The sequence below is a fragment of the Paenibacillus sp. FSL R10-2748 genome (genome assembly GCF_038005565.1).
In the GTDB taxonomy this organism is placed as follows: Bacteria; Bacillota; Bacilli; order Paenibacillales; family Paenibacillaceae; genus Paenibacillus; species Paenibacillus polymyxa_B.
This window is the reverse complement of record NZ_JBBOTK010000013.1, coordinates 1-57,671: the sequence shown is the minus strand read 5'-3', so window position 1 is coordinate 57,671 and position 57,671 is coordinate 1. Positions and strand designations below refer to the sequence as shown.

Genomic DNA, 57,671 nt, shown 5'->3' with positions numbered 1-57,671 from the left:
CTACAGTCATGTTCGGCTCTGCTAAAACGTATGAGATTGCTACAGGAGTAGCTAGTGCCGCCAAAGGAGGCGATTTTTTCTCAGGAGACAGCTACAGCATGATGGAGCTAGGGAACGGGACTTTTGCAGTCTCTTTAAGCGATGGTATGGGGAACGGAGAGCGCGCGCAGCAAGAGAGCAGTGCAGCACTTAACATTTTGGAGGAATTACTGCAGTCGGGTATGGACGAAAAATTGGCGATCAAGTCGGTTAACTCTGTCCTGATGCTGCGATCACCTGAGGAAATGTATGCTACGGTCGATATGGCGCTGATTGATCAGTACACGGCCCAGACAACCTTTATGAAGATTGGGTCTACGCCGAGTTTTATTAAAAGAGGGGAGGAGGTCATTCCCGTATCTGCCAGCAACTTGCCGATTGGCATTATACAGGATATTGAAATTGATCTGGTATCACTGCAGCTCCAGCCGGGTGATATTCTCATTATGATTACAGACGGTATATACGACTCACCGGGTTATGCGGTTAATAAGGAAATATGGATGAAACGCATGATTCAGGAAATTGAAAGCGAAGATCCACAGCAGTTGGCCGACTGCTTACTAGAAAGGGTTATTCGATACCAACAAAATCAAATCTATGATGATATGACAGTAGTCGTTAGTAAAATAGATCACTTCCGCCCAGAATGGGCAACTCTCCATGTACCTGGCATGAGGTGGTTGGAACGTCCACGGACGGTGAGCTAATCCGACATTGCCCGGGAAATTCCTTATTCGTTTTTAAAAATCCGCATCCTTCGTTTGAATCGTTCCGGATTAGGCAAAGATAGAATCTATCGGGATAGATTAAGAGGAAGCGGAGGTCAAAAAACAATGAAGCAAATTTTGATCATTACAGACGGATGCTCAAATGTAGGTGTTAGTCCAGTCATGGCGGCTGCCCAAGCTTTACGAGAAGGTATTACAGTGAACGTCGCCGGAGTCATAGATTATGGAACTATTGGCGAGCTTGGCAGCGCGGAGATTCAAGAAATTGCTAAAGCAGGGGGAGGGTTTAGCCAGATCGTAGGGACGAAGCAGTTGGCGCAGACCATGCAGATGATGACGCGCAAAACGGTGGTTCAAACCATTCAGCAGGCGGTTAATAGAGAGTTAACGCACATTCTGGGTGAGGGTGGCGCTAAACATATTGGTGAACTTCCTCCGGCCAAACGGGCCCAGGTGGTTGAGGTGATGGATGAGCTGACAGAAACAAGCACCCTGGAGATTGCTTTGCTCATTGATGCAAGTGCGAGCATGAAGCCCAAGCTGCCTGCTGTAGAGGACAGCATTCGCGATTTGCTGCTCAGTTTACAGTCCAGAAGCGGACACAGCCGTATATCTGTATTTCATTTTCCGGGCGGAAAAATGGGAGAAGACGCAGTCATGGATATCGGTTGGACCTCTGAGCTTAACCAGATCAAATCGATATTTGGACGCTTGCGGATGAAAGGGGCAACACCGACAGGTCCTGCCATTTTACAAGTGATTGATTATTACCGATATGTTACACTAGGAGAACAGAAAGATCTGGAAGAATCCTATGGCAAAGGAGAAGGGATGCTCGGTGACTACGTCGTCTGATCCCGTTCTTGCACCCGGAACGGTCATCAAGGGCAAGTGGAAGCGGAGCAGCTATGTCATCCAGCGCTTGCTGGGCCGGGGAGCGAACGGAACTGTATATTTGGTAAAAGAAGCACAGGCCGATCGGCAATTTGCTCTGAAAATGGGGAAGAACACGCTTGATCTGCAATCAGAGATTAATGTGCTAACCACATTGCAGTCTCAGGGGACTCAGGCCGCCCTTCAGCGAAATGGAAATCCTTCCTTTTTGTTTGAGGTGGATGATGTAGTGTTACGCAGCGGAGAAATCCCCTTTTATGTTATGCGATATGTTAAGGGTGATCCGCTTCATCGTTTTGTGGCAGCCAAAGGGCCGGAATGGTATGGTGTGGCTGGAACCGGTATACTGAATCGTCTGGCGGATCTCCATCAGGCAGGATGGGTGTTTGGCGACCTGAAGCCGCAGAATATTTTGGTCAATGCCTATGGAGAGGCTGAATTAATTGACTACGGTGGGGTGTCTCTTGCTGGTCGGAGTGTTAAACAATTTACAGAATGGTATGACAGGGGATTCTGGAATGCTGGCAGCCGAAATGCCGATTCCCAGTATGACCTGTTTGCCTTCGCTCTTCTAACGATTCATATATTGGAGAGTGAATCGTTAAAGGCGGCTGCGAGCAGGCTGCCACAGTTGCGTAATACGGCAGAATTGACGGTCATCATTCGCCGCAGCCGTGTATTACGCCCCTATGCCGAATGGCTACTGGGTGCAGTGCGTGGAGAATATTCCGATACTCGTGCAGCGGCCCGATCTTGGTCACGTTTGGCTTCCGCACATGTCAGGCAATCGTCGGTCAAAAGAGGGAACCCACGCTGGCTGGGATATGCTTTCACGGTATCGCTTTTGCTGCTTGCCGGAGCGCTCTGGATTGCGTTAAGGTAGCAGCATGACTTACATAAGATAACAGATGATCATCATTTTTACGGTCGGGAGAAAAGAGGGTCGTGAATGGGAACAACAAAACCGACCGGTGTTGTACAGGAAGTGCTCGCCTTGGCGCGAGATCATTCACTGTGGAGCCCCGGAGACCGCATTGTGGTTGCTGTATCCGGTGGGCCGGATTCGGTGGCCCTTTTGCACATTTTACATGAAATATCCGTTATACATATGCCTTTACAACTCGTCTGCGCTCACGTTCATCATGGCTTCAGACCAGAGGAATCGGATGCGGAGGCTGAAGAGGTACGCAATATTGCCCGAAAGCTTGAACTTCCATTTGAAATGACTCGGGTGGATGTACCCGCTTATATGAAGGAGAGCGGGAAGGGACCACAGGAAGCAGCTCGCGAGCTGCGCTACAGCTTTTTACATGATATGGCTACAAAGTGGGAAGCACAGCATATTGCAATGGCCCACCACGGCGACGATCAAGCCGAAACGGTTCTCTTGCACTTGCTGCGTGGTAGCGGCCCAGCAGGTTTGGCGGGTATGCGTTTGGCGCGCAGGGAAAAAAATGTGCAACTCATTCGCCCGCTGCTACGTATGTACAAGGCTGACCTGATTGAGTTTTGTAACTTTTATGGTCTTTCCTATGTGATAGACAGCACTAATTTATCATCCAAATACCGTCGTAACGCCATTCGCATGGATGTGCTTCCTTTTTTGGGGCAATATAATGAGCGACTGACACCGTCCCTAAACCGGCTGGCCGAAACGATGGCTGACGAAAATGACTTTATGGAGGCATCCACACTGTCGGCATACGAGAAAATGGTGCGCTTGGATAATGGCAGGTACATGTTTCCCATCGCTTCATACCGTAAGCTATCCGTTGCTTTACAACGGAGGTTGATTAAACTAATATTAAATTATCTGCCTTCGGACAGTGAAAATTTTGATTTTCGTAAAATTGAGACCGTTCGACTAAGACTTCTCCAAGAGGCATCGTCTACATGGAGTTTGGATTTGGGAGGCGGTGCGGTTGGAGTCCGCGAATATGACCAGGCGGTTTTGTTTGACCGTACGCAAGTCGTTATGGGCGAATGGTGCTATGGACTAAGTGTATTGCCTATTTCCGGTGAGCTAGAGTTGCCTGAGGCAGGTGGTATACTTCGGTGGCGAAGGGCTTCCTATTCGGATGCGGACCATCCGGTGAATAAGGAGGAAGCGTGGTTCGACGCAGATCAATTGAGTCTGCCTTTGACTGTACGCTCGCGATTACCTGGAGATACCATGTATGTAATGGGATTAAACGGAAGAAAAAAGGTTAAAGATATTTTTATTGATGAAAAAATACCTCCTTCAATGCGTTCCGTTATTCCCATCGTCTGCGACCACTCTGGGGCTATTCTCTGGATTCCGGGCGTACGACGTTCTGTACATGCCGCGGTGCAAAAGCACACGTCTTCGGTTATATATATGTCATGGCAAAGACGAGAGAGTCCGGGGCACCGGTAATTGCGCAGGAACGGCTTTCATAGTATAAACTTAGGAGGTTTACACCGTTGCAGAATGATATTCAGGAAATATTGATCAGCGAAGAAGAAATTCAGAGTAAAATTAAGGAATTGGGTGCACAGCTCAGCGTAAAATATGAAGGGAAAAATCCATTGGTGATTTGCGTGCTGAAAGGTGCGTTTATCTTTATGGCTGATTTGGTTAAATCCATTACAGTGCCGTTGGAGCTTGATTTCATGGCTGTATCAAGTTATGGAGCATCCACAAAATCCTCAGGTATCATCAAAATCATTAAAGATTTGGACGCATCTGTGGAAGGACGCGACGTTCTGATTGTCGAAGATATTATCGACAGCGGCCTGACGCTGACGCATTTGATTGAATTGCTTAAAAACCGTAATGCCAATTCGGTATGTGTCGTAACCTTGTTCGACAAGCCTGCACGCCGGACAGTTAATCTTGAAGCAGATTATACTGGATTTACGCTTCCAGATGCGTTTGTTGTCGGCTACGGTCTGGACTATGCCGAGCACTACCGGAACCTCCCATACATAGGGATTTTAAAGCCGGAAATCTACACCAGCTAATCTCAGCCTCCAGTCCTAGGACTAAATAAGGCCCTTTGTTGAGAAGGACTTACAGGCTATGGTAAAATAACTTAAGTGTCTCGAGAGGAGGTAGGGGATGAATCGGTTCATCCGGAATTCTGGTTTTTATTTGATTCTTTTTTTAGTTGTGGTGGGTATCGTTCAGTTTGTTAGCAACAGTAACGAAGCCTCCGATCTCCCTAGATATGACCAATTACGGCAAGAGGTTAAAGCTAATAACATCTCTAAAGTAACGGTCCAATTTGACGGTTACGCCTATCTTGTAACCGGTGCATATAAGAAGCAGCCGGCTAATGCTAAATCGACCAATTTTTCCGTATATGTTCCACCAACGGATCAAGCACTAAGTGAACTGGTGAATGCCAGCGAAACGAACGGGTTTGAATACGTGCAGAAGAAAATGGAAGGCGAAAGCATTTGGCTGACGTTTTTGACTTCTATTATTCCTTTGGTGATCATGTTCCTGTTGTTCTTCTTCCTGTTTAATCAGGCACAGGGCGGTGGCGGCAAAGTTATGAACTTCGGCAAGAGCAAAGCCCGTCTGTATAACGAAGAGAAGAAGAAGGTTACGTTCGAGGACGTGGCAGGGGCTGACGAAGAGAAGCAGGAGCTTGTCGAAGTCGTAGAATTCTTGAAGGACCCACGCAAGTTTGCAGCTGTGGGCGCTCGTATTCCAAAAGGTGTTCTGTTAGTGGGCCCTCCAGGTACGGGTAAAACACTCTTGGCGAGAGCTGTTGCAGGCGAGGCCGGAGTACCGTTTTTCAGCATCTCGGGTTCTGATTTTGTAGAAATGTTTGTCGGGGTCGGTGCTTCCCGTGTTCGTGATTTGTTCGAGAACGCGAAGAAGAACGCACCTTGTATCATTTTCATTGATGAGATTGATGCCGTTGGACGTCAACGTGGCGCCGGATTGGGTGGCGGACATGATGAACGTGAGCAGACGCTCAACCAATTGCTCGTAGAGATGGATGGATTCGGCGCAAACGAAGGTATCATCATCGTAGCCGCTACAAACCGTCCGGATATTTTGGACCCGGCGTTGCTTCGTCCAGGACGTTTTGACCGTCAAATTACGGTTGACCGTCCAGATGTTAAAGGCCGTGAAGCAGTTTTGTATGTACATGCTCGCAACAAGCCATTAACGAAGGATGTTAAATTGGACGTAATTGCGAAACGTACAACAGGCTTTACAGGCGCTGATCTGGAAAATCTGTTGAACGAAGCTGCCTTGTTGGCGGCTCGTCGTAACCGCAGAGATATTTCGATGCGAGAAGTAGATGAAGCCATCGACCGTGTTATCGTAGGTACAGAAAAACGCAGCCGCGTAATCAGTGACCGCGAGAAACGAATTGTTGCTTATCATGAAGCAGGCCATACGATTATTGGTTTCTTCTTGGAAAATGCCGACATGGTTCACAAGGTAACGATTATTCCACGTGGACGTGCAGGCGGATATGTCATCATGCTTCCGAAGGAAGACCGCATGCTGACTACCAAGCAGGAATTGCTGGACAAAATCACTGGATTGTTGGGTGGACGCGTATCCGAGGAACTGTTCATTGGTGAGATCGGAACGGGAGCCTATAGCGACTTCCAGCAAGCGACAAGCATTGCACGCAGCATGATCGTAGAATATGGTATGAGTGAGAAGCTTGGTCCAATGCAGTTCGGTACTTCACAAGGCCAAGTATTCCTTGGACGCGATATCGGTCATGAGCAGAACTACAGTGATCAGATCGCTTATCAGATTGACCAGGAGATGAATCGCTTCATCACTGAATCTTATGAGCGTGCTAGAGAACTCCTGACCAAGTATTCCAAAGAGGTTCATTTGATTGCTCAAACCTTGCTGGTAGAAGAAACCTTGGAACTTGAACAAATCAAACGTTTGATTGAGACAGGTTCTTTGGATGGTGGCACGACTGAGGGAGAAGGAACACCGGAAAATGGTGAGCCTGTGATCGACAACATTGGAGACGTCCGTGTACGTATTCAAGGTAAGGATGACGAGCCTAAGAATACAACGGATCAACCGAATGATATCCCTAATCTGCAAAAGCCAGAGGATGATAACAATTCGGGCAACTCCGGTGGTACTCCACCGACAACAACCTAATCATCCGATGGATAGTTGAATAAGCGTATATGTAAGCTCCGGGGAACCAGGTATTATGGGTTTTCCGGAGCTTTTTAAATGGAAGATTATTGCTAACGTGATTTGACAGACACCGGAACGTTGTGTACATTTATTGTTAAATAAACGGCTGTCGTCTTCTTAGCTTATAAAAGCCAACAGCCGCTGCAATCGACTTTCTATCATTTTGAACATATACGTGAGCGCATACTGTAGAACCTATGGTGTGCGCTATTCTTCTGTGAAATCAGGTGAAGGCATGATTCCAAGGTATCTAGTTGATTTTGATGTAGCGGAATTGACCCGATTGGAGGCCGACGTGTTAATTATCGGCTCGGGCATTGCGGGCTTATATACGGCGATTAAGGCTGCGGAGAATCGGAAAGTGTTGCTGATTACCAAGAAGACTTTGATGGAAAGCAACACGCGTTATGCTCAAGGCGGCATCGCTGCTGTCACATCGGACGAGGATACACCAGCTTATCATATGGAAGATACCCTGATTGCTGGTGCAGGTCTGTGTGAATCTGAGGCGGTCAGTACGCTTGTCCATGAAGGTCCAGTTGGCATTCAGGAGTTAATACGTTTGGGAACGGCTTTTGATCGTGTGGATGGTGAACTAGCGTTGACACGGGAAGGAGCGCATAGTCATCGGCGTATTTTGCATGCAAATGGAGATGCTACGGGTTATGAAATTGTTCGTGCGTTGTCAAAGCAGGTTGCTGCCCATCCCGGTATCGAAGTGTGGGAAGTGTGCATGGTAATTGATCTGCTGACGGAGCATGGTGAGTGTATTGGGGCCCTCGTCCAAAAGCCAGGTGGGGAAAGGTCGTATATAACCGCTAATGCAACGATTTTGTGCTCAGGAGGTAGCGGGCAATTATACCGATATACGACCAATCCGGATATTGCAACCGGGGATGGTATCGCTATGGCATATCGTGCTGGGGCGATTGTACGGGATATGGAATTCATACAGTTTCATCCTACGGCGTTGTGCCATCCGGGCGCTCCAAGGTTTCTAATTTCCGAAGCCGTACGGGGAGAAGGAGCCGTGTTACGCAATATTCACGGAGAACGCTTTATGGACAAGTATGATTCCCGGCAGGAGCTTGCACCCAGAGACATCGTAGCTCGTGCTATCATTCATGAGATGGAACGCACCCAAGCTGCGTTTGTATACCTGGATATTACACACGAGCCGCCAGAGCGGGTGAAGCAACGTTTTCCAACAATTTATCGGACATGTCTGTCATTTGGTTTGGATATGACGACAGACTGGATCCCCATTGCGCCTGCTGCCCATTATATGATGGGTGGTGTCCAGACCAATTTACACGGGGAAAGCTCCATTGCGCGTTTGTTCGCCTGCGGGGAGACCTCTTCTACAGGAGTTCACGGAGCTAATCGTCTGGCGAGCAATTCGTTATCTGAAGCTATTGTATTTGCCAGCAGGATTATTGAGCGACTGCATTCATTGCCACCGCTGGTCGGCCATACATTGATATCTTATAGCGATAACCGTACAGAGTTCCCGGCTTCATCCGTCACGGAGCAGCGGCATAAGCTGCAAGAAGCAATGGTTCGTTATGCTGGAGTTCGTCGGCACGGCGAGGGGCTGCAAGCAGCATTAGACGAGCTGCAAGGGCAAATGCCTATTTTTGAGGCTGTGATCGCTAGCCAGGAAGAGATCGAATTTGCCAATTTGCTCACCTGTGCTTTATTAGTAACAGATGGTGCGCTGCTGCGTGAGGAGAGCCGGGGAGCGCATTATCGCGAGGATTTTCCTGAGACAGATGATAGCGTCTGGCGAAAGCATGTTCAGCAGAGACGTGAGCAAGGGATAACGGAGGAGTACGTTCATGACATCTAACAGCGAGCTTTATGGAGAGTTTAGTGGATATCAGGAAGAACTGACAGCACAAATTCGCAGCTGGCTGCGAGAAGATACGGGCTCTGGCGATGTGACCACGCGCTGGACGATTGAGCAGGGCCACCAATCCAAGGCTGTCATTCATGCCAAGGAGAGCGGCGTGGTTGCCGGTTTACCCGTGGCTGCCCTTGTATTTCAGGTAGTGGACCCTTCCTTGTCGTTCACTCCGCTGGTGACGGACGGACAGTGGATTGAAAAGGGAAGCGTTTTGGCGGAAGTGAATGGAAGTACTCATGCAATTCTGACCGGAGAACGACTGGCGTTAAATTTGCTCCAACGGATGTCTGGCATTGCCACGCGGACTCGGGCTTTTATAGATCAATTGCATGGTTTGTCCACTCGCTTGGTGGATACACGTAAAACAACACCGGGACATCGGTTGCTGGAGAAGTATGCTGTGCGTGTAGGCGGTGGCTCGAATCATCGCTTTGGCCTGTACGATGCTGTTATGATTAAGGATAATCATATTAAGGGTGCAGGTGGGATTGAACAGGCTGTAAGTCGAGCGCGCGCTAATATACCGCATACGATGACGATTGAAGTAGAGACGGAAAACATGAAACAAGTTCAGGAAGCCCTGGAAGCTGGGGCGGATATCATTATGCTGGATAACATGTCTGCCCCAGATATGAAGGAAGCCGTTCGGTTCATTCGGGAACGGGCACCACATGTCAAAACAGAAGCCTCGGGCAATGTATCGCTGGATACAGTGCGTGAGATGGCTGAGAGTGGCGTAGATGTGATCTCTGTAGGCAGGCTGACATACTCTTTTCATAACCTGGATATCAGCCTTGACCTTAACGCAAAGAAAGATAGGTGACACCCATTGATTCTTGTAGTGGATGTAGGTAATACCAATATTGTTCTGGGGATATACGAAGGGCGGGAGCTGTTACACCATTACCGGATCAGTACCTCCAGACAGGCAACCGCAGATGAATACGGCGTACTCATACATAATCTTTTTAGTATGGGTGGCGTATTAAAGGATGACATCCAGGGAGTTATTATTTCCTCTGTCGTTCCGCCGTTGGTCCGTGTATTAGAAGAAATGTGCGATAAATACATAGGCAAAACGCCGTTAATCGTCGGACCGGGAATCAAGACTGGTCTTAACCTGCGTTATGAGAATCCGCGTGAAGTAGGTGCGGATCGGATCGTGAACGCTGTTGCGGCTGTCGAACGGTTCGGCGGGCCGCTGGTTGTGGTGGATTTTGGGACAGCGACGACGTTTGATTGTATTGACGATAAGGGAAACTACTTGGGCGGTGTCATTGTGCCGGGTATCGGGATTTCGACGGAGGCATTGTATCAACGGGCTTCCAAGCTACCCCGCATCGAGTTGGAGAAACCCAAAAAGGTTATTGGTCGTAATACGGTTCATGCCATGCAAGCTGGGATTATCTTCGGTTATGCTGGGCAAGTGGATGGCATTGTGCGGCGCATTAAGGAAGAAATGCAGGCGGAGCCTACAGTTATTGCTACCGGAGGTCTTGCAGAGCTAATCGCATCAGAGGCGGAGAGCATTCAAAAAGTGTTGCCGATGTTGACGCTCGAAGGATTGCGCATCATTTACCAACGTAACGCCGAATAAAAAAGTGGGTATAAGCTGCCGCTGAGTCCAACCGAATGATTTTATCGGTTTGGATTAGCGGCGTTTTTCGTCTATACTGAAATATGTTACGTTTTTGAACAATTCGCGTGATCTGTCGATGCAGGTTGTTTATATAATAGGAAATTATGCTTCAATGATGAGCAATACTAACGAAAATAAGCAGCATAGCTGTCCTGGTGAATAGGGAGGATATCAATATGGAAAATAAGCAGGATCGACTTATTCGTGGCACAGCCATGGATGGGAGGGTTAGAGCTTTTGCTGTTCGGACAACTCAATTGGTAGAGGAATTGCGGAGAAGACACGATACGTATCCAACGGCTACCGCTGCTTTGGGGCGAACCCTCACAGCAGGTGCTATTATGGGTTCTATGCTAAAAGGAAAAGAGCGATTGACCATTCAAGTTAAAGGTGATGGACCGATTGGGCAAATCGTCGTTGATGCCAATGCTGTAGGGGAAGTGCGAGGTTATGTTACTGAACCGCATGTGCATTTGCCAAGCAATAGTATGGGCAAACTGGATGTAGCGGGTGCCGTAGGTACAGAGGGGTTCATTCATATCATCAAGGATTTGGGGTTAAAAGAACCGTATCGCGGCAGTACTCCGATTATTTCCGGTGAACTGGGTGAGGATTTTACCTATTATTTTGCCAAATCGGAACAGACCCCGTCAGCGGTGGGCTTGGGTGTGCTGGTAGATACGGATAACACGGTTATTGTGGCCGGTGGATTTATTATTCAGTTGCTTCCAGGCTTGAATGATGATGAGATTACTGCGATCGAAAATGCAGTCAGCTCCATTCCACCCGTTACTGCTTTGCTGGATCAAGGGTTGGAACTTGATGAAATGCTGCGCTGGATGCTGCCGGACGTTCGGATTCTCGATGAATTGGATATCCATTTTCAATGTGAGTGTTCACGTGAGCGCGTGGAAAAAACATTGATCAGTTTGGGAGAAAGCGAATTAGAGCAGTTAATTGAGGAAGAAGGACAGGCTGAGGTCGTATGTCACTTTTGTAATGAGGCTTATCAGTTTAATAAGGATGAATTGCAAAATCTGTTAGATCAAGCCAAATCCTAACCGGATGGGCGGTGCAAGCGATGATTACACGGGAAAAAGGATTATGGACAGCTGTCATTATTCTGACCGTTAGCGTCGCCGCCTTGGGTGGTCTTATCATGCTTCGGGGGCTGTCAAAGCCGGGTGATGTAAGCAAGGATGACGGCGATCATACTGTGGCGGAGATGGGTCAGGAAGGCATATCGGAGGAACAGTGGGTAGCGGAACTGAAAAAGCGATATGGAACCAATACGCTGTTGCAAATGTTGAATCGTAAAGCCGTGCAGGCTGAAACCAAGCGTCTCGGTATCAAGATCACCCAAGAGGATTTACAGCAGGTGCTGGAGCAGGATAGTAAAGGGTATGACTCAGATCAAGCCTACTTTGATGAAATGCAGCGACAGTTTGGCTTAGATCCGGTTGACTTGCGGAATGAAGCGGAATACCGGATTGGTTTGGAGAAAATAGCCACGCAGGGTATTCAAGTTCAGGAAGCTGAGATTGACGAGTATTGGGAACAGCACCCTGAGGAATTTGCCGTCGGTAAGCAGATCCAATTGGCAGCTCTTTATGTGGATAATGCGGAGGAAGCAGAAGCGTTGCTAGATCGGGTCAAGCAGGGGGAGAGCTTCGATGTGCTGATTCAAGAGTATTCAGGTAAGCCTTTTGGCAAGGATAGCAGCGGGTATTTGGGATGGGTGGATGAATATGATCCATTGCAACCGGAGGCGATCATGAAGGCGGCGAGAGAGCTAAGCTCCGGGGATGTTGCAGGTCCGATCTCTGTTAACGATGGCTATGCTGTCATTTATGTACAGGATGTCCGGTTGAAGAATTCTCCGGATAAGCAGCAGATCCGGCAGCAAATTCGCCGATCTCTTGCGCTTGCACAGGCCGCTCCTTTGGAAGAGGTCGAGAAGAGTCTACGTGATAAATATGGAGCGCGTATTTTATCTGGAAAAGATGCATCCTCCGCTGCTCTGTAACGTAGTGAAAGAATATTGGTTTGAAGGAAGCACGATGCTGATAACGCGTGTTGACAGCATCGCGGCTTACTCACTCGTATTGACATTGGAATTGAAGATTGTTATGATTAGCGTATAAAACCCACTATTTTTATCGGAAATTAAATGAACGGTACAGAATTAAAGTGATTGACTAAGAATGATCTACAAAATGATTTCGCAATTTTTAATACATCATCTACAGTCAGGGAGGAATTATCATGGCTAAAGTTGTTAATAACATCACCGAACTTATCGGGGAAACTCCCCTCGTTCGGCTCAACCGGATCGTACCGGAAGATAGCGCCGAAATTTATTTGAAACTGGAATATCAGAACCCAGGCTCCAGTGTAAAAGATCGTATTGCGATTAGCATGGTAGAAGAAGCTGAACGTGAAGGTCTGCTTAAGCCAGGCGGTACGATTATTGAAGCAACTAGCGGTAACACAGGAATCGGCTTGGCTATGGTTGCTGCTGCGAAGGGCTATAAGGCAGTAATCGTTATGCCAGAAACGATGAGCATAGAGCGTCGTAATTTGTTGCGTGCTTATGGAGCCGAACTTGTGCTAACACCAGGATCAGAAGGCATGAACGGGTCCGTTAAGAAAATGGAAGAATTGCTGAGTGAAAATCCAGAATATTTTGCTGCTGAGCAGTTCAAGAACAAAGCTAATATCAAAATTCACCGTGAAACGACCGGTCCTGAGATTGTGGAAGCCATTCGTTCCATTGGCGGAACTCTGGACGCTTTTATAGCTGGAATAGGTACTGGCGGAACCATTTCTGGTGCCGGAGAAGTGCTTAAGAAAGAATTCCCTGATATTAAAGTTGTGGCTGTAGAGCCTGCCTCTTCCCCACTGTTAGCAGGCGGTAAGCCAGGACCCCACAAAATTCAAGGACTTGGTGCCAACTTTATTCCTGAAATTTTAAACCGCGATATCTATGATGAAATTATTCATGTAGAAAACGATGAAGCTTTCGAGGTAGCACGTAGAGTGGCCAAGGAAGAGGGCATTTTGTCCGGTATTTCATCTGGCGCGGCTGTTCATGCGGCTTTGAAACTTGCTAAGCAATTGGGCAAGGGTAAACGGATCGTTGTCATTGTTCCAAGTAATGGAGAACGTTACCTGAGCACACCACTATACAATTTCGAGCTGTAATTATGTCGTAATTGTGTATACTATACGTAAGGATTCCCTCATTTCCCTGTTGCAGGGGGGTGGGGGTTTCTTTTTAAGGAGAGAATATAGACTTATTGAAAAGTAGGGAAGGGGAAGCACACACGGATGAAATCGACAGCTAGAGTGACGGAGACGCAGTGGCAGGTTTGGCAGGAGGAAGGCTGGAGCATACTTCCCTATATTGCTGAGTACCCATTACCCGTGGGGGGGCTACCGTCATCGTGGCGGAAGGCTTGGGAGGATTCGTCTCCATATGCCTTTTTGCTGGAGAGCGCTAAAGGTGGGAGGTACACCTATCTGGCCTTAAATCCGGTTGCTATATTGGAGGGCAAGGGAGAACATGCAGTTTGGACTGATTTGCAAAGCGGGAAACATGGAGATATGCATGGTCAACCTTTGAAAGTCATGAGCAACTGGATCGCTCCTTACCGTGCGCCGCGTGTACCTGGCATGCCTTTTTTCTCTGGAGGATTTGCGGGTTATCTTGGCTACGATGTAGCTCGCTCGTTGGAGCGTTTGCCATCTCAAGCTGCAGACGATACAGACATACCTGATTATGTATGGATGAGGGTGGATGAGCTATGGATTTACGATCACGAAAAATCCTCCATATATTGTGCTGTTCATATGCCCGCTCCTGCGCATTCCGATAAAGTCAGCAGTGATACCGATTTGACCAATCGCGTTATGCTGGATGGGCCGAATCCTATACTTTGCGAGCATTACGCGGAAGCTGCCCAACGTGCAGAACGTATGCTGACTCAGTGGAATAACATCATAAATGCAGGAGAGATTGATCCTGCGTACCCTCGTCGTTGTGCTAGGCTCGCCGAAGAAGGGTTAGAGGCTGCTCATCTTGAATCTGAAGGCTGGACAGCGGCATTCAACCAACAAGATTTTGAACAAGCCGTGAAACGTGTGCAGGAATACATTGCCCAAGGGGATGTATTCCAGGTCAACTTATCGATTCGTCAGCAACGTGCGCTTACAGCCCTCCCTGAAAATATATATGAATGGCTTCGTCTGCTGAATCCTTCCCCTTATATGGGTATGCTGCGTATGCCAGATTTACGGATCGTTAGTGGCTCGCCGGAATTGTTGGTGAAGCTGGAGGATGGACGTGTGAGCGCCAGACCAATTGCAGGTACGAGAAGAAGAGGGCTAACACCGGATGAAGATGCCGCTATGGCAGCAGAGCTTCTATCAAGCGAAAAAGAACGCGCCGAGCATATTATGCTCGTCGATCTGGAGCGTAACGATATCGGACGGATTGCCGAATACGGATCGGTGCATGTGCCTGAACTGCTGACGGTCGAATACTATTCGCACGTTATGCACCTGGTTTCTCAGGTTGAAGGAAAATTAGCCTCGGGTCGTACAGCTATAGATGTAATTGCTGCTACCTTTCCAGGCGGAACCATTACCGGGGCACCCAAGGTGCGCACCATGGAAATTATTGAAGAATTAGAGCCCGTTCGTCGGGGGCCTTATACAGGGTCCCTTGGATGGATTGACTATAACGGCAATATGGAATTAAATATTATAATAAGAACACTAGCTGTTAAAGGCAGCACTGCCTATTTACAGACAGGTGCGGGGATCGTCATTGATTCAGACCCGTACAGGGAATATCGGGAATGTCGGAACAAGGCTAGAGCTGTCATGAAGGCGGTACAATGTGGTGAAGAAGAAGCCGCTTTGAGCAGAAGCGGTATCACAGGAGGGTGAGTCGTATGATTTTGGTGATTGATAATTATGATTCGTTTACGTACAATCTTGTTCAATATTTAGGTGAACTTGGCGAAGAAGTAACCGTAAAACGGAACGATGAGATTGATGTGAAAGGCATAGAAGAGCTGGCACCAGAGCATATTTTGATCTCGCCGGGTCCATGCACGCCGAATGAGGCAGGGATATCACTGGATGTGATCAGCCATTTTAAAGGTCGCATTCCGATTTTTGGCGTTTGCCTCGGCCACCAGGCCATCGGACAGGCTTTTGGCGGTAAGGTTATCCGGGCTGAACGACTCATGCACGGTAAAACATCACCGATTCTTCATCACAATACGTCAGTATTTGAAGGCTTGCCTTCTCCGTTCACAGCAACCCGGTATCACTCATTGCTGGTGGAGCGCGAGAGTCTGCCTGAGTGTCTAGAGATTACCGCGGAAACCGCAGAAGGTGAAATTATGGGTTTGCGGCATAAAGAATTTGCCGTAGAAGGAGTTCAGTTCCATCCAGAATCCATTATTACGGATTATGGGCATCAACTGTTACGCAATTTCCTAAAACGCAAGGTAGGCGTCTGATTCATGAAATATATCGGAGTCAACGGCGTCCTCACGGAAGCCGCAAAAGCCGTGATTCACGTAAGTGATCACGGCTTTTTATACGGAATGGGCTTGTTTGAAACATTCCGCACCTACAAGGGTGTCCCATTCTTGCTGGATCGGCATCTACATCGACTGCAGGAAGGTTGCCGAATGCTCGGCATTCCTTTTCAACCGGATGAGGAGCAACTTACGAGACACATCCAACATCTGATGGTGGCGAATGGACTGGATGAAGCCTATATCCGTTACACCGTATCAGCTGGCGAAGAGGTGCTAGGATTGCCGACAGGGGACTATACGCGTCCTAATTATATTCTGTTCGCTAAACCGTTGCCCTCTACCAATACACAAACCGGGCAATCCACTTCCCCATCGGCGCTTCAGTTGTTGCGAACTCCCAGAAATACTCCAGAGGGTGAGGTTCGCTTAAAGTCGCTCCATTATATGAATAATATTCTTGCAAAGCGGGAACTTCAGCAGTATGCCGAGGCTGTCCGTTATAAGGCTGAAGGAATGATGCTTACGGCGGATGGTTTTCTGGCAGAAGGAATGGTCAGCAATCTGTTCTTTGTGCGGAACAATACGTTGTATACCCCTGACTTGTCTACAGGGATTCTGCCAGGCATTACGCGTGAATTCATTTTAGAGCTGGCGGATCTGCGAGACATTCCTTGTGAGCAAGGCCTGTACCGCTGGGACGAGCTGAAACAGGCTGATGAAATTTTTATGACCAACTCTATACAAGAAATACGGCCCGTGGATTTGTTGTTGGAGCCGGGAGGAGCAACGAACCATTTATCGGTTCCCTTGACGCAGCCCAGGTCCATAACAGCTTTGCTGTTGCACGATTATAGACAGAAAGCAGGGATCAAGTGAACATACCGACCCTTTATCAACGTAGTTACCGAATGGGGGATGCCGAGCTTACGCTCGGACATTCCACACAGATCATGGGTATACTGAATGTGACCCCGGATTCATTTTCCGATGGAGGATTACATTATAGTCCCGAGATTGCTGTTTTACATGCATTGAAGCTGGTGGAAGATGGAGCGGATATCATTGACATTGGTGGGGAGTCTACTCGCCCGGGTCATGATCCAGTAGGTGTGGAAGAGGAGCTGGCTCGGGTCATTCCGGTCGTTCAGGCCATCCATCGTATCGCACCGCACATTCCGTTATCTGTAGATACTTACAAAGCCGAGGTAGCCAGGCAGGCACTTGAGGCTGGCGCACATATCATTAATGATGTGTGGGGGTTTAAGGCAGACCCCGATATGGCACGTGTAGCTTCGGAATTCGATTGCCCGGTCATTTTGATGCATAATCGTCATGACCGTAACTATAGTGATTTAGTTTCTGATATGCTGTCCGATTTAAAAGAAAGTATCCGATTAGCGCTGGATGCGGGGGTACGTGAGGAACAGATCATTTTAGACCCAGGTATCGGTTTTGCCAAGGATTACGATGAAAATATTCATGCCATGACTTCTCTCGATACATTGAGTCAGCTGGGCTTTCCGCTGTTATTGGCTACGTCGCGCAAAAGGTTTATTCGTACAGCACTGGATTTGCCTGTGAATGATGTGGTGGAGGGCACGGCGGCTACCGTTGCCTTTGGCATTGCTCAAGGGTGCCAGATTGTGCGTGTACACGATGTGGCGCAAATCAAGCGCACCGTACGTATGTGTGATGCGATGGTGTACGGGTCTAAAAATGCACTGAGTTATGGTGGTTAGAAGACGCTTCATGAATGATTTGATCCTGCGATCGCTGTTGCAACGGGATTCTTTTGAATTGGTAAACATATGACTGTTAGAATCCCGTTGCAAAGGCGAGCGCTTCGCTTCTCCGGATTCAAATCCTTCATTCCGCTACAACGCGCCATAAAGTCACTGTATTTTTAGGGAGTTATTTATTGTGTAAGGTGAACAGAAGAATAGATCAAGTAGAACGAGAACGGAGTAGGCGGAATGGTGCTGTACAAGCAAAGCGGTCGCTTTAAAAGCTTTCCGTAGGAAAGCTCGCTTCGGAAGCATCACTTCCCCGAATTTCTACTTTTATTATAGGTTTTATTCAAGAAATCTGGGGCAGTGGCGATGGGGAGCACCATCCGACTGCGCAGTGGCACGATACGAAACTTTTAAGTTGAGCTTATTGAGAAAATCTAATAAAAAACAGGGGGGGATACCCACGATGGATAAAATGGTTTTGCATCGTATGGAGTATTACGGATATCATGGCGTTTTTCCAGAGGAGCGCAAGCTGGGACAACGTTTCTATATTGATTTGGAACTGGAGCTTGATCTGCGTGAAGCGGGTGAGCAGGATGCTTTGGACAAAACGGTTAATTACGCCGAGGTGCATTACACCGTTAAAGATATTGTAGAAAAGGAATCTTACCAATTGATTGAAGCTTTGGGCGAACGTATTGCATCTTCCCTACTGGACACTTATACTAGTGTCAATGCACTGACTGTCAAAGTCACAAAGCCGCATCCGCCGTTTGATATTCATTTTCAAGGCGTGACGGTTGAGCTTTATCGCGCAAGAAAGTAGGAACGATACATGAATGCACATTCGACCTCTGAGGCATCAGAGGCTTATATTGCTTTAGGGGCTAATTTGGGGGAGCGCGAGCATACCCTGTATGAAGCCATTACGGCGCTGGACGAACATCCGGGTATACGGGTGCTTCGGTGCTCCAGCCTGTACGAAACAGAGCCTGTTGGGTATCTGGATCAACCTTCTTTTTTGAACATGACGGTAGCCGTATCTACAACACTTGCTCCAGAGGAGCTTCTGGTATATATGCTGGAGGTGGAGAGTCGTCTGGGGAGAGTAAGACACATTCCTAATGGGCCACGAACCATTGATCTGGATTTGTTATGGATGGAAGCGGCGCAACTGGCTACACCGGATTTGGAGCTTCCTCACCCTCGTATGTTGGAGCGTGCTTTTGTGCTGGTTCCTTTGGCTGATATCGTTCCGAACCAAGATCCGTCCGGTCTGTACAGTATCGTGCATACTGCATTGAATTCTGTGGATGGAAAGGACGGCATACAGCTTTGGAAAACATGCAGCTGGCGCAACGACTCCGCGCCTTTCGGAAGCTAAAAGGGTTCACACAGCAGGAGTTGGCAGAACGTACTGGTATATCTTTGACTGTATTAGGTGCTGTGGAGCGAGGCAATCGTAGAGTAGACCCAGACATGCTGAACATCATCGCCCAAACGCTAGAAATTGAAGTCCGGGAACTGACGGAATGACGATAAGTATACGATATAAAAGAAGGAATAAAGGGGTGAACAGATATGTTGAAAATCGGCGATATTGAAATGAAAAACCAAGTCGTCTTGGCACCCATGGCAGGCGTGTGCAATCCTGCTTTTCGCTTGATCGCCAAGGAGTTCGGTACAGGCTTGGTATGTGCAGAGATGGTTAGTGATAAGGCCATCATTCACGGCAACAAGCGTACACGTGAGATGCTGTTTGTAGATGAGCGCGAGAAGCCGCTTAGCTTGCAAATTTTTGGAGGCGACCGCGAATCTTTGGTGGAAGCAGCGAAGGTGGTAGATCAGGAAACGAATGCAGATATTATTGATATCAATATGGGCTGCCCGGTTCCCAAAGTGACCAAATGTGATGCAGGTGCTCGTTGGCTGCTCGATCCAAACAAGATTTATGAAATGGTATCGGCGGTAGTGGAATCGGTAAGCAAGCCGGTTACCGTGAAAATGCGTATTGGTTGGGATAGCGAGCATATTTATGCCGTAGAGAACGCTCGCGCTGTTGAACGTGCCGGAGGTCAGGCCGTTAGCGTACATGGCCGTACACGGGAGCAACTGTATACGGGACATGCGAATTGGGATATTATAAAAGAAGTTAAAGAAGCAGTTTCCATTCCTGTAATTGGAAACGGTGATGTGGCATCACCGGAAGATGCCCGCCGCATGCTGGATCTGACCAATTGTGATGGCGTTATGATCGGACGCGGTGCTCTGGGGAATCCGTGGATGCTCTACCGTACGATTGAGTACTTGCAATCAGGTGAGCTGTTGCCCGATCCTTCACCGGAAGAAAAAATCCGCATTGCCATTCTGCATATGGATCGTCTGGTTGCATTGAAGGGTGAAGCGGTAGCTGTCCGTGAAATGCGCAAGCATCTGGCTTGGTACCTCAAGGGGTTTAAAGGTTCTGCACGTATTAAGGATGTCATTATGGAAGAAACAAAGCGCGACGATATGGTACGTATTTTGGATCAATTTGTATCTCAATTGCACATGGTAGAAAACGATGAGCCTTCTACAAGTGCTGCTTCTCCTGCTGCTGTTGCGCAATAAGGAAGCTGTTCCGGCCTGCGCACGCGATTGACTTTTCCAATTGCTTGCCCTATAATCGTTCAGTATAAAATCTTGATGTATGCTACAAATTGTGTGCAGCTCTCAAGACAACAGCAGGAAATGTTCTCATTCCCTCAGAGTGGCATATTATGTTTTGAAAGCGTGCATTCCGATGCACTTTTAAACTTTTCCCATGACAGGAGAATCGGTTAAGATGAGCGATAAAGAAGTCATTCTGACACAGGAAGGTCTTAGAAAGCTCGAAGATGAGCTTGAGAACTTAAAGTCTGTCAAACGCCGCGAAGTGGCTGAACGGATTAAGGTAGCCATCGGATACGGAGATATTAGTGAAAACTCCGAATATGAGGATGCGAAGAATGAGCAGGCCTTTATTGAAGGCCGTGTAATTACGTTGGAAAAGATGCTACGCAATGCCCGCATTATCAATAGTGATGAAATTGACACCGATGTTGTGGGAGTAGGTGCAACTGTGACCGTTGAAGATTTGGAATTCGGAGATATTACAGAGTATGCTATCGTAGGTTCCGCCGAATCCGACCCGCTACAGAATAAGATTTCGAATGAAAGTCCGGTTGGCAAGGCAATTCTCGGTAAGAAAAAGGGAACTGTTGTGGATGTCACCGTTCCAGCAGGCGTTATTCAATATAAAATCGTGGATATCAAGAAATAAGACGCGGACTTTGGAATTTAATGTAAAAGCTTCCTTGTGGAAGCTTTTTTTCTCTACACCCGGACGGACCCCGGCCCGTCTATTCATATTGAAGGAGCTGATTTAGCACCATGTCGGATGAAACTACTAACCAGGAAACACAAGAAAATCGCGAGGAATTAAGTGAACTATTACAAATTCGTCGTGCCAAATTGGACGAGCTTCGCGCATTGGGCATTGATCCTTTTGGACGCAAATACATACGCACGGCTGAAGCGGGCGTACTACTGAACAAGTATGACAGTTTGACTAAGGAAGAACTGGAAGAAAAGAATATTGAAGTTAGCATAGCAGGCCGTATTATGGCTAAACGTGTTATGGGAAAAGCCAGCTTTGCTCATATACAGGATCTTAGCGGACGTATTCAAATTTATGTTCGTCAAGACACGGTACCTGAATCCAAATATAAAGCATTTGGTATTTTGGATCTGGGTGATATTGTTGGTGTTAAGGGTGTGCTCTTCAAGACCAAAACGGGCGAAACGACAATCAAAGTGCTGGATATTGAGGTCTTGTCCAAATCCTTGTATCCATTACCAGAGAAATATCATGGCCTGAAGGATGTTGAATTGCGTTACCGTCAGCGGTATGTCGATTTGGTTATGAACCCTGAAGTACAAAAAACGTTCATTACACGGTCCCGTATTATTCAATCCATGCGTCGTTATCTCGATTCGCTCGGCTATTTGGAAGTTGAAACCCCAACATTACATTCCATTGCTGGCGGGGCGGCGGCGAAGCCATTTGTTACGCACCATAATGCATTGGACATGCAGCTTTATATGCGTATTGCTATTGAACTCCATTTGAAACGACTAATTGTCGGCGGAATGGAGAAAGTATATGAGATCGGTCGTGTTTACCGTAATGAAGGTATTTCGACCCGCCATAACCCTGAGTTTACGATGATTGAGCTGTATGAAGCGTATGCTGATTATAAAGATATCATGCAATTGACGGAAAACATGGTTGCACATATTGCGCAGGAAGTACTGGGCACACAGCATATTCAATATCAAGGCCAGGAAGTGGATCTGACGCCGCAATGGCGCAGAGTCTCCATGGTTGATGCTGTTAAAGAAGTAACAGGCGTAGACTTTAGCGTGCAGATGAGTAATGAAGAAGCTCATCGCCTTGCGAAAGAGCATAAAGTTTCGGTTGAACCGCATATGACATTTGGCCATATCCTGAATGCATTCTTTGAGCAGTTCGTAGAGGAAACGCTTATTCAACCGACCTTTATTACTGGACATCCGGTTGAAATTTCGCCGTTGGCCAAGAAAAACGAACAAGATCCGCGGTTTACGGATCGCTTCGAGCTGTTCGTGGTTGCTCGTGAGCATGCGAATGCGTTCACTGAGCTGAATGATCCAATCGACCAGCGCCAACGTTTTGAAGCACAATTGCTGGAACGTGAGCACGGTAACGACGAGGCGCATGAAATGGATGATGACTTTATCCGCGCCTTGGAATACGGGATGCCACCAACAGGTGGACTGGGCATCGGCATCGATCGTTTGGTTATGTTGCTGACAGATGCGCCTTCCATTCGCGATGTGCTGCTTTTCCCGCATATGCGTAACCAACAGTAGAATAACATAACATTATGAATATAGAGGATCAGCCGGGCTTCCCGTGTCTTGTTCCTCTTTTTCATAAGAACGGATGGAGAGAATACTCTAATGAAACGCAGCGTCAAGCTTAGTCGGTTCGCATCGCCTCCTTTTATATTGGTCATCGGATATTTATTGATTATTGCATTGGGTACTTTGCTACTGATGCTTCCTGTTGCCAATCATAGTGGTCATGCTCCGCATTGGATTGATTCGCTTTTTACGTCCGTCTCAGCCGCTTGCGTCACAGGACTGGTCGTTGTTGACGTCGATTCAACGTATACGATGTTTGGCGAAACCGTCATTTTGGTGCTGATGCAGCTAGGCGGGCTGGGGTTTATGACCTTAGCGACCTTGTTTGCGCTGTTGTTGGGGCGGCGATTATCGTTAAAGGATCGGTTGCTGCTTAAGGAGGCTATTAATGCCGATAGCATGGAAGGGATCGTGCGTATTATTCGCAAGGTGCTGATCTTTTCTTTTACCATTGAGGCGATAGCTGCCGTCGTCTTAGCTTTGCGGTGGATGCGAGAGATGCCTGTCGGACAAGCGATATATTATGGAATATTCCATTCCGTATCCCTCTTTAATAACGGGGGATTCGATCTGTTCGGGACTAGCTTCCAACAGTACGCTGGAGATTTTGTTTTCAATATGATTGCATCTGTGCTCGTTATATCAGGAGGCTTGGGTTTCCTTGTACTTAGCGATCTGTTCGATTTTCGCCGTACCCGGAGACTGTCTCTACACTCCAAAATGGTGCTTAGCGTGTCGGGAGTGCTCATTGTGGTTGGTGCGCTGGTTTTATTTGTTTTTGAGTTTACCAATGCACGAACCTTGGGTGCGCTGAACTGGGAAGGCAAAGTATATGGAGCTGTCTTTCAATCGGTCTCCACGAGATCATCAGGTACGAGCACAGTCGATATCAGCGGGTTAAGGCAGGCAAGTCAGTTTTTTATTATGTTGCTGATGATTATCGGTGCTTCTCCGGGCTCCACGGGAGGAGGAATTAAAACGACTACGTTTCTGCTTATGGTAGGTGCGCTAATCGCCGTCATGCGAGGACAGAAGGAAATTGTGTTTTTCCGTCATAGGGTCCCCAAAGATATCATGATGCGGGCGCTGACCATTATTGTACTGGCCCTATTTATATTCTCGATTATGGTTATACTGCTCTTAATGACAGAGGATGCGCCATTTCTCTCCCTTGCATTTGAGGCAGCTTCCGCAATCGGAACGGTAGGGTTGTCTGTAGGAGTGACGCCAGGATTGTCTGACGCAGGCAAGCTGATTATTTGTGTGACTATGTTTATTGGTCGGATTGGTCCTCTTACGATTGCCTATGCCATTCGTCCACGCTCGACCAAGACATTGTACCGTCGTCCCGAAGGGCATATTGTAATTGGATAGTGTATCTGTAGAAAAGATGTACCCGTGCTGATTAGCATAGGTACATCTTTTTTCATTTCAGATCATCATAATTCTTTATGGGTAGCATATCATGTAAAATGCCCATTTTGAGAACAAAACGAAATGTTCTGAACAGATACTGTTTTTCGCAGAAAAAAACGGCTATTTGTTTCCTTTTATGTAATTATAGACAAAATACTAGGAATATTATGTATAATATTGTATGATAGTGGGCATGAAAGGGGGATAGTTTTGGTAAATACCAATTTCTAATTTGAAAGGAATCATCTATTATGTATTTATTTATTATTAGTGCTGAAGTTTTATTTTGGGTTTTTGTTGTTGCAGGCTTGATCGCAAGGTATATGTTTGGCTTGAAGAAGTTAGGCGGTCTTCTTTTACTATTTACCCCCATTATTGATATCCTGTTACTGATTGCGGTGTTCATCACGGTGAAAAGTGGCATGGAGATTACGACTGCTACTGGCTTGGCGGCCTGTTATTTTGGTATTACAGTAGCATTTGGTCATAGGTTAATTAAGTGGGCGGATGTACGGTTCTCCCATTGGTTTGGTAAGGGACCCAAGCCTGAACGCAAGTATGGTGCTGCTCATGCAAAAGAGGAAAGGATAGGTTGGTTGCTTCACCTTTTGGGTTGGGCTATAGGTAATGCTTTGTTGCTCGCCATCATTGTGTATGTTGATGATCCTCAGCGTACGATGTCTTTGGAGGGCATTATGCAAACATGGGCAATCGTTCTGGCAATCGACTTTGTTGTCTCCTTTAGCTATACTTTAGCTCCCAAAAAACAAAAGCGTAGTCTATAAAGGTTAAGGCTTACACTTAGATGATATCTGGCTGGTCACTCAGGATGTTCAAATCGGAAGAGTCATTGTTGGTGAAAATGAAGTGGTTACTTCCGGTAGGTGGGTGATTCTGTCATCGGAATGTAAATATTTACAAAAATATGCGGATTTTATGTTTAACTCGCTTTGACAGTCACCTTGTTTTTGCCTCGCTACCTTTTTTCACATACATGTATTCCTTTCGATTTGAACACAGACCAACAGAAGCAACACAACTATTTCTTGTGAGATGACAGACAGCATACAAGATGTGTTCCACCAATTTTAAAATAAATTTTGTGATTTGCCTAAAACGTCGCCTATCCAAGTTTGGCAATTAACGCGATAATATTCCAGGAAAGATTACATATGTCTATAAATGTAGACATACGCAGTTAAGTTGTTATTTTGTTTAAAAATGTAAAAAAGAAAGGTGGTTTCTGTGGCAGTACTACTGAGCGGTAAGAACATTTTGATTATGGGCGTGGCTAATAACAGGAGTATTGCCTGGGGGACAGCTCAATCTTTAGCTGCTGAAGGAGCACAGCTCATTTTTACTTACGAAAATGAGAGGGTTGCAGAGCGGGTACTAAAGCTCGTTGAAACCATTCCAGGAGCACTGGTCTGTCCTTGTAATGTTCAAAGCAATGAAGAGCTTGATGCATTGGCGGATTTTCTAAAAGAAAAAGTAGGCGTATTACATGGTTATTTTCACAGTGTCGCCTATGCTAAGGCTGAGGATTTGGATGGCTTGTTCGTTGACACTTCTCGTGAGGGATTCGCCGTTGCACAAGAAATCAGTGCCTATTCTCTGGCTGCTGTCTCCCGTCGAGTATACCCACTGATGACAGAGGGTGGAAGTATCGTCACCATGACGTATATTGGCGCAGAACGAGCGATCAAAAATTACAACGTTATGGGTGTGGCGAAGGCTTCACTGGAAGCCAGCGTGCGCTATCTGTCGAATGATCTGGGCACATATGGCATTCGCGTAAATGCGATTTCCGCTGGTCCGATACGGACCTTGGCTGCCTATGGCATTAAAGATTTTAACACAATGCTCAAACATATTGAAGAAACTACGCCCCTACGCAAGACGGTTGATACGTCGGAAGTCGGAGATACGGCGTTATTCCTATTTTCCCATTTATCGAGAGGCATTACGGGTGAAGTTATCCATGTAGATGCTGGATACCATATTACGGGGATGTAAGGAGGGAACGTTGTGCTTATTACGCATACGGATTGCCGTATTATCTCACCTGAAGGAATTATGACTAGGGAGCGTCTGGAGCGAGACGTTACGATCTTCTCCCGGATGTTGACGCTCAGAGGAATTCCCGAAGACGGTAGAGTGATTCTGAAAGCGGCCAATTCCTATTGGTTTGTTGTGTCTCTGTTCTCCCTGTGCAATATTGCTGTTTCGGTGACTGTGGTGGACGAGCAGACTGTGCTCGATGAGGTGGCCCAAATCTATGATGAAGCGGGTGCCTGTTGCATCCTTACGGATTCCGATTTAGAACTTCCTCATGCTCTCGTTATTCTGATTCAAGATCTGATTCAAGAAGAAGCAGTACACCCGGATTGGGTGGGAGAGCCAAAGCTTGAAGCCCTCGACTTTAGCAAGTGGTGCGAGAGGTCAGATGCGCTCATTCTGTATTCTTCAGGTACGACGGGCAAACCCAAGGGAATCGTGAAAGCTGGTTCAGCTTTTATGGAGAATATCAGGCATTCCATACACGCCATGAACTACCTACCGTCTGACCATATGCTCCCCGTTGTGCCTTTTTCTCATTTTTATGGAATCTCACTTATCTTCTCCTGGTGGTTAACTTCATGTTCTCTCATCATCTGCAATCCAAAAAACCTCTGGAGCGTCATTGCAAGTATTACGAAAGACCGGGCGACGGTCGTAGACGCTAACCCCTCTGCTTTTTACACCTTGTTGCGTATGCTAAACCGAAAACCCGAACAACTGGAAATGGTCAAGGAAGCTCCGGTGCGCATGTGGTGCGTAGGCGGTTCCCCACTTACCCAGGACCTTGAAGAGAAATTTAACAACATATTTGGACAGCCCCTGCTGAATGGTTACGGCCTTTCTGAACTGGGCAACGTTACGCTGGGGACGCTAGAGTGTCCGAAGGGTTGTGGCCTACCATTACCTGGTGTGGATCTGAAAATACTAGATTCTACAGGCAACCAGCAGGCGGACGGTATCGTAGGCGAAGTGTGGATACGCAGTGCTGGATGCATGGAAGGTTATCTAAATCGTCCAGACCTGACGCAATCCGTTCTACAGGACGGCTGGTTCAAGACGGGGGACCTGGGCTATCTGGATGACGGAATGCTGTATGTCATTGGTCGCAGCGGTAAGACGGTCAACCGGATGGGCTACATGGTATCTCCGGTCTATATTGAGGACCGAATTGGTTCGCTAGGCTACCGATCCTGCGTGATTACCTTGGAGGATGAGGCTAAAGGGACATTGCTTGTCGCATTCATCGAAAGTGATTCCTCACAGGTCGTGCCTGTGCTCCGCAAAGAGATGAGTCAGGTACTCCCTTCATACATGTTTCCCGATCTTTTGCTTCCGCTCGATCATTTTCCTTTAAATCGCAATGGAAAAGTAGATCGTCTGGAGATGGAGCGTGTTGCTCTAGAGAAAGCTGCTTCTCGCAAAGCATAACAAGATATATACCAAAACTGCATACAGGAAAGGGAGAATGTGCCATGAGTATAAATCCAGAACTGGCAGAAAACACACTGTTTCTGAAAAGGCATGAATCTATTCTGAAATGCCTCAATTATTTGATTGAAAATCGGCAGGAAGTGATGGATATTCTCACGCAATTTTCATCCTATCGGGCCGCCAATGCAGAAATTGACTCCACGATCCTCACACTTCAAGGTGCTCTGCAAGAAGTGCAGACCTATCAGCCAAGCTGGCAACGATCTATGGCTGTATTCATGCCTTCCAACGTCATTTTGTACTCCTATGCATTATACCTCTTGATTCCGTCCCTGTACGTTGAAAATATAGACTTTCGCCCTTCTTCTCACGTAAACGAGTACGTCAACATGCTGCATGAAAAGCTTCAGGCTGTACACGGATTACCCATCTATATTCGTAAGGTCAGTCAAAGGGTTTTTATGGAAAATTCGGTTATGCCAGCTGATATTGTGGTGTTCACCGGGAGCTATGTCAATGCGGAGAAGATCAAAAAACAAATCCGAAAAGACCAACTCTACATCTTCTATGGACAAGGGATCAATCCTTTCGTCATCGGACCCGATGCTGATCTGGAACTGGCGGTTACCGATGTAATCCGAATGAGACTGTTCAACTCAGGACAGGACTGCCTGGGACCCGACATCATTCTGGTACATCAAGATGTGACAGAGAGCTTCAAAAACCTGCTGATTATGCGGCTTGACCAACTTGTGTTTGGAGCCAACGATGATCCGAACGCAAACTATTCCCCTATTTTCTATAAAGATGCGCTGAACTCAGTTTCTGAATATTTTAATACGAACGATAAGTTTATTATCTACGGCGGTGGCATTGATTTCCGTACGAAAAAGATGGAGCCAACGGTTGTATATAGCGAGCTAGATCAGGATTTGGAGATTATTGAGTATTTTTCACCGGTCTTCAACGTGGTTAGCTACCGAGACGACGAGCAGCTGATCAAGCGTATTTCCTCCAGTTATTTCAGTGAACGAGCAATGGGTTGCAGCTTATACGGGTCTAGTCACCTGGCGGACGTTCTGCGAAAGAAGCACACGCTGACCATTAATCAGACGCTTGAGGATGTGGATCAAGGCAATAAGCCTTTTGGTGGCTATGGCACGATGTCGAACTATATTTTTTACGATTTCAAGCTCATTTCGAAGCCGATCTTGATTTCAGAAATTGTCGCAGAATATTTGTCGGAAAAGAGGAGTTTGGTATGACTGCGAGCTTCTTTCCCTGGGATGCCATCATTGGCTACTTAAAATCGGCTGGGGTTCAGCATCTCTTTGGATTACCAAGTGATGATCTCAAAATCGTATCGTCACTCCCCTCATCCGGTATGGATTTTATTCTGTGCAAAGATCAACGTAATGCTGTGTTTATGGCAGCAGGTTATGCGCTCACCACCAACCAGATGTCCGTATGCGTTGTGGGGAAAGGCCCTGCGCTCAGTAATACACTTACAGGGCTACTGGAGGCCAAGAACCTGGGCGCTCCGCTCCTGCTTTTGGCGCTTGGCACTGGCGGAGACAAGCTGGGTACCCGATCCTTTCAGGAAGCCGATCAAATCTCACTCGTGAAGCCGCTCGTAAAATGGGCTTATCGTGTCGAGCATGTGGATCGGCTTGTATGGGCGATGGAGCGGGCTGCCTTTTTGGCTATCAATGGAGCACCGGGTCCCGTCTATATCGAACTCCCTGAAAACCTGATGGACCAGCCTGTGCCAACAGGGCTTCAGTTTACCCCACCAGAAAAGCTGTCGTGCTCTCCGTCTCGTCGGGAGTTGGATGCATCGTGGGAAATTATTGAGAACGCCCGCAGACCACTCATTCTAGTCGGAGGCGGCATGAAGTCAGGTACAGGTGATGTGATTGAGCGGTTCGCTAACCAACATGGAGCGGCCTTGTTCGCAACCGCCTCGGGACGGGGTGTAGTTGATGAAGACCACGAACTCTTCTGTGGTGTTGCGGGACTCTATACAGATCTCAGTCTAAGACAAATCTGGAAGGAATCTGATGTGGTGATCACACTGGGCAGTCGATTGGAAGAAACGGCTACCTTCGAGTGGGATATTTTGCTACAGGATACACCTTTGATTCAGGTCAATGTAAATCTGGAGGATTTTGCACACGAATACAAGGGTATCAAGGTGCTCGGTGATGGATATGCAGCGGTGGAGCAGTGGCTTGAACGGCGCGGGCAGGAGCCTGATGGAGTGTGGCTTGAAACGATTGGGAGTTGTAAACAGGAGGCTTTTTCTCACAGGGCTATTTATCTGGAAGAGCTGAAAAAGACCCCTGGAATCCACGTTCCTGAGCTGTTGGACATGATTCAGACGGAGTTCCCTGAAAATCTGGTGCTTCTTCAAGAGAATGGATTGCAGGATATGTGGTCCTATTTTTATCCATATTTTCGCTTTGCCCACGGTTCTCTTTCGATTGTTCCTAGTGATCAAACGAGTCTTGGATTCGGTGCGGCGGCTGCTCTGGGAGCAAGCGTGGCGACACAACGTCCAGTAGTGGCACTTGTAGGTGACGGTGCGTTCAATCTCTTCTGTTCGGATTTTATGACGGCGGTGGAGTATCAAATACCGTTAATCTATATCGTACTCAATAATGGTGGCTATGGTTGGTTGCAGAATCAGATGAATTATAAACATCTCACAGGGCAGTCCCTCCCGTTTGTTTCTGAGGCGGCCAAGACAGGAATTCAAATTCCTCAGTATGAGTTTGTGGAAAGCCTTGCAATTCGGAGTAAGGGAGAGGCACGGGAACAGCTTCAGCTTGCTTGGCAAAAGTATCAGGAGAACAAGCTTGTGGTCGTCGAGGTATATGCTGATCTTGCGGATGTGCATGAAAAAATCAGTCATGTGTATGGCGACTTTCCTCTCTACGAGCAACAGGCTTCCAAGAATTAATTTCAACGAAGGACGTGGATACAGTGAGAAGACGTGTTGTAGTGACTGGACAGGGAGTCGTAACGCCGGTCGGGCTTAATCTTACGGATTTCTGGAATTCACTGTTGGAAGGAAAAAGCGGAATCGGACCTGTCACTGCTTTCGATACAGCGGACATTCCGACAAAGATCGGTGCACAGGTTACGGGCTTTGACCCATTGCAATATATGAGCAAGAAGGAAGCTAATAAAGTCGCACAGTTCACTCAGTTTGCTTTGGCGGCTGCCCGGCAGGCAGTGGAGCAATCAAAATTAGTGATTGATGAGCGGAATGCAAGTCGCGTGGGGGTTATTGTCGGCTCTGGAGCAGGCGGCCTCGACGTTATAGAGGAGAACTATGGGAAATTAACAAAGCTTGGTCCCAAAAGAGTTTCTCCTTATTTTGTTTCCTCGATGATGATTAATTCAGCACCTGGTGAAATCTCCATTGCTATTGGAGCCAAGGGGCCTTCTTTTGCTGTGGTTACGGCTTGTGCCACAGGAAGTAATGCCATTGGTGAGGCATTACGTACGATCCAGTACGGCACGGCTGATGTCGTGGTTGCTGGTGGAGCAGAAGCCAATTTTAGTCAGCTTGATCTAGCATCTTTTGCGAATATCCATGCTCTCTCCAGACGTAATGAAGAGCCGCAGAAGGCTAGTCGTCCGTTTGATGTGGATCGCGATGGATTCGTCATCGGTGGAGGAGCAGGAGTTTTGGTGCTGGAGGAGTTGGAGTATGCTTTGAACCGCGGAGCCACCATTCTGGCCGAAGTTGTGGGTTACGGATGCACAACTGATGCGTATCATATCACGGCTCCAGATCCCTCTGGCTCCGGCCCGGCAGAAGCGATCAACATCGCACTGCAGGATGGCGGCTTGACACCGCAGGAAATCGACTATGTCAATGCCCACGGTACGAGTACGCCATTTAATGACCGTATGGAGATTAACGCTATTCAAAAAGTATTCGGGGAGCATGCCCCCCAATTGGCGATATCGTCTATTAAATCCATGACTGGCCATTTAATGGGCGGTGCAGGGGCAGTCGAATTAATTGCGACTGTGCAGAGTATGATTCACAGCAAAGTACCACCGACACTCAATTGCGACAATCCTGAAGCTCCTGAATTGAATTTTGTGCCGCATGTATATCAGGAACGCGAGGTCCGCGCGGCGATTAGCAATTCATTTGGTTTCGGAGGGCACAACGTCTGCCTTGCTGTTCGCAAGTGGGAAGGGGAATAAGCCTGTGAGCGAAGAGCTGATCCATATCCCGGATGTGCTTCCGCACCGGTACCCATTTCTTCTGTTGGATGGCGTGACCGGGTACGAAACGTCGCAATGGGCGAAGGGATACAAGCTTGTCACCTGGAGTGAGTGGTTCATTACTGACACTAACCCATACATGCCTCCTATGTTGATTGTGGAGTCGCTTGCACAATTAGCGGCATTCGCTGCGATTGATAAAAAAGGAATTTCATACCTGACTAACCTCAATGGAATTCGATTCCACAGCTTGGCCAAGCCTGGGGACCGAATTGATCTTTATTTTGAAGTGATCAAGCGTCGGCGGGGCTATATTCTTGGAAGCGGTCGGGCTTCCGTAGGGGATCGATTGGTGGTTGAGGCGGAAGAAATTGTTTCACTGGATCAATGACAGGGTGGAAGCGCACGTTAAACTGTCCTTTTGTCCTCCTGACTGCCAGGTGCAGCGGGAGGATATTCACATCATGGAATAGGAGTGAATGAGATGAATGACATGCAGTTATATGATTTAACAAATGCGCAGAAGCGTATATGGTATACCGAATTACTCTACCCAGATACGTCAGTGTCACAGCTTTCCGGTACAGCTAAGATGAAGGGGCACATCAATATTGCTGCCTTTATGCAGTCCATTAATTTGATTATCAAACAGTATGATGCGTTCCGCATCCGTATTACCTCAGTGGATGGAGTGCCTCAGCAGTACGTCGTTCCTTATGAAGAGAGACAGCTGGAGTGCCTGGATCTTAGCCACTATGAAAGTGTATCTGAGGTGGAAGCCTTACTTGAGCAACACAAAAGCAAGCCCTTGCCCCTGTTGGATTCTGAGCTCTTCCAGTTTTTAATTGTGAAGATTAGCGAGGAAGAGTATTGGATTAATATCAAGATGCACCATATTATTTCTGACGGAATATCAATGGTGGTCTATGGCAATCAGCTGACAGCATTTTACATGGAGTTAATTCAAGGAAATGAACCGAAGCTGGGCGACGATTGCTCGTATATTCAATATATTGCTGATGAGAATGCATACGAACTTTCTGACAGATACCAAAAGGATAAGGCTTACTGGCTGGATAAATTTTCTGATTTGCCTGAGCTTACGGGTTGGAAGTCATATAATCCGTTATCTTTAAGCACCCACGCCGTTCGGGAGCATTTTACCGTACCAGAAGTGCTATATCACGAGCTGCAAGCATTTTGCCAACAGAACAGGATTTCTTTGTTCCAGTTCTTCATGGGTGCGATGTATATCTACATACACAAAATGACGAATCAGCCGGATGTGGTGATTGGCACTTCGTTCGCTAACCGGGGGAACAAAAAAGAGAAGCAAAAGATAGGTATGTTTGTCAGCACCGCTGCTGCCAGAACATACGTCAAAAAGGATATGGATGTGTTGAGCTTCCTGCAGGATGTAGCCAGAGATCAGATGTCAGTCCTGCGGCATCAGAAGTATCCGTACAATCAGTTAATTCAGGATCTTAGAGAAATGCATGGTAACAAGGATATTCAGCGGCTTTTTGGCGTTTCAATGGAATATCGTCTTATCAATTGGGTTGATTTGGATGATGTGCGCATTTTGACGGATTATGATTTCTGCGGGGACGAAGTGAACGATTTCGTGCTTCATATCGTGGAGATCCTGGATGAAGGCGAACTGGTACTGGATGTCGATTATCGGACGGAGCTGTTTGAACGCAGTGAAGTTAAGGACATGGTTTCCCAGTTGCTTACGATCGCCGAGCAGATCATTCATTCACCTCAGCTTTCTATCGCAGAGGTAAACTTATTGGGTGAACCAGAAGAGCAATCCATTTTGGCTCTTTCGGAAGGCGCTGCAGTCGATTATCCACGTGAGAAGACCATCCATGGCTTATTCGAGGAACAAGCCGAGCGCACGCCAGATCACGTAGCCGTTCAGATGGACGAACAGAGCATTACATACCTAGCTCTAAACGAGCAGGCTAACCAGCTTGCGAGATATTTGCGCTCCGAGGGAGTAGTTGCAGATACGCTCGTAGGGATTATGGCTGACCGTTCCTTGGAGATGGTCATTGGGATGTTGGCCATTTTGAAAGCAGGTGGTGCCTATGTACCGATTGACCCCGATTATCCCGAGGAACGTATCCATTATATGCTGGAGGATTCAGGGGTCCGTCTGTTGCTCACCCAAAGTCATCTATGGGAGAGCACCACTTTTGACGGAAAGCTTGTGAGTTTGGACGAAGCTACAACGTATACAGGAGATGCTTCCAATCTGGAGAGTATTTCGGGACCAAGCCATCTAGCCTATGTTATCTACACGTCGGGTACGACCGGCAAGCCAAAGGGCACGCTGATTGAACACAAAAATGTAGTTCGACTGCTCTTTAACGATAAAAATCTATTTGATTTCAGCTCTCAGGATACGTGGACGCTATTCCATTCGTTCTGCTTCGATTTCTCCGTTTGGGAGATGTACGGAGCGCTTCTTTACGGAGGGAAATTGGTGATTGTTCCATCTCTCACAGCCAAGAGCCCAGCAGCTTTCCTGGAGTTGTTGAAAGACAACCAAGTCACCATTTTAAATCAGACGCCGACGTATTTTTATCAGGTGCTACAGGAAGAGTTAACGCACTCTTCGACAGAGCTTGGCCTTAGAAAAATCATTTTTGGTGGAGAGGCCTTAAGTCCATCTCTTCTGAGAAACTGGCGGGTCAAGTATCCTGATGTGCAGCTGATTAATATGTACGGAATTACGGAAACAACAGTCCATGTCACCTACAAGGAAATCACGGAACATGAGATTGAAGCGGGGAAAAGCAATATTGGCAGAACGATCCCCACACTTAGCGCTTATATTCTCGATGAGCAAAGACGGCTGCAGCCTGTTGGGGTTCCGGGAGAGCTATACATTGCAGGGGACGGTCTTGCCCGTGGGTATTTGAATCGGCCGGATTTGACGTCTGAGAAATTCGTTGAGCATCCGTATCGGGCGGGAGAGCGGCTGTACCGAACTGGGGATCTTGCTCGTTGGTTGCCTGATGGCAATATTGAATATTTGGGACGGATCGACCATCAGGTCAAAATTCGCGGCTACCGAATTGAGCTTGGCGAGGTAGAAGCCCAAATTCTCAAGGCTCCGAACGTACGAGAAACGATTGTCCTCGCACGGGATGACGAACAGGGCCAAAAATTGCTGTGCGCCTACTATGTAGCCTCCAGTGATCTTTCGCCGGGGGAATTGCGGTCTCAGCTGGCAGCGGAACTCCCCGCTTACATGATTCCTTCTTATTTTGTCCGGCTGGAGCAAATGCCGCTTACGCCAAATGGCAAACTGGATCGCCGTGCGTTGCCGGCTCCTGAAAGCAGCGTACAATCCGGCGAGGCTTATTTGGCTCCGAGAACTGCTGTGGAAGCTCAGATGGTACTCATCTGGCAAGATATCTTGGGAGTTACCCGCGTCGGTGTCAGAGATAATTTCTTTGAAATTGGGGGTCACTCTTTGCGGGCAACAGTGCTCGTTTCACGGATTCACAAAGAATTGGGATGTAGCATTTCGCTGCGTGAGGTGTTTCAGTCACCTACGGTCGAATCCTTGGCGCAACTTGTGAAAAAACACATTCCGACCCTGTACGAATCCATCCCGCGGGCAGCGGAAAGCGAAGCTTACCCAGTGTCCTCAGCGCAAAAGCGGTTATACGTGCTGAGACAGATGGACGGGGGAGAGCTTAGCTACAATATGCCAGGGGTCTTCACAGTGGATGGACCATTGGATCGCACGCGGCTGGAGTCCGCGTTCCAGGCACTGATCCAGCGTCATGAATCCCTGAGAACCGGCTTTTATATGCAGGATGGAGAGCTTGTTCAGCGTGTGCATAGGAATGTGCCGTTCGCGTTGAACTACACAGAGGCTTCGGTGGAGGAGACGGATACGCTCATTCACAACTTTATTCGTGCCTTTGATCTGAGCCAGGCTCCATTACTGCGTGTTAGCTTGGTGAAGCTCCAGGAGGAGCGTCATCTGTTGCTGTTTGATATGCATCACATCATTTCAGATGGGGTTTCTATTCAAATATTGATACAGGAACTTACTCATTTGTATCAAGGAGAACAGCTACCAGAACTGCACATCCAATACAAGGATTATGCCGTATGGCAACGGGAACAGTCAGAGAATCAATGGCAAGATCTTGAGAAATATTGGCTGCAATCCTTTGAAGGAGAGTTGCCGGTATTGGATTTGCCTACAGACTTCCAACGACCTTCGGTTCGGAGCTTCGAGGGTAGCCGAATTGATTTTACATTGGATGAGTCTGGAAATAAGGCGATACAAGAGCTTGCATCCCGTACAGGTACTACACTGTATATGGTATTGCTGGCCGCTTATTCGGTACTACTGCACAAATATACAGGACAAGAGGACATCGTCGTAGGTTCTCCAGTAGCCGGAAGACCGCAGGCTGAGCTTGAGGGCATCATCGGAATGTTTGTCAACACACTGGCCTTGCGCAGCTACCCGGCAGGAGATAAAACCTTTCAGGATTATCTTCTGGAAATCAAGGAAACGGCGCTCAAGGCGTTTGAGCATCAGGATTACCCTTTTGAAAAATTGGTCGAAAAGCTGGGCGTAGGACGTGATGTCAGCCGCAATCCGCTCTTTGACACCTTATTGGTATTACAAAATACCGAGCAGGAAGAGCAGGATATGGACGGAGTGCACTTTACTCCTTACTTGATGGACACCGTCACAGCCAAGTTTGACCTGTCCCTCAATGTAGAGGAGAAGGGATCAAAATTAGCCTTTGGCCTCGAGTATAGTACGGCTTTATATCGGCGTGAAAGTGTAGAGCGACTTGCAACGCACTTGCTCCGGGTTCTGCATGCAGTCTCGGCCAATCCTCAGTTGCAACTGGCCGAGATTGAAATGATCACACCGGAGGAGAAAGTACAGATCGTTGAAGTATTTAATGCGACATCGGCTCCTTATCCAAGGGACAAGACCATTCATGAGCTGTTCGCAGAACAAGTCAAGCGTACACCAGAGCAGACGGCGCTTGTATTCGGCGATGTCCAGCTAACGTACCTTGAATTGGAAGACAAGGCGAGCCGACTGGCTCAAACACTGCGTCGTTTGGGAACGTTGAGGGAGCAGCCTGTGGCCGTGATGGGGGGACGAAGCATCGAGATGGTCATTGGTATGCTCGCGGTGCTTCAGGCAGGTGGAGCCTATGTGCCGATTGATCCTGATTACCCGGAAGATCGGGTTCGTTATATGCTTGATGATTCCGACGCCAAGTTATTATTGGTGCAAAAGGGCGAGCTTATAAGTGTAGACTACGGTATACCAATTGTCGATCTTAGCAGTGAAGAGGCTTATGCTGCTGAGCCTGCCCAGCCGGAGACGGCTCAGGGATCGCAGGGGCTTGCTTATGTCATCTATACATCGGGTACGACGGGTAGACCGAAGGGCGTTATGGTTGAACACCGGAACGTGGTCCGTCTGGTCAAAGAGACCAATTATGTAGAGCTGAATGAATCCACACGAATTTTGCAAACAGGAGCCGTGGCCTTTGATGCTTCTACATTTGAGATATGGGGAGCGTTGCTTAACGGTGGGCAGCTCTATTTTGTAGAGAATGACGACATTCTGATTGCTGATAGGCTCAAAGCGGCTATTGCCAAGTACGGGATTACGACATTGTGGCTTACTTCACCCCTTTTCAATCAGCTTTCCCTGCAGGATGAGTACCTGTTCAGAGGGCTAAAAGCATTGTTAGTCGGCGGTGACGTACTGTCTCTATCTCATATGAATCGTGTAATCGAGGCTAATCCTGATCTTGTCCCTATCAATTGCTATGGTCCGACAGAGAATACGACCTTCTCCACCACCTACAAGATTCCAGATCGTGCCGAAGGGGGTGTGCCGATTGGTCGCCCAATTAGTAATTCGACCGCTTATGTGGTCAATGGATCGCTGCAATTACAGCCTATTGGTGCTTGGGGTGAACTCATTGTCGGGGGTGAAGGTGTAGCGCGCGGATATCTCAATCGTCCTGATCTCACAGCAGAGAAATTTGTTCCTAGTCCTGTGAAGGACGGAGAACCCTGCTACCGAACTGGGGATTTGGTACGCTGGCTTCCAGATGGGAATTTGGAGTTTAAAGGAAGAATTGATGAGCAGGTCAAAATACGTGGTTACCGCATCGAACTCCCTGAAATCGAGGCCCAACTGGCCAAGGTGGAGTCGGTAATCGACGCCGTAGTGGTCGTTCGCGCGGATGAGCTTGGAGAGAAGCAGCTTTGCGCTTATTATGTGGCGGATCGTACGCTCACGGCAGGCGAAGTACGTCTTTCCCTATCGCAGGTACTTCCGGGCTATATGATTCCATCCTACTTTATCCAGATGGACCGTATGCCATTAACGTCAAACGGAAAAGTGGACCGCAGGTCTCTGCCGGCTCCTCAAGTAGGCGCGCATACAGGACGGAAGTATACAGCTCCTCGTACACCGGCTGAAGAAGCTTTGGCATCTGTCTGGCAAGGGGTACTGGGTGCCGAACAGGTGGGTATCCATGACAATTTCTTTGAATTGGGTGGAGACTCCATAAAAGCTATTCAGGTGTCGTCACGGTTACTGCAGGCCGGCTATCGGTTAGAGATGAAACAGCTGTTCAAATCGCCAACCATTGCCGAGCTAGGCGCTGAAATACAAACGGCTGTGCATATGGCTGAACAGGGAGTTGTGCGTGGAACGACTCGCTTGACTCCAGTCCAACAGTGGTTCTTTGGACGGAAGCAGGCAGAGCCTCATCACTTCAATCAAGCGGTTATGCTGTATCGTGAACAGGGATTTGAGGAAAAGGCCTTGCATCAGGTGCTAAGAAAACTCGCTGAGCATCATGACGCCCTTCGCATGGTTTTCCGTCAGACAGAGCATGGCTACGAAGCTTGGAATCGTGATCTTGAAGAAGGAGAGCTTTATAGCCTGTTCACCGCTGATTTACGGAATGAATCCGATCCGGCTGCAGCCATTACATCGCTGTCGGATAACATTCAGCGCAGTATCAATCTGGCAGAAGGTCCGCTGCTGAAGTTAGGACTTTTCCATTGTCAGGATGGAGACCATCTTCTGATCGTGATCCACCATTTGGTGGTGGACGGAGTATCCTGGCGGATTTTGTTCGAGGATATTGCAGCAGGCTATGAGCAGGTGATTCAAGGACAAGCGCTGACATTCCCGCAGAAGACGGATTCCTTCCGTGACTGGGGAGACGCCCTTGCTCGTTATTCGGAAGGTCCTGAAATGGAGACTCATCGGGCGTATTGGAGGGAGCTGGAGAATCAGCCACTCGAACAGTTGCCGAAGGATGAGGCTGTGGAAAGCCTTCTTTTACAGGATAGCAAAGTAATAACAGCACAATGGACTATAGAAGAAACCGACCAATTGTTGAGAAAAGCCCATCGTGCTTATCAAACAGAGACGAATGATCTGCTATTGACTGCTCTGGGCATGGCGGTATCCAAATGGTCTGGCATCGGAAAGGTTGCTGTGAATCTGGAAGGACACGGTCGTGAGCCGATTATACCGAATATCGACATCACCCGTACCGTCGGCTGGTTTACAAGTCAATACCCGGTGATTTTAGACTTGGGGGATGACCCAGAAGTGGCCTCCTTGATCAAGTCTGTGAAAGAAGGGCTGCGCCGAATTCCGAACAAAGGTATTGGCTACGGGTTGCTTAAAACGATGGCAAGTCAGTTGGATGAAGACAGCTTCAGCTTGCAGCCTGAGATTTCTTTTAACTATTTGGGGCAATTTGATCAGGATTTGCAAGGCAGCTCGTTGCAGATTTCTCCTTATCCGACCGGAAGCGCCCAAAGCTTGTTGGAGGAACCAGCCTATACGCTAGATATCAATGGCATGGTGACGGACGGAGCCCTGACTCTGACGATTACTTATAACGGAAAACAGTATAAGTTATCTACGATGGAACAGCTCGCTGGATATATTGAAGAAAGCCTGCGAGAGCTTCTCCAGCATTGCGTAACCCAAGAAAAAACCGTATTGACACCAAGCGACGTGCTTGCGAAGGGTCTAAGCATTGCCGATCTGGAGGAGCTTTCTAAGCAGACCAGCCACATAGGCGATATTGAGAATGTATATAGTCTGACGCCGATGCAGAAGGGCATGCTGTTCCATGATATGTTTGAGCCGCATACAGGTGCTTATTTTGAGCAGGCTGCCTTTGACTTTAAGGGTAGCTTTGATCCGACTGCATTCGGACACAGTCTGGATGCCGTGGTGGAGCGTCATGCCATCCTGCGCACGAACTTTTACAGCGGATGGGGCAGCGAGCCTTTGCAGGTTGTATTTCGACACAGAGGCGCTAAATTGGTGTACGAAGACCTGCGTGAGATGAATGCATCGCAGCGCGAAGCTTACCTGAAGACATTTGGTGCTAAGGACAAAGCACAGGGCTTCAACCTAGCTGAAGACGAGCTTCTCCGTGTATCAATTTTACAAACAGATGAAGAGAGCTTCCGCCTCTTATGGAGCTTTCACCACATCGTCATGGATGGCTGGTGTGTTCCGTTAATTACGCAGGAGGTATTTGAACACTATTTTGCCCTCCTGGAAGGAAGAGAGCCGCAGCTGGCAGAGGTCCATCCGTACAGTCGATATATCGAATGGCTGGAACAGCAGGATGAAGCAGTTGCGTCCAACTATTGGAGCCGATATCTGGCCGGTTACGAGCAGCAGACGCTTTTACCTCAAGTCGGTGGAGCAAGTAAGGGAGAAGGCTATGTAGCAGAAAAGCTGAATTATCCTCTCAGCAGGGAATTGACTGAGCGCCTTGAAAAGGTGGCCAGGGATGCTCATGTCACGATGAATATATTGCTGCAGTCCCTCTGGGGCATTGCGCTTCAACGCTACAACGGTAGCCGGGATGTCGTGTACGGAAGTGTAGTATCAGGCCGACCAGCAGAAATTCCGGGCATTGACCGGATGATCGGTTTGTTCATCAATACGATTCCCGTTCGTGTGAAGACAGAGGAGAATCTCCCCTTCACCGTTCTGATGAAGCAGCAGCAGGAACAATATATGGCTTCTCATATGTATGACACCTACCCGTTGTTTGAGATTCAGGCTCAGACGGATCAGAAGCAGGATCTAATCTCCCATATTATGGTGTTTGAGAACTATCCTGTGGAGGAGGAGGTAGAGCGTCTGGGTGGTGGCGAGGCTGCCTTTGAGATTGAGGAAGCGGAGCTTCTTGAGCAAACGAATTATGATTTTAATTTAATTGTCCTCCCTGGCGAAGAGATGAGATTGCTGTTCCAGTACAATGCACTTGTTTATGACCAAGTGACAATTGGGCAAATCAAGGGCCATCTGGTTCACCTTATGGAACAAATTGTAGAGAACCCTGCTATTTCCGTGGATGCACTAGAATTAGTCACGCCGCAGGAGAGAGAACAGATTCTGAACGTATGGGGAAATACAAAAGGCATTTACGAGCACTGTAACACGTTCCACGGGCTATTGGAGGAACAGGCGGGACGAACGCCGGATGCGACTGCCATTTGGTTCGAGGACGAGAGTCTGACCTATGCCGAGCTCAATGCAAAAGCCAATGGACTGGCCAGAAGGCTCCGTACTCAGGGAATCAAGACGGGAGATCTGGTGGGACTGATTGCTGAACGGTCGCTCGAAATGATCGTTGGGATCTACGGCATTATGAAAGCCGGGGGTGCCTATGTTCCAATCGACCCAGAGTATCCGAAAGAACGAATCAGTTATATGCTTGAAGATTCCGGAGCGAAGCTGATCCTTACGCAGGCCTATCTCTTGGAGCATCTCGGATGGACGGAAAATGTTTTGCTGCTGGATGAATCATCGACCTATGATGCCGACACCTCGAATTTGGAGGATACTGCTGGCCCGGATGATCTGGCTTACGTGATCTATACTTCAGGTACGACGGGTCAGCCTAAGGGCGTATTAGTCGAGCATCGGGGACTACCAAATCTTTCAGACGTATATGGGGCACACTTCGAAGTTACACCGCAGGATCGGATCGTTCAGTTTGCAAGCCTGTCGTTTGATGCATCGGTTTCGGAAATTTTAACGGCGCTGAGCCATGGGGGTGTTCTGTGCATCCCTTCTACAGAAGATATTTTAGATCATGCCCTGTTCGAGCAGTTCATGAACGATAAGGGGATTACGGTAGCGACTTTGCCACCCGCTTACGCTATCCACCTTGATCCAGAGCGTTTGCCAACACTGCGGTGCCTGCTAACCGCTGGATCGGCCGCATCGGTCGAGTTGATCGAAGAGTGGAGGAAGCATGTACGTTACTCTAATGGCTATGGCCCAACGGAGGACTCCGTATGCACCACAATCTGGTCTGTCCCGGACAGTGAGGAAGCAACGGATATTGTATCTATTGGACGACCTATTGCTAACCATAGTGTGTACATCTTGGATGACCATTTTAGATTGCAACCTGTCGGTGTAGCTGGAGAGCTATGCATTTCGAGTATCGGATTAGCACGGGGGTATCATAACCGGCCTGAGTTAATGGATGAGAAGTTCGTGGACAATCCGTTTGCTCCAGGAGAGCGTATGTATCGGACGGGTGACCTGGTTCGCTGGTTACCGAATGGAACCATCGAGTACTTAGGCCGAATAGATCATCAAGTCAAAATCCGCGGCTACCGTATCGAGCTAGGCGAGGTAGAAGCACAAATGCTCAGAGTGCCGTCCGTTCAGGAAGTCGTAGCCATGGCTGTAGAGGGCGATGACGGCTACAAAGATCTAGTCGCTTATTTCGTAGCTGCTCAGAAACTTGAGGTATCCGAGCTTCGGGCCGTCCTGTCGGAGATATTACCTGGATATATGATCCCTTCCCGCTTCATACAACTGGAGGATATGCCTCTGACGTCGAACGGAAAAATCGATCGAAAAGCGCTGCAGGGCGAGCGTGGATGGGCAGCGGCTTCATCTGAGGCTCCAAGGACACCTGTGGAAATTCAATTAGCCGAAATCTGGCAAGAGGTGCTGGGTGTAGAGAGCGCGGGAGTGAAGGATAATTTCTTCCATTTTGGAGGTCATTCACTGCGTGCAGCCCTGCTAGTCTCACGAATTCGCAAGGAAATGAATCGCGAGATTAGTCTGAGAGCAGTGTTCGAGTCTCCTACTATTGAAGGATTGGCTCGTGCCATTGAGGGCTATACACCGCTGAATTTCGAAGAAATTCCTACAGCGGGAGCGAGAGAGCATTATCCATTGTCCTCGGCCCAAAAACGACTGTTTATTCTAAGTCAGCTGGAAGGTGGAGAGCTGAGCTACAATATGCCGGGTATCCTTACCGTTGAGGGAGCTTTGGATCGGGAACGGCTAGAGCAGGCATTCCGTCGTCTAATTCATCGTCATGGTTCGCTGCGTACTCGTTTTGTGACCGTGAACGGTGAACCTGTACAGCAGCTCCTGACGGATGTTCCGTTTACTGTGGAATATGCGGAGTTGAGCGAGGAAGAGGCAGGAGCTACCCTTCAGCAGTTTGTCCGTCCTTTTGATTTAGGTGTAGCTCCATTGCTGCGGGTCGGCCTTATTCGAATTGCACATGAGCGCCATTTACTATTGTTTGACATGCATCATATTGTCTCAGATGGGGTTTCTATGAATATTCTCATAGAAGAGTTTCTCCGCTTCTACCAAGAGGAGGACGTATTCCCTGAACTACAGATCCAGTACACAGACTATGCTGTATGGCAGCAAGAGCAGCTCGGAAGCGAGCGTCTTAAGGCCCAGGAAGCTTACTGGCTGGATGCTTTCCGCGGAAGCTTGCCAGTGCTGGATTTGCCAGGGGATGAAGTTCGTCCTGCGGTGCGAAGCTTTGCGGGCGATCGAATCGACTTCCAAATTGATTCTTCTCTGAGTGCTTCACTTCAGGAGCTGGCTACCCGAACGGGTTCCACTCTGTTCATGGTGCTGTTGGCAGCCTATACAGCGCTCTTGCACAAGTACACAGGTCAGGAAGATGTCATTGTCGGTTCACCTGTGGCAGGAAGATCCCATGCGACACTCGAAGGCCTCATCGGTATGTTCGTCGGCACAGTGGCACTTCGTACTTATCCAGAAGGAGAGAAGCCTTTCGAGGCTTATCTGCAGGAAGTGAAGGAAACAGCGCTGCGGGCCTATGAAAACCAGGATTACCCGTTCGAGGAGCTGGTAGAAAAGCTGGAGCTTCAGCGTGATTTGAGCCGTAACCCGCTATTTGATACCATGTTTGTCCTGCAAAATATCGAGCAGGGAGAACAAGAAATAGAAGGATTGCGCTTCACTCCTTACGATAATGTACATCCGGCTGCCAAGTTCGATCTCACGCTGACCGTGAGTGAAGCAGACGGGGTATTGAACTGCACGCTTGAGTACGCGACTGCGATCTACAAACAAGAGACTGCCCAGCGGATGGCAGGCCACTTTGTACAGCTTATTCGGGAAGCCGTCTCCAATCCGGGAATGCCGTTGTCATCCCTTGATATCGTGACACCTCAGGAAAAATCAAGGCTGATGAAAGCGCCGGACGAAGCCAAGGCAGATTATCCTCGTGACAAGACGATCCATGCGCTGTTCGAGGAACAGGCTGCACGTACTCCGAATGCAGTGGCAGTCGTATGTGAAAATACAGCCCTGTCCTACAGCGAGCTGAACGAGCGGGCCAATGGACTTGCCAGAATGCTAAGGGAACGTGGTTTGCAACCAGACGGTTTGGCTGGAATTATGGCGGATCGTTCCCTTGAAATGGTGGTCGGGATTTTAGCCATCTTGAAGGCAGGCGGAGCCTATGTCCCTGTAGACCCTGAATATCCAGAGGACCGCATTCGCTTTATGCTTGAGGATTCGGGAACCAAGCTACTGCTGACACAAGCGCATCTGGAGCAACGTGTCTCCTTCGCTGGGGACATCGTAAGTCTGGATAAAACGGCTTCCTATAAGGAAGATGTCTCAAACCTGCAGCCTGCAGCCGGACCGGAGCATCTTGCCTACGTCATCTACACATCGGGCACGACAGGCAAGCCAAAGGGAACGCTGATCGAGCATAAAAATGTAGTTCGCTTGCTCTTTAATGATAAAAATATGTTTGATTTTGGTCCTCAGGATACGTGGACACTGTTCCATTCATTCTGTTTTGACTTCTCTGTATGGGAAATGTACGGAGCATTGCTGAACGGAGGACGGTTGGTCATCGTTCCATCGCTTACCGCGAAGAGTCCAGATCGTTTCTTGCAATTGCTTAAGGATCAGAAGGTCACCGTTTTGAACCAGACACCGACGTACTTCTATCAGTTGCTACAGGAAGAGCTTGGTCATCAGGCGGCAGAACTGAGCCTCCGTTTGATTATCTTCGGTGGAGAGGCATTAGCCCCGGCCCTGCTCAAGGACTGGAGAACGAAGTATCCGCAAGTGCAGCTCATTAACATGTACGGCATTACCGAAACGACCGTGCATGTAACCTACAAGGAAATTACAGAGTTGGAAATTGAACAGGGTCGCAGCAATATCGGCACCACGATTCCGACACTGCGAGCGTACATTTTGGATGAACAACGCCGTCCACAGCCGATTGGCATTCCGGGTGAACTCTATGTGGCGGGCGTAGGTCTGGCGCGAGGCTATCTGAACCGACCGGAATTGACGGAAGAGAAGTTTGTCGCTCATCCGTTTGAAGCGGGCGAGCGCATGTACCGCTCGGGTGACTTGGCACGCTGGTTGCCGGATGGAAGCATGGAGTATTTGGGACGCATTGACCATCAGGTTAAAATCCGTGGTTACCGTATTGAGCTGGGCGAAGTGGAAGCGAAGCTGCTCCATGCTCCGTCTGTAAGGGAGGCCGTTGTGCTCGCCCGGGAGGATGGAAGTGGACAAAAAGTGCTTGTCGGCTATTTCACTGCCGATCAGATGCTGACGGTAGGCGAGTTGAGAAAAGCCTTGGCTGCCGAACTGCCGACTTATATGATTCCATCTTACTTTATGCAATTGGAACAGATGCCTTTGACACCCAATGGCAAGCTGGATCGCAAAGCGCTTCCGGCTCCTGAGGCCAATGTGCAGACTGGGGCGGTTTATGAAGCGCCGAGAAACGCAGTTGAGGAAGCTTTGGCTTCCGTATGGCAAGGTGTGCTGGGAGCGCAGCAGGTTGGCATCCATGATCATTTCTTCGATCTGGGTGGTGACTCCATCAAGGCGATTCAAGTGTCCTCGAGATTGTTCCAAGCTGGATATAAATTAGAGATGAAGGATCTCTTTAAATATCCGACAATTGCCGAGCTAAGCCCGTATCTTCAGGCAGCTGGACGTATAGCGGAACAGGGCGAAATTAAAGGTGCAGCAGAGTTAATGCCAATTCAGCGTTGGTTCTTTGAACGCCATACAGCGGAGCCGCACCATTATAATCATGCCGTCATGCTCTATCGGAAAGACGGCTTTGATGAGGCTGCACTCCGGTTGACAATGGACCAAATTGCGATCCATCATGACGCGCTGCGCATGGTTTTCCGGCCTACAGAAGCTGGATACGCAGCTTGGAATCGGGGAACGGACGAAGGCGAGCTCTACACATTGGACATTGCCGATATGCGGCAGGCGGAAGACCAGACAGCTGCGGTTCAGGCCCAAGCCGATGCCATTCAGGCAAGCTTTGACTTGGAAGGTGGCCCACTGTTCAAGCTAGGCCTGTTCCATTGTGACGATGGCGATCATTTGTTGATTGTCATTCATCACCTCTTGGTTGACGGCGTATCCTGGCGCATCCTGTTTGAGGACATTGCAGCGGGGTACGAGCAGGCATGGAATGGACAAGCAATCGTCCTTCCACAAAAGACCGATTCGTATCTTGTATGGTCTGAGCAAGCGACGAAGTATGCAGCAGGGCCTGCTCTGGACAAGGAGCGTGCATACTGGCAGCTGATTGAGGAGGCGATTTTGGCCCCACTGCCGAAGGATGAGGATCAGAAGCCGGGCACCATTCGGGATACTGAATCGGTTACGGTAACGTGGTCTGCGCAGGAAACTGACCTGCTGTTGCGACAAGCGAACCGGGCGTATCATACGGAGACGAATGACTTGCTCTTGACTGCTCTGGGGGCAGCCATTCAGCGCTGGACAGGCATGGAGCAGATTTTGGTCAATCTTGAAGGACATGGACGGGAAATGATCGTACCAGACCTGGATATTACCCGTACCGTGGGTTGGTTCACAACCCAGTATCCAGTTCTGCTGAACCTGCAAGGCAGACAGGAAGTATCTGCGCGAATCAAGCGCGTCAAGGAGAATTTGCGAGAGGTTCCGCATAAAGGAATCGGCTACGGTCTTCTGAAGTATATGGCACCGGAGAAAAGTGTCGGATTCGGCGTGGAGCCGGAAATTTCCTTCAATTATCTTGGGCAGTTTGATCAGGATTTGGAGGGTAATGCCCTTAGCCTATCCACACATTCAGTTGGTAAAGCGCTCAGCGATCTCACACCACAGCAATATGCTCTGGATGTGAATGGCATGATTGCCGAAGGCCAGCTATCACTGACGATTACGTACAGCAGCAGGCAGTATCGTAAGGAGACGGTGAGTCATTTTGCTGAATTATTACAGTCAAGCCTTAGTGAGGTCATCCGTCATTGTGTGGCTCAGGAGCGTTCACAGCTTACACCAAGTGATGTTCTGTTCCAAGGATTAACATTGGAGCAGCTTGATCGACTCACGGCGCAGACGGCTCATATCGGAGAGATTGAGGATGTGTACAAGCTGACGCCAATGCAGAAGGGAATGCTGTTTCACAGCCTGCTGGAGCCGGACTCCTCTTCATACTTTGAACAGGCAACGTTTGAGCTGCGTGGCAGCTTCGATGTAGATACCTTCTTCGAGAGCTTCCAGGCTTTGGTGCAACGACATGCCATACTACGTACCGGCTTTTACAACAACATTGCTGATGTACCGCTGCAAGTTGTCTTTAAGCAACGGTTAATCCCTCTGCACTACGTAGATTTGCGCGACGCATCTATGCAGGAACAAGAAGCCCGAATCAAGACTTATATTGCTGAAGATATGGTTAAGGGGTTCAGCTTGTCAGAAGATCCGCTGATGCGGGTGACCGTCTTGCAGAAGGATCAAAGCTGTCTTGTATTGTGGAGCTTCCACCATATTGTCATGGATGGCTGGTGTATCCCGATCATTACACAGGAGCTGTTCGATTATTATTCTGCTAAGAAACAGCAAGTACAGCCTGTCCTACCTCCAGCTCAGCCCTATAGCCGTTATATCGAGTGGCTTGATGCACAGGATGATCAAGAAGCTTCAACGTATTGGAGCCAATATCTTGAAGATTATGACGGGAACACCGTATTGCCGGAAGGTAAAACGAAATCTCAAGCAAAAGAAGCGGGCTATGTTCTAAAAGAGCATGTTCTCCATCTGGGTGCATCTTTGACAGGTAAAATGGATGTTGTCGCGAAGCGCAATCACGTGACCGTCAACACACTCATGCAGACAGCTTGGGGACTGATTCTTCAACGTTATAATGCCAGCTCGGATGTCGTTTTCGGCGGCGTTGTGTCGGGTAGACCCGCTGAGATTGCAGGGATCGAAAATATGGTGGGTCTATTCATCAATACAGTACCTATCCGTGTACAGTCATCCAAAGACGAAGCCTTTGTCGAAGTGATGAAACGTACACAGGCACAGTCATTGGCTGGTCGTGCCTACGACACCTATCCACTGTATGAGATTCAGGGGAAAACAACCCAAAAGCAGGACCTGATTTCTCATATTATGATCTTTGAAAATTACCCGCTCGACGAACAGGTGGAGCAATCGGGTAATCAAACGGAGGACAATCTCGAAGTTGCCAACTTCACCATGTTTGAACAAACCAACTATGACTTTAACCTGGTTGTAATTCCAGGCGAAGACATCAAGGTCTGCATTCGCTATAATGCTTCGGTTTACGAGCAAGAAAGCATTGCACGAATCGGAGGACACTTGTTGCAGATGCTCGATCAGGTGGCTGCTCGTCCGCAGGCGACGATACAGGAACTGGAGATTGTAACATCTGAGGAACGGATGAACCTGCTTGACTGGGGCGGCAAGGCCCATACCTATCCAAGTGATCAGGGTCTGCATACCTTGTTTGAAGAACAGGTTGTCCGTACGCCGGATAAGATTGCGGCAGTAAACGGCGACATCCAGATCACGTATCGGGAGCTGAACGAGCAGGCGAACAGACTAGCTTCCACCTTGATAGACCAAGGACTACGGAGTGAACAAGTGGTAGGTCTGTTGGCAGATCGGTCTGTAGAGCTGCTTGTCGCCATCATGGGTGTACTCAAAGCGGGTGGAGCCTATGTACCTATTGATCCTGAATATCCGCAGGAGCGGATTCAGTATATTCTGAAGGATTCTGGCGCTGAAATTCTGCTCACACAGAGCCACCTGACTAAGTTGGCCTCTTTTGAGGGAACGGTTATGGAATTGGATTCCCCGCACATCTACGGAACCGAGGTGGATAATCCCAATATTCCTGTTGGAGGAAACGATCTGGTGTACTTAATCTATACCTCGGGTACAACCGGAAATCCGAAGGGAACCATGATTAACCACAAAGGGATCGTGAACTACATCTGGTGGGCCAATAAGGTCTATTGTGCTGGGAAACCAACGGATTTCCCGTTGTATTCATCCATTTCGTTTGACTTGACGATGACATCAATGTTTACTCCGTTAATAAACGGAGGAATAGTGCGGATTTATGATGGTATAGATAAAGCGGAGGTTGTTCAGCATATTTTGCGCGAAAATGCGGTCGATATTCTCAAGCTGACGCCAACGCATCTCAGTCTGATAAAAGACATGACCATTCCAGCGGAAAGTCGTATTCAGCAACTCATTGTGGGTGGAGAAAATCTGACCACACATTTATCGAAAACCATCACAGATCTCTTTGGCGGCAATATCAAAATCTACAATGAATATGGACCAACCGAAACCGTCGTCGGCTGCATGATTCACCTGTACGATCCTGCGAAGGATACACGGGAATCCGTACCGATTGGGTTGCCGTCCGACAACATATTCATCCATATTCTGGATGATCAGCTTCGTCTCGTACCGTTAGGCGTGGAGGGCGAAATGTACATCGCCGGGGACGGGGTAGCCCGTGGATATCTGAACCGTCCTGAGCTTACCGCAGATAAATTCATTAGAAATCCGTTCGCTTCGGAAGGAAATATGTATCGCACTGGGGATTTGGCTCGTCGCCTTCCTAATGGAGACATTGAGTACATTGGACGCATTGACCATCAAGTTAAAATACGGGGCTATCGTATTGAGCTTGGTGAGATTGAGGCCAAGCTGCTGGACATTCCACTTGTCGAGGAAGCTCTCGTTGTTGCGTGGGCAGATGCTCATGGGCAGAAATCGCTGTGTGCTTACTTCGTAGCTGATCGCGAAATGTCTGTCAGCGAGCTGAGAGACGAACTGTCTGCCGGACTGCCTGCATATATGATTCCGTCTTACTTCGTCCAACTGGACGTGATGCCTCTGACACCGAATGGCAAGCTGGATCGCAAGGCACTGCCTGAACCGAACTCGGGTATAAAGGCGGGAGCAGACTTTACCGCTCCGCGGACGGATGTGGAGAACATTTTGGCTTCAATCTGGCAAGGTGTACTCGGCGTGCCGCTTGTCGGCATTCATGATAATTTCTTTGAGCTTGGAGGTGACTCGATCAAATCCATTCAAGTATCCTCAAGGCTTCTTCAAGCAGGCTATAAGCTTGAAATGAAGGATTTGTTCGGTTATCCGACAATTGCAGAGCTGGCACAGCGCGTTAGTGTGGTCAGCCGAATTGCGGACCAAAGCGAGGTACACGGAGCGGTAAGACTGGGACCTGCTCAGCACAGATTCTTCGATGAACAGTCAATGGATCTGCATCACTTTAATCAGTCGGTCATGTTGTACCGACGGGATGGCTTCAATACCGATGCGCTCGCCGAGGTTGTTCGGAAAATTGCAGAGCATCATGATGCTTTACGACTGGTGTTCCGCCAAGGAGAACAGGGATTGGAGGCCTGGAACCGGAGCATGGGTGAGGGTGAGCTCTATAGCCTCCAGATCCACGACCTGCGGGATGAGACAGACCCGGCTTCAGCAATAGAAGCGGGTGCGGAAGCCATTCAGCGCAGCATCTCTCTGGAGGATGGACCTCTCTTTAGACTGGGTCTGTTCCGCTGTGCGGAAGGCGAACATCTGTTGATCGTTATTCATCATCTGGCTGTGGATGGCGTATCCTGGCGTATTCTCTTTGAGGACCTGCAGGAAGGCTACGAGCAGGCAGTACGTGGAGAAGCGGTCAAGCTTCCACAGAAGACGGATTCGTACCGTGCATGGGTTGAGGGAATCACACAATTTGCAAACAGCCCGGCGGCTGAACATGAACTCAGCTATTGGGCAGAGGTAGAGGGAGATGGCTTTGCCCCTCTTCCAAAAGACAAGGTAGACGGCGCTCTTCTCATCAAAGACAGTGAGGCTGTCACGGTTAGATGGTCACCAGAAGAGACAGAGCAGTTCCTGAAAGAAGCGAACCGCACTTACAATACGGAGGTTAACGATCTGCTCCTGACGGCTCTGGGTATGGCTGTTCACGAGTGGACGGGAATCGAACGTGTAGGCATCCTTCTGGAGGGACATGGGCGGGAGCCTATTGTGCCGGAACTGGATATTACTCGCACAATAGGCTGGTTTACAAGTCAATACCCTGTCGCCCTTGAGATGGGAGGGGAATTGGAGATCGGCGCCAGAATCAAGCACATTAAGGAAGGCTTGCGTCGTATCCCGAACAAAGGTGTCGGATATGGTATTTTGAAATATTTAAGCGGCGGTTCTGTCTCCTCCTTCTCGGCTGAACCTGAGATTACCTTCAACTACTTGGGACAGTTCGACCAGGATCTTGCAGGAGGGACGATGGAAGTATCGCCTTACTCAGTAGGACCTGAGGTCAGTGAGCAGATGGTGCAGCATCAGACATTGAACATTAATGGACTGATTGCCGAAGGACAGCTTCAACTTTCGGTCAGCTATAACCGTCATCAGTTCCACGGGGAGTCTGTGGCTAAGTTTGTTGACATTCTGAAGAACCGTCTCAGCGAAGTCATTGGACATTGCGTAAGTAAGAAAAGAACAGAACTTACACCAAGCGATGTACTCCTCAAAGATATCAGCTTGGAAAAAATCGAGGAGTTAGAAGAGCAGACACGGCATATCGGCAGTATTGAAAATATGTATAAACTGACGCCGATGCAAAAAGGAATGTTGTTCCACAGCTTGCTGGAGCCTCATTCGGAAGTCTACTTTGAGCAGGCCAAGTTTGAAATTCAGGGAGCATTCTATCCTGAGGATTTCAAACGCAGCTTAAAATATCTGATGAAACGGCATGCCATATTGAGAACCAATTTCCATGCCGGGTGGGGCGATTTCCCTATTCAGATTGTGTTCAAAGAAAGAGCATGTGACTTCGTATACGAGGATCTGCACGAGCTGGAAGCCGATGAAATTCAAGCGCGTCTTGCAGCTTATACTGCTCAGGACAAAGCAAGAGGCTTTAATCTTGCTGAAGAAGCATTGCTGCGTGTTGCTATTCTACGTACAGCAGAAGAGGCTTACCATTTGCTGTGGAGCTCTCATCACATCATTTTGGATGGCTGGTGTATGCCGCTTGTGCTCCAGGAAGTGTTTGAGACGTATGGGGTTCTGCGTGAGCAAAGGGAACCTGAGCTTCCTGCAGCTGTATCGTACAGCCAGTATATTCAATGGTTGGAGAAGCAAGGCGAGGAAGAGGCATCCTCTTACTGGAGAGGGTACCTGGAAGGATACGAGCAGCAGACGAAGCTGCCACAAGCCATCACACAGCCATCGGCAAAAGCAGAAGCCTACGTGTCGGAGAAGCTGGTATTCACGTTGGATGCGGAACTGACCGATCGCCTGGAACAGGTGGCCAAACAGCATCAGGTGACGATGAATACGCTGATGCAAGCAGCCTGGGGAATCGTGTTGCAGCGTTACAATAGAAGCCAGGACATCGTCTTCGGAAGTGTGGTATCGGGAAGACCTGCCGAGATTCCGGGTATCGAAAGCATGATCGGTCTCTTCATTAATACAGTTCCGGTTCGGGTACAGGCCGAGGGAAGCGATTCGTTCTCCCATGTGATGAAAAGACAGCAGGAATTATATTTGTCAGGACATGCTTATGATTCCTATCCGCTCTATGAGATTCAAGCACAGAGCGAACAAAAGCAAGATTTGATTTCTCATATTATGGTGTTCGAAAATTACCCAGTAGAAGAGCATTTGGAAGAGAAAATTGCCAGTGAAGAGGCTGAATACAAAATTACGGATGTTCAGATGTTTGAACAGACGAATTATGATTTTAACCTCATTGTGCTGCCGGGTCGTAATCTGGAGTTCTTGTACCGTTACAATGCCCGCGTCTATGATCTGGAGAGCGTGGAACGAATTCAAGGACACTTGACGAGAATTCTGACAAGCGTTGCTGTTCAACCTGCTATCCGTATTGATGAGCTGGAGCTGATCACGCCAGAAGAGAAATCGCAGATTATAGAGGTGTGGGGCGATACAGCAGCTCCTTATCCGCGTGAGCAGACCCTTCACGGTATATTTGAGGAAAAAGCAGCACTCACACCGGATTGTACAGCACTTATTTACGGTGAAACGGAGCTTACCTATGGAGAACTTCATCAGCAGGCGAACCGCCTTGCACGTACGCTGCGTGCCCAAGGGGTCAGACCGGACCAACCAGTCGGCATCATGGTCGAGCGTTCGCTTGAGATGATCATTGGCATTCATGCCATTCTAAAAGCTGGCGGGGCCTATGTACCGATTGATCCGGAGTTCCCAGAAGATCGTATTCGCCACATGCTGGAGGATTCGGGAGCGAAGCTTCTGCTGACGAAGAACCATCTCAAAGATCGTTTTCCGTTCACTGGCACGATCCTGGCACTTGATGATCCGCAGGCGTATCATGCTGATAGCTCGAATCTCGAGCCAATTGCGGGGCCGGAGCATCTGGCGTATATCATTTACACGTCAGGTTCAACCGGCAAGCCGAAGGGCGTAATGATTGAACATCGCGCTGCCGTCCATACGCTGAGTCAGTTGGAAGCTGAATATCCGATGTTGGCAGGCGACCGTTTCCTGCTCAAAACGACATTTACCTTTGACTTCTCCGTGCCGGAGCTGTTCTGCTGGTTCTTTGGAGAGGGGACTCTCGTGATCCTGCCACAAGGCGTGGACAAAGACCCGATGGCACTGCTAGGGGCCGTGGATACGAACCGTATCACGCATCTCAATTTGGTGCCGTCGATGCTCAGTGTGCTCGTTCAATACTTGAAAGAAAGCGGCACCCAAGGATTCCTTACTCTGAAATATCTGTTTGCCTGCGGCGAGACGCTGCCTGCCAAACTTGTGGAAGAGTATTATAAAGTATCTCCTTACGCAGTACTGGAAAACATCTACGGTCCTACGGAAGCAGCCGTATATGCGACTCGGTATACAACGAGCCTTGAGACTGCGGCTCTAACGCATGTGCCAATCGGCAAACCGTACGCTAACGTCCAAGTATGGATGATGGACAGCGCTTCTCAGGTATCACCTGTGGGGGTACCGGGAGAACTCTGCATTGCGGGCGAAGGGGTAGCGCGGGGGTATTTCAACCAGCCGGACCTGACGGCAGAGAAGTTCATTCCTCACCCGTACAAACCGGGAGCACGGATTTACCGAACGGGCGATTTAGCCCGATGGCTGCCGGACGGGAATATTGAGTATTTGGGACGGATCGATCACCAGGTAAAAATCCGGGGTTACCGCATTGAGCTGGGAGAAGTGGAAGCACAAATTTTGAAAGTGCCATCTGTGCAGGAAGCGGTTGTTCTTGCACTGGCTGATTCTACTGGAAGTACTCAGCTTTGTGCATACTTTGTGGCCGAAGAGGGGCTTGCAGCCGGCGTACTACGCGAGGCACTGGCCAGCGAGCTGCCAAGCTACATGATTCCGACTGCTTTCGTACAGTTGGCACAAATGCCGCTGAATCCGAATGGAAAATTGGATCGCAAAGCGCTACCGGCACCGGAAACACTTCTGCGGAGCACAGCGGAGTATATCGCGCCGCGTACGCAGACAGAAGTAGAGCTCGCTCAGATTTGGTCCGAAGTGCTTGGCGTACAGGAAATCGGGATCAGGGATCATTTCTTCGAACTTGGGGGCCATTCCCTGAAAGTATTGGGCTTGATCCAAAGGATCTCGTCCGGTATGGGCGTCCAGCTCCCACTCCAAGTCGTGTTTAATCTGCCGACTGTGGAAGAAATGGCGCATGAAATTTCCAAGCTGCAGGCAACAACTGCTGCTAATGAAGAGGAAATGGAAATTATCCGCTTCCCAGGGAAAGGAACGCTCAAAGTGTTTTGCTTCCCTCCACGGGTAGGCCACTCTCTGGGGTACTATGAGATGGCCAAGGAGCTGGAAGGGCTTTGCGAGGTGTACGGGATGGAATTTATCGGCGATCGTTTCCAGGGTCAAGATATGCTGGATCGATACATCGATGCCATCGTGGATATTCAAGCAGAGGGTCCGTATATATTCCTGGGATACTCACTTGGAGGAAATCTCGCCTTCGAGGTAGCTAAAGCCATGGAAAGCCGAGGTCACCATGTTAGCGACCTTATTATGGTAGATGCTATGAGAAAGATGTCCAAGGATGAATCGACACCGGAGGAGCTTGAAGAGATTGTCGAGATGGTACTGGACAGCATTAGGGACCAGTACAAAGCATTCCTCGCCGATCCAGTGGACAGGGAGCGAGTCATGGACAAAATGTTGGTTTACTCCGTCTACCGCGATGAGCTTATTAACTCAGGTGAAGTTCATGCGAATATCCATGCTCTAATTGCAGAGGATGATAGTATTGGTCCGGATACATCATTAGATAAATTGTTATGGCAACAGGCGACACTTGGTCAATACAAAGAATACGAAGTCATCGGAACGCATGATGTGCTGCTTGATTCCGGTTTTATTGGGGAAAATGCTAAAGTACTGAGACAGATACTTGGCAAGGTCACAGAGGCCTCATCTAAAAACAAGCCCATTTTGTCCTAAGCTCAATCAAGCATAATAAGTGTTAGGCAGCAAAGACGCCCGAATTCCTTTATATAGAAGGAACTCGGGCGTCTTTTATTTTTTTATGCTGTTTAACATATAAAGTCCCTAATCATCTGTGTATGCTTTAGACATGGTTGACTGAAAGTGTCTTGTGTCGGTGATGAGTTCACGGATGACTTGGATGACAAGCTCCGGTTGATCATGGATGATCATATGCTCGCTCTTCTTGGCAACAATAAATTTGCTGTTTGTAGAGATGTTAAGCATCTCGCGCTGTCCCATTTGCCAGCTTTGTTCAATCTGATCATTTCCGTGTTTACTAATACCGAACTGAGTCAAATCTTGTTGAATGCCCCGGGCAATTACACGTACAGGGAGGTTACCCAGATGCTGTCCCCGTATGGCATCTTCGGTAGTGCTTGCTAGATCACCCTCCTCCGCAACAGATCGAAAGTATTTAGAGGAAGCGACAATATTCACAAAAGATTTTCTATCTTGATATTCGACCCGACCCGTTAGCATTAAATTGGGGAACAGGCGAAAAGCCCCTGACTTTTCTAGGAGAATGGATATTAACGGGGAGGGATTGACCTTAGGCCGTTCCTTGGCATAGATCTCATTTGTCCGGCGAGCGTCATTTTCAGGCCTGGCATCCACCAGAACCAATCCTGCCACTTCGTCTTTGTATGTCTGCGCGTACAGTCTTGAGTACATCCCTCCAAGGGAATGGCCTACCAGAATATAAGGAGCTTGGATGTCTGCGTTTTTTAAGGCGACATGAAGCTCTCGAACGATGTTTTCCCCGGTTCGTGGAGTAGCAGCCTCCTCGCTCCAGGCATAGCCTGCCCGGTCATAGGATACAACAGTGGCGAATGATGACAGTTTTTCGGGAATATCTCTCCATGACAGGCTACTTTCCCCGCTCCCTGATTCAAGCAATATTGTTGGAGAGCCGTTACCGAGTTTACGAATATGGAGTCGATAACCCCCGGCATCGACCAATTCCCCCGGAGGTGGGTATTGTGATTTATCCTTTTTGGATGCAATCCACTCATACACAAATCCTGAGATCACGAAAAGCAGTAAGCAAGAGATGATAAGAAACACAATTCTCGTCCATGTTCGCCTTCGTTGCTTCATTAGTAAATCTACTCCTCTATACAGTTATAATTAATCATTACCTAAAGTTGCGTGAAACAAAGCTGCTATCGCATGGTTTGTTGCTAGCTCCTTATCTTTTTTACCCATCCTTTCTTTGTCAAATCATCAATATTAAAGAAAAAGCAGAATATGCACTTGAGTTGTAAAGAGCAACACGCGTATTCGAGATCATTGAATGGATCTCACGTCGTTCTTGGATGCAGATAACTAAGTCCATTTAGCAAAAGTACAGAGTACACAGGATGTCATTACAACAATAAAGATAGTAAAAACAATTTATTAAAAAACGGTTGCATTTAAATATGCGGAGTGGTATACTCTAATTCCGGCCAAGAAATACAATATTGCGAGCGAGTGTTACAAAAAAAGATTTAAAAAAGTGCTTGCAAAGTTGGTTCGGAGATGATATGATATAAGAGTTGATGAAGCGATAAACTGAATCGACCGAAAAAGAATGTTTGATCTTTGAAAACTGAACAACGAGTGAGTAAAC

Annotated in this window: 32 protein-coding genes (1 of these 32 running past the window's edge); 31 read left to right on the top strand and 1 reads right to left on the bottom strand. The window is 48.2% G+C overall.

Translation table 11 applies throughout. The features are described 5' to 3' along the window. From spoIIE to NSS66_RS25120, 31 genes are all read left to right on the top strand, one after another. On the top strand, positions 1-749 hold the final stretch of the coding sequence (gene spoIIE / locus NSS66_RS25270) for a stage II sporulation protein E (RefSeq protein WP_209940734.1). The gene continues 1,759 nt to the left of window position 1, outside the view; 749 of the gene's 2,508 nt are visible here — the last part of the coding sequence; its start codon lies beyond the left edge, outside the window; it ends in the stop codon at positions 747-749. Positions 750-875: 126 nt separating this feature from the next. Beyond that, on the top strand, positions 876-1,625 hold the full coding sequence (locus tag NSS66_RS25265; protein ID WP_023986444.1) for a VWA domain-containing protein: 750 nt from the start codon (positions 876-878) through the stop codon (positions 1,623-1,625). Next, positions 1,609-2,547: a protein kinase domain-containing protein gene (locus NSS66_RS25260; RefSeq protein ID WP_023986445.1), complete on the top strand. Its 939-nt coding sequence runs from the start codon at positions 1,609-1,611 to the stop codon at positions 2,545-2,547. Before NSS66_RS25265 ends, NSS66_RS25260 begins: the two co-directional genes overlap by 17 nt. A 66-nt stretch (positions 2,548-2,613) precedes the next feature. Beyond that, positions 2,614-4,062, top strand: coding sequence for a tRNA lysidine(34) synthetase TilS (tilS, locus tag NSS66_RS25255; RefSeq protein WP_068938700.1), 1,449 nt, complete (start codon positions 2,614-2,616; stop codon positions 4,060-4,062). Between the two features lie 47 nt (positions 4,063-4,109). Next, positions 4,110-4,649, top strand: a complete 540-nt coding sequence (gene hpt, locus NSS66_RS25250) for a hypoxanthine phosphoribosyltransferase (RefSeq protein WP_023986447.1) — start codon at positions 4,110-4,112, stop codon at positions 4,647-4,649. Positions 4,650-4,746: 97 nt separating this feature from the next. Continuing rightward, positions 4,747-6,786 carry an ATP-dependent zinc metalloprotease FtsH gene (ftsH, locus tag NSS66_RS25245; RefSeq protein WP_028542511.1) on the top strand — a complete coding sequence of 680 codons (2,040 nt, stop codon included), beginning with the start codon at positions 4,747-4,749 and terminating at the stop codon, positions 6,784-6,786. A gap of 277 nt (positions 6,787-7,063) precedes the next feature. Then, positions 7,064-8,677, top strand: a complete 1,614-nt coding sequence (gene nadB / locus NSS66_RS25240) for an L-aspartate oxidase (RefSeq protein WP_340960049.1) — start codon at positions 7,064-7,066, stop codon at positions 8,675-8,677. Beyond that, the gene (nadC, locus tag NSS66_RS25235; protein WP_075153518.1) at positions 8,667-9,557 is read left to right on the top strand and encodes a carboxylating nicotinate-nucleotide diphosphorylase; all 891 of its coding nucleotides are present in this window, start codon (positions 8,667-8,669) and stop codon (positions 9,555-9,557) included. Before nadB ends, nadC begins: the two co-directional genes overlap by 11 nt. A 6-nt stretch (positions 9,558-9,563) precedes the next feature. Continuing rightward, on the top strand, positions 9,564-10,331 hold the full coding sequence (locus NSS66_RS25230) for a type III pantothenate kinase (RefSeq protein WP_023986451.1): 768 nt from the start codon (positions 9,564-9,566) through the stop codon (positions 10,329-10,331). A gap of 218 nt (positions 10,332-10,549) precedes the next feature. After that, a complete protein-coding gene (hslO, locus tag NSS66_RS25225) occupies positions 10,550-11,434 on the top strand; it encodes an Hsp33 family molecular chaperone HslO (RefSeq protein WP_028542509.1) in 885 nt (294 codons plus the stop codon). 20 nt (positions 11,435-11,454) lie between these two features. Further along, positions 11,455-12,399, top strand: a complete 945-nt coding sequence (locus NSS66_RS25220) for a peptidyl-prolyl cis-trans isomerase (protein ID WP_340960048.1) — start codon at positions 11,455-11,457, stop codon at positions 12,397-12,399. Positions 12,400-12,638: 239 nt separating this feature from the next. Further along, positions 12,639-13,577, top strand: coding sequence for a cysteine synthase A (gene cysK / locus NSS66_RS25215; RefSeq protein ID WP_028542507.1), 939 nt, complete (start codon positions 12,639-12,641; stop codon positions 13,575-13,577). Between the two features lie 126 nt (positions 13,578-13,703). Continuing rightward, complete coding sequence (locus NSS66_RS25210; RefSeq protein WP_340960047.1) at positions 13,704-15,326, top strand: anthranilate synthase component I family protein; 1,623 nt, start codon at positions 13,704-13,706, stop codon at positions 15,324-15,326. A 5-nt stretch (positions 15,327-15,331) separates the two neighbouring features. Continuing rightward, positions 15,332-15,907 carry an aminodeoxychorismate/anthranilate synthase component II gene (gene pabA, locus NSS66_RS25205; protein ID WP_013308153.1) on the top strand — a complete coding sequence of 192 codons (576 nt, stop codon included), beginning with the start codon at positions 15,332-15,334 and terminating at the stop codon, positions 15,905-15,907. Positions 15,908-15,910: 3 nt separating this feature from the next. Beyond that, positions 15,911-16,807, top strand: a complete 897-nt coding sequence (locus NSS66_RS25200) for an aminotransferase class IV (protein WP_338533050.1) — start codon at positions 15,911-15,913, stop codon at positions 16,805-16,807. Next, positions 16,804-17,670, top strand: coding sequence for a dihydropteroate synthase (gene folP / locus NSS66_RS25195; RefSeq protein ID WP_023986456.1), 867 nt, complete (start codon positions 16,804-16,806; stop codon positions 17,668-17,670). Before NSS66_RS25200 ends, folP begins: the two co-directional genes overlap by 4 nt. 457 nt (positions 17,671-18,127) lie before the next feature. After that, a complete protein-coding gene (folB, locus tag NSS66_RS25190; RefSeq protein WP_023986457.1) occupies positions 18,128-18,490 on the top strand; it encodes a dihydroneopterin aldolase in 363 nt (120 codons plus the stop codon). Between the two features lie 9 nt (positions 18,491-18,499). After that, entirely contained in the window at positions 18,500-19,048 is a 549-nt protein-coding gene (gene folK / locus NSS66_RS25185) for a 2-amino-4-hydroxy-6-hydroxymethyldihydropteridine diphosphokinase (RefSeq protein ID WP_023986458.1), read from the top strand. Next, positions 19,000-19,200, top strand: a complete 201-nt coding sequence (locus NSS66_RS25180; RefSeq protein WP_175405216.1) for a helix-turn-helix domain-containing protein — start codon at positions 19,000-19,002, stop codon at positions 19,198-19,200. Before folK ends, NSS66_RS25180 begins: the two co-directional genes overlap by 49 nt. A 45-nt stretch (positions 19,201-19,245) precedes the next feature. After that, positions 19,246-20,274, top strand: coding sequence for a tRNA dihydrouridine synthase DusB (dusB, locus tag NSS66_RS25175; protein WP_023986459.1), 1,029 nt, complete (start codon positions 19,246-19,248; stop codon positions 20,272-20,274). Positions 20,275-20,488: 214 nt separating this feature from the next. Further along, complete coding sequence (gene greA / locus NSS66_RS25170) at positions 20,489-20,965, top strand: transcription elongation factor GreA (protein ID WP_013308160.1); 477 nt, start codon at positions 20,489-20,491, stop codon at positions 20,963-20,965. Between the two features lie 110 nt (positions 20,966-21,075). Then, a complete protein-coding gene (lysS, locus tag NSS66_RS25165) occupies positions 21,076-22,596 on the top strand; it encodes a lysine--tRNA ligase (RefSeq protein ID WP_339201225.1) in 1,521 nt (506 codons plus the stop codon). Between the two features lie 90 nt (positions 22,597-22,686). Next, positions 22,687-24,024, top strand: coding sequence for a TrkH family potassium uptake protein (locus tag NSS66_RS25160; RefSeq protein WP_340960046.1), 1,338 nt, complete (start codon positions 22,687-22,689; stop codon positions 24,022-24,024). Positions 24,025-24,317: 293 nt separating this feature from the next. Next, positions 24,318-24,851: a hypothetical protein gene (locus NSS66_RS25155; RefSeq protein WP_165179770.1), complete on the top strand. Its 534-nt coding sequence runs from the start codon at positions 24,318-24,320 to the stop codon at positions 24,849-24,851. A gap of 460 nt (positions 24,852-25,311) precedes the next feature. Further along, positions 25,312-26,082 (top strand): enoyl-ACP reductase FabI, encoded by a 771-nt coding sequence (fabI, locus tag NSS66_RS25150; protein ID WP_340960045.1) that lies wholly within the window; start codon positions 25,312-25,314, stop codon positions 26,080-26,082. Between the two features lie 12 nt (positions 26,083-26,094). After that, complete coding sequence (locus tag NSS66_RS25145) at positions 26,095-27,555, top strand: class I adenylate-forming enzyme family protein (RefSeq protein ID WP_165179772.1); 1,461 nt, start codon at positions 26,095-26,097, stop codon at positions 27,553-27,555. A gap of 44 nt (positions 27,556-27,599) precedes the next feature. After that, complete coding sequence (locus NSS66_RS25140) at positions 27,600-28,823, top strand: aldehyde dehydrogenase family protein (RefSeq protein ID WP_028542503.1); 1,224 nt, start codon at positions 27,600-27,602, stop codon at positions 28,821-28,823. Continuing rightward, on the top strand, positions 28,820-30,520 hold the full coding sequence (locus NSS66_RS25135) for a thiamine pyrophosphate-binding protein (protein WP_053324334.1): 1,701 nt from the start codon (positions 28,820-28,822) through the stop codon (positions 30,518-30,520). The genes NSS66_RS25140 and NSS66_RS25135 overlap by 4 nt, the downstream gene beginning before the upstream one ends. Positions 30,521-30,543: 23 nt before the next feature. Continuing rightward, positions 30,544-31,785 (top strand): beta-ketoacyl-ACP synthase II, encoded by a 1,242-nt coding sequence (gene fabF, locus NSS66_RS25130; protein WP_068938691.1) that lies wholly within the window; start codon positions 30,544-30,546, stop codon positions 31,783-31,785. Between the two features lie 4 nt (positions 31,786-31,789). Beyond that, positions 31,790-32,197 (top strand): 3-hydroxyacyl-ACP dehydratase FabZ family protein, encoded by a 408-nt coding sequence (locus NSS66_RS25125; RefSeq protein ID WP_025721676.1) that lies wholly within the window; start codon positions 31,790-31,792, stop codon positions 32,195-32,197. Positions 32,198-32,290: 93 nt separating this feature from the next. After that, entirely contained in the window at positions 32,291-56,014 is a 23,724-nt protein-coding gene (locus tag NSS66_RS25120) for a non-ribosomal peptide synthase/polyketide synthase (RefSeq protein WP_340960043.1), read from the top strand. Between the two features lie 108 nt (positions 56,015-56,122). Here the strand turns inward: NSS66_RS25120 and NSS66_RS25115 are convergent, their stop codons facing one another. Next, complete coding sequence (locus tag NSS66_RS25115; protein ID WP_053324337.1) at positions 56,123-57,157, bottom strand: alpha/beta hydrolase; 1,035 nt, start codon at positions 57,155-57,157, stop codon at positions 56,123-56,125. Positions 57,158-57,671: the final 514 nt, after the last annotated feature.

Excerpts from the sequence above, each read along its gene's own strand:
- hslO (WP_028542509.1), top strand. The coding sequence starts at position 10,550 with ATGGAAAATAAGCAGGATCGACTTATTCGTGGCACAGCCATGGATGGG.
- NSS66_RS25135 (WP_053324334.1), top strand. The coding sequence starts at position 28,820 with ATGACTGCGAGCTTCTTTCCCTGGGATGCCATCATTGGCTACTTAAAA.
- tilS (WP_068938700.1), top strand. The coding sequence starts at position 2,614 with ATGGGAACAACAAAACCGACCGGTGTTGTACAGGAAGTGCTCGCCTTG.
- folB (WP_023986457.1), top strand. The coding sequence starts at position 18,128 with ATGGATAAAATGGTTTTGCATCGTATGGAGTATTACGGATATCATGGC.
- greA (WP_013308160.1), top strand. The coding sequence starts at position 20,489 with ATGAGCGATAAAGAAGTCATTCTGACACAGGAAGGTCTTAGAAAGCTC.
- pabA (WP_013308153.1), top strand. The coding sequence starts at position 15,332 with ATGATTTTGGTGATTGATAATTATGATTCGTTTACGTACAATCTTGTT.
- ftsH (WP_028542511.1), top strand. The coding sequence starts at position 4,747 with ATGAATCGGTTCATCCGGAATTCTGGTTTTTATTTGATTCTTTTTTTA.
- NSS66_RS25200 (WP_338533050.1), top strand. The coding sequence starts at position 15,911 with ATGAAATATATCGGAGTCAACGGCGTCCTCACGGAAGCCGCAAAAGCC.
- NSS66_RS25160 (WP_340960046.1), top strand. The coding sequence starts at position 22,687 with ATGAAACGCAGCGTCAAGCTTAGTCGGTTCGCATCGCCTCCTTTTATA.
- NSS66_RS25265 (WP_023986444.1), top strand. The coding sequence starts at position 876 with ATGAAGCAAATTTTGATCATTACAGACGGATGCTCAAATGTAGGTGTT.
- NSS66_RS25155 (WP_165179770.1), top strand. The coding sequence starts at position 24,318 with ATGTATTTATTTATTATTAGTGCTGAAGTTTTATTTTGGGTTTTTGTT.
- dusB (WP_023986459.1), top strand. The coding sequence starts at position 19,246 with ATGTTGAAAATCGGCGATATTGAAATGAAAAACCAAGTCGTCTTGGCA.
- cysK (WP_028542507.1), top strand. The coding sequence starts at position 12,639 with ATGGCTAAAGTTGTTAATAACATCACCGAACTTATCGGGGAAACTCCC.
- folK (WP_023986458.1), top strand. The coding sequence starts at position 18,500 with ATGAATGCACATTCGACCTCTGAGGCATCAGAGGCTTATATTGCTTTA.
- nadC (WP_075153518.1), top strand. The coding sequence starts at position 8,667 with ATGACATCTAACAGCGAGCTTTATGGAGAGTTTAGTGGATATCAGGAA.
- NSS66_RS25220 (WP_340960048.1), top strand. The coding sequence starts at position 11,455 with ATGATTACACGGGAAAAAGGATTATGGACAGCTGTCATTATTCTGACC.
- NSS66_RS25120 (WP_340960043.1), top strand. The coding sequence starts at position 32,291 with ATGAATGACATGCAGTTATATGATTTAACAAATGCGCAGAAGCGTATA.
- lysS (WP_339201225.1), top strand. The coding sequence starts at position 21,076 with ATGTCGGATGAAACTACTAACCAGGAAACACAAGAAAATCGCGAGGAA.
- NSS66_RS25115 (WP_053324337.1), bottom strand. The coding sequence starts at position 57,157 with ATGAAGCAACGAAGGCGAACATGGACGAGAATTGTGTTTCTTATCATC.
- nadB (WP_340960049.1), top strand. The coding sequence starts at position 7,064 with ATGATTCCAAGGTATCTAGTTGATTTTGATGTAGCGGAATTGACCCGA.
- NSS66_RS25140 (WP_028542503.1), top strand. The coding sequence starts at position 27,600 with ATGAGTATAAATCCAGAACTGGCAGAAAACACACTGTTTCTGAAAAGG.
- NSS66_RS25210 (WP_340960047.1), top strand. The coding sequence starts at position 13,704 with ATGAAATCGACAGCTAGAGTGACGGAGACGCAGTGGCAGGTTTGGCAG.